This window comes from Streptomyces sp. NPDC028991, from assembly GCF_055564775.1.
In genome coordinates this window covers 1-56,606 of the sequence record NZ_JBVHVP010000016.1, presented here as the reverse complement: position 1 = coordinate 56,606, position 56,606 = coordinate 1, and the positions used below count along the sequence as shown (strand labels likewise).

Below are 56,606 nucleotides of genomic sequence, written 5' to 3'. Positions count from 1 at the left end.
CCTCGGAGGCGAGCCGGACGAAGTCGGCGGTGGTCGCCGTGCCGTCCCGGTGACGGGTGACCCAGGCACGTTCGAGGCGGTCGAAGGCGGGGCGGCCGATCTCCTGGCGCAGGGCGTAGAGCACGAGGGCGGCACCGTCGTACACGTTGGAGCGGAAGATCCCGGTCTTGCTGCCGTTCTTCGGCGGCTTCGGTGCGGCCGGCGGTCCGCCCGCCGCGCGCCAGCGGTCGGAGGCGCCGTAGGCGGCCTTCATGCGCGCCGCCATGGGCTTGTCCGCGGTCTCCTCCGCGTAAAGGGCCTCGTACCAGGTGGCGTGTCCCTCGTTGAGCCACAGGTCGGACCAGGTGCCCGGGCTGACGCTGTTGCCGAACCACTGGTGGGCCAGCTCGTGCACCATGATCGACTCGACGTACCACTGCGGGTAGGCGGGCTCGGTGAACAGCTCCCGCTCGAAGAGGGAGAGCGTCTGGGTCTCGAGTTCGAAGCCGGTGGTGGCGTCGGCCATGAGCAGGCCGTACGTCTCGAAGGGATAGCGCCCGACCTTGTCCTCCATCCAGTCGATCTGGTCGGGGGTCTTCTTCAGCCACGGTTCGAGCGCCGCGCGGTGCTTCGTCGGCACGACGTCACGCACGGGCAGTCCGCGCGGGCCGGTGCGGTGCAGGACCGTTGAGCGGCCGATGGACACCTGGGCCAGCTCGGTGGCCATGGGGTGCTCGGTGCGGTACGTCCAGGTGGTCGCTCCGCCGACCCGGTCCGCGCCCGTCGGCAGGCCGTTGGCTACGGCTGTGAGCCCGTCGGGGGCGGTCACGCTGATGGTGAAGCGCGCCTTGTCGGAGGGGTGGTCGTTGCAGGGGAACACCAGGTGGGCGACGTCGGCCTGGTTGGCCATGGCGAGGCCGTCGGCGGTGCGCACCCAGCCGCCCTGGCGGTCCTCGGGGTACACGGGGTCGCTGCTGTGCCGCACGGTGATCCGCGTCCGCTCGCCCTCGTCGAGCGCGTCCTCGGGCGTGACGACGAGGTCCTCGCCGGCCGTGGCGAAGCCGGCGGGCTCGCCGTCGACCTCGACGGATTCGACCTTCCCGTGGGCGAAGTCGAGGTTGACCCGGTCGAGGTCGGCCGTGGCCCGGGCGTCGATGGTGGTGACGGCCTTCAGCGGCTCGCTGTTGCTGCCGGAGTAGGTGAAGGACAGGTCGTAGGCCGTCACGTCGTAACCGGGGTTGCCCAGGTGCGGGAAGAGGCGGTCGCCGACGCCCAGGGGGGCGGGCGGGGCGCTGGCGGCGACCAGGCAGACGGAGACGGCCGAGGCGAGCAGCGCCGCGGCCCGGAACCGGCGGCGGGACCACGCGCGTGGTCGCGGAGTCGGGGTGTGAGGGGTGTGCAGCATCCCCCACGGCTATCAGCGCGTGCGTGCGCTGCGGCGACGGCGCGCGCCCGGAACACCCGAACGGGTACGTTCCGGCGGCCGACGACCTGCCCTCAGCACGACCGACCCGGGTGCGGCTCAGACGCCCGTGGTCTGCGGCTGCGCCCTGCTCACGTCGTACACCCCGGCGACGTCGCGCATCGCGCGCATGAGGGCGGGCAGCCGTGCGGCGTCCGGGAGCAGGACGGTGTAGGTGTGGCGGACCCGCTGCCGGTCGGGGGGCTCGACGGTCGCGGAGACGATCTCGGCGCCTTCGAGGGCCATGGCCTCGGTGAGGTCGGCCAGGAGGTGCGGGCGGCCGAACGATTCGGCGAGCAGGGTGACCCGGCACTGGGTGCTCTCCCCCCAGCGCACGCCGATCTCCGCGCGCCCGGCGCCCTTCATCCGCGCCACCACCGCGCACTGGGCGCGGTGGACGGTCACCACTCCTCCGCGCACGGCGAAGCCGGTGATCTCGTCGGGTGGTACGGGGGTGCAGCAGCCCGCCAGCCGTACGGTCGCGCCCGGCGGGTCGACGATCACGTCGGCGGAGGCGGGACGGGCGGCCGGTCCGTCGGACGTCGGGCGCGTGGCGGGCGCGTCGCCGGTGGCGGGACCGCGGGACGTCTCCTCAGCCTCGCCGGGCACCGGTTCCGGGTGGGCCGCGAGCCGGCGCTGGATGGCGATCCGCGCGGCGGGCGTGTGGGCGTGCTCCAGCCACTGTCTGGAGGGCTCGGAGGCGGGGTCCTGGCCCATCAGGAGCTGCACGGTGTCGCCGTCCCGCAGCACCGTGCTCATGGTCGCCAGGCGGCCGTTGACCCGGGCGCCGATGGTCGCGTGCGCGTCCTCGCCGTACTGGGCGTACGCGGCGTCCACGCAGGTCGCGCCCTCGGGCAGGCCGAGGGTACCGCCGTCGGGCCGGAAGACGGTGATCTCGCGGTCCTGGGCGAGGTCCTCGCGGAGGGTGGACCAGAAGGTGTCGGGGTCGGTGGCGCCGCGCTGCCAGTCGAGCAGCCGGGAGAGCCAGCCGGGCCGGGTCGGATCGGCGCGCTCGCCCTCGCCCGCGGTCTGCTCCTCCGACGGCGGGGCGTACGGGTTGCCGAGCGCGACGACGCCGGCCTCCGCGACCTTGTGCATCTGGTGGGTGCGGATGAGGACCTCGACGACCTGGCCGTCCTGCGCGCGGGCCACCGCGGTGTGCAGCGACTGGTACAGGTTGAACTTGGGTACGGCGATGAAGTCCTTGAACTCCGAGACGACGGGCGTCATGCAGGTGTGCAGTTCTCCCAGGACGGCGTAGCAGTCGGCGTCCTCCTGGACGAGCACCAGGAGGCGGCCGAAGTCGGCGCCGCCCAGGGGGCCGCGTTTGCGGGAGACACGGTGCACGGAGACGTAGTGACGGGGCCGGATGAGGACTTCGGCCGGGATGTCGGCCTCGCGCAGCACCTTGCGCACCTCGTCGGCGACGGCGGCCAGCGGGTCGTCCGCGCGGGCGGCGTTCTCGTCGACCAGCGCCCGCGTGTGCTGGTACTCCTCGGGGTGCATGACCGCGAAGACGAGATCCTCCAGCTCGGACTTGAGTGCCTGTACGCCGAGCCGTTCGGCCAGCGGGATGAGCACGTCCCGGGTGACCTTGGCGATGCGTTCCTGTTTCTCCCGGCGCATGACGCCGAGGGTGCGCATGTTGTGCAGCCGGTCGGCGAGCTTGATCGACATCACGCGGACGTCGTTGCCGGTGGCGAGGAGCATCTTGCGGAAGGTCTCGGGCTCGGCGGCGGCGCCGTAGTCGACCTTCTCCAGCTTGGTGACGCCGTCGACGAGGTAGCGGACCTCGGCGCCGAACTGCTCGCCGACCTGGTCGAGGGTCACCTCGGTGTCCTCGACGGTGTCGTGGAGGAGGGAGGCGGTCAGTGTGGTGGTCTCCGCGCCGAGTTCGGCGAGGATCAGGGTCACGGCGAGGGGGTGGGTGATGTACGGCTCGCCGCTCTTGCGCATCTGTCCGCGGTGCGAGGACTCGGCCAGCACGTAGGCGCGGCGCAGCGGGTCGAGGTCGGCGTCGGGATGATGGGCGCGGTGGGCCTCGACGACGTGGCCGATGGCGTCGGGCAGCCGGCCGCGAGCGGTGGAGCCGAGCAGTGCGGCGCGGCCCAGGCGGCGCAGGTCGATCCGGGGGCGGGACTTCCTGCGGGGCGCCGTCGGCGCGACGGGGCCGTTGGCCACGGGCGTCACAGGGCCTGGGCTCGCTGGATTCACGGCCTCCGCGTTCATGGGCACCTCCGGCTGCACGGACCGGCGGACGGGGTATCCCAGGGCGGACACGGCTCAGGGGATGGCGTCGGTCCCCCGTCCGGGCCGGTGCTTGATGCTATCGAGCCCATCACGTGCGGCCGACCGCCTCTCGCCGAGCGTGAAACGGATCACCCATTCGAGCGATGGTCCGAGGGTTTACGTTTTCGCACTGAGTGTCATGGTCTGAGTGCCATCGACCGGATCTTCGTTCAGGCGGTCACCCCTTCCAGCCATGCGGCGTCGATCTCGCCCTCGGCGACGATCACCGCGGGGCCGGTCATCTCGATCTCGCCGTCGGGGCGCTCGGTGATCACCAAGGTGCCACCGGGTACGTCGACGGTGTACGTCGCCGGGGTGCCGGTGACCGCCGGGTCGGCGCCGTCCCGGCGGGCGGTGGCGACGGCGACGGCGCACGCGCCGGTGCCGCAGGAACGGGTCTCACCGGAGCCGCGCTCGTGCACGCGCATCGCCACGTGGCGGGGGCCGCGGTCGACCACGAACTCGACGTTGACGCCGTCCGGGTAGGCGGTGGCGGGCCGGAAGGGCGGCGGAGAGTACAGATTGCCGGCGTGGGCGAGGTCGGCGACGAAGGCGACCGCGTGCGGGTTGCCCATGTTCACGTTCCGCGCGGGCCAGCTGCGCTCGCCGACGCTCACCTCGACGTCGCCCTCGGGGAGCAGCGCGCGGCCCATGCCTACGGTGATGTCGCCCGCGCCGGAGCCGCCGCCGGAACCGGTCTTGGCGATGTGCACGGTCTTCACGCCCCCGCGCGTGGCGACGGCGAGGTCGCCCTCGGTGACGTGCCCGGCGCGCTGGAGGTAGCGGGCGAAGACCCGTACGCCGTTGCCGCACATCTCCGCGACCGAGCCGTCGCCGTTGCGGTAGTCCATGAACCACTCCGCCTCGGCCGCCATGTCCTTGGCCTCGGGGTGCGCCGCGGACCGCACCACGTGCAGCAGTCCGTCACCGCCGATGCCCGCGCGACGGTCGCACAGAGCGGCGACGGCTGCGGGGGGCAGGTCGATGGCGTTCTCGGGGTCCGGGACGATCACGAAGTCGTTCTCGGTGCCGTGACCCTTGAGGAAGGCGATCCGCGTGCTCATTCCTCGATCGTACGGGGTCGGTACGACATGACGACGAGGGACGGACGCGTGGAGGAGGCGCGTCCGCGCGGATGAGCTGGAGGCGCGTCCGCGGGGAGGAGGCGCGAGGTGGAGGCGCGTCCGCGGGGAGGAGGCGCGAGGTGGAGGCGCGTCCGCGGGGAGGAGGCGCGAGGTGGAGGCGCGTCCGCGGGGAGGAGGGGCACGTGTGCCGCGGGGAGGAGGGGCACGTGTGCGCAGGGGGAGGGGCACGTGCGCGTAGAGGAGGCGGCGCGTGGCGGAAAAGAGGGAGGAGGCGCGGACGCGGAACGCGCACGTGGCCCCGGACCAGTGGGCTGGGCTCGCGTCAGCCGCGCAGGCGGGCCACCCGCCACACGGCGAGGACGACGACGGCCGCGACCGCGAGGGCGTACACGAGGATCATCCGCCAGTCCGCACGGCGGCCCGAGCCGCGCTGCGGCAGGCCCGGCCAGGTGTAGCCGACCCGGCGGGCGGCCATCATGCCCCAGCCTGCCGCGCAGGAGCAGATCAGCAGCCCCAGCATCGCGATGACGGCGCCGCTGTCGCCGAAGTCGAAGGCGAGCGGGAAGGCGAACATCAGGGAGCCGACCGCTGCCAGGCACACGATGGGCGCCAGCTGCCAGATCCGCAGCCGTCGCTGGGGACGCAGCTCGACCTCGACCTCGTCCCCGTACATCTCGTCGGGCTCGGGGCCGTCGGCGGCCACACCCTCCGGCGTCTCGTCGGGACCGTCGGGGCTCAGAGCGGCTCCGTCCGGCTCCGGGCCGCCGTGTTCGGCGGTGCCGTGCTCGGTGCTCGGTGCGGTGTCACGAGGGCCGGCCTCCATCGCCACGCGCCCTCCCAACTAGGACTCACTCGGTCGATCGAAGCTCGATGATGGCACGCCGCCGAAGGCCGGGATGACGGCCGGGGCGTCCCGATGCCATCACGTGATCAGGCTGTAACCGGTCGTTCGACCAACGACAGGGCCAGCCGCGGAAGTTCCGTGCGATCCACCACAGCCCCACTCAACCAGTGCACCCGCGGATCGCGCCTGAACCACGAATCCTGACGGCGCGCGAAGCGTTTGGTGGCACGGACGGTCTCGGCCCGCGCCTCGTCCAGCGTGCACTCGCCGGCGAGCGCCGCGAGCACCTGCTGGTAGCCGAGCGCGCGCGGCGCCGTGCGCCCCTCCCGCAAGCCCTGCGCCTCGAGTGCGCGCACCTCCTCGACCAGGCCCGCCTCCCACATCCGGTCGACTCGGTGGGCGATGCGCTCGTCCAGCTCGGGGCGCGCCACGTCGACGCCGATCTGCACGGTGTCGTAGACGGAGTCGTGACCGGGGAGGTTGGCGGTGAAGGGCCTGCCGGTGATCTCGATCACCTCGAGGGCGCGCACGATCCGGCGCCCGTTGCTGGGCAGGATGGCCCGCCCGGCCTCCGGGTCGGCCGCGGCCAGAACGGCGTGCAGCTCCCCGGAGCCCCGCAGTTCGAGCTCTTCCTCCAGCCGGGCCCTGACCTCGGGGTCGGTGCCGGGGAACTCCAGGTTGTCGACGGCGCCGCGGACGTAGAGGCCGGAGCCGCCGACCAGGACCGGCCAGCGCCCGTCGGCGAGCAGCGCGTCGATCCGCTCCCTCGCCAGCCTCTGGTACTCGGCGACGGACGCCGTGACCGTAACGTCCCAGATGTCGAGCAGATGGTGCGGGACGCCGCCGCGCTCCTCGGGCGTCAGCTTGGCGGTGCCGATGTCCATCCCGCGGTAGAGCTGCATGGAGTCGGCGTTGACGACCTCGCCGCCGAGCCGCTGGGCCAGAAAGACGCCCAGATCGGACTTTCCGGCCGCGGTGGGTCCGACTACGGCGATGACGCGGGGGGCGGGGGGTGCGCTGCTCACCGCACCAGTCTCGCAAACCTCTCGCCCGGCCCTCGAACGAGTTACGTGACGGCGCGTGGCCGCGATCGTTGCCCGTTGCGAGGTTCCCGCGCCCCGGAACACCGGGGCCACGGCCCCGGCCACGCAAACGGACGCACCGGATGCCGCGGGATTTCGCCCGCACGAGTAACGTATGGAGTTGATATGGGCGTTTTTGCACGGCTTTTTCGGAGGTCGAAGACCACGGAGGAGGCGCCGGCCGCCGAGACGTCGGCCGACACCCCGGAGCCCGAGCGTGCGGTGGAGGAGAACGCGGCCGAGACCGCGGAATCGGCCGAAGCCGGACCCCGGAACACGGCACGGCCCGCGGAGGCCGACGACACCACCGAGGCCGACGAGTCCGCCGGCTCGGAGAGCGTCGGCATCCCCAAGCAGCAGTCCGCCGGGGAGGCCGTCGACAGCGAGGCCGACAAGAGCGCCCGCACCTGACCGCCCCGTGAGGGAAGGCGAACCATGGGTCTGCTGGACAACTTGAAGGCCAAACTGGGACCGGCGAAGGGCAAGGTCTCGGACCTCGCGCAGCAGCACGGGGACAAGATCGATCGCGGTCTCGACAAGGTGGCGAGGACGGTCGACGAGAGGACCAAGGGCAAGTACAGCGACCGGATCCAGACCGGCACGGGCAAGGCGAAGGGCGCCGTGGACCGCCTCGCCCACAAGGACGCCGACGGCATGGACGGAGGCGGACACACACCCGGCACCACCCCGGGCGGCCCCACCCCGGGCGGGACCCCGCCCGCCGGACCGCCGCCGGCTTCCTGACCCACGCCCCGCGTCCGGGACACGGGCGGGTCACCGGCACATCGGCGGACGGCCATGAGCGGATCAGCTCCGGGCCGTCCGCCGGCTCGGGCGAGATGGCTGACCCGCGGTCCGCTTCCTACGACCAGGTGGCCGCGACGTAACCCACCCCGTAGGGCGCGTCCTCGTACCGCAGCGTGCCGACGAGGCCCGTGTCCCGGGCCGCGCCCGCGAGGACCTGCCAGGGCGCCCGGCCGGACGCCTTCAGCTCGCGGGCCAGTGCGGTGTCCAGCGCCGCGAGGGCGGAGACGTCCGCCGATCCCAGCGCACGCCCCACCTCGGCGTCGAAGGGCGCGGCCCGCTCGTCGAGGTACCCGGGGGCCTTGAGCGTGCGGCACGCGCTGGCGTCGCCCAGCACCAGGAGCGCGAGCCGCCCGGCCCGCGCGGCGATGTCCCGTCCGAGCGCCGCGCAGCGCTCGCCGGGGAGGGCCTCCCCCACGCCGATGCCCTCGACGGGGACGTCGGCCCACCCCGCCCGCTCGAGCAGCCAGGCCCCCACCGCAAGCCCGTACGGCAGCTCGCGTGCGGCCCGCTCCGTCTCCGTGCCGCGGTCGGGTCCGAGGCTCACTGCCAGATCCACTCCGAAGCCCCGGAACGAGCCCCGTGTGCCCTGCGGGTAGACCTCGGGCCCGGCGCCGTCCGCCGGCCCGACGACGACGAGCCGGTCGGGCCGGGCGGCGGCGAGCACGCCCAGGGCGTCCGTGCAGGCGACGCGCGCGGCGTCCAGCTCGGGCGCGGCGCCCGCGGCCACCTCCGGCACGAGGAGCGGCGGGCAGGGACAGACAGCGGCGGCGACAAGCATGATCGGCAGCGTAACCCCGGGCCGCCGTCCGCTGCCGCACGCCCTTTGGTCAGTCGCAGCCGCCCGCCACGGCCGGCTGGGGCTCGGGGACGCCGATCTTCGGCAGGCCCAGCATCACGCCCACGGGCTTGGCCTGCTCGGCCGCGTTGCGCTTCTCCCAGGCGTCGCCCGCCCGCGTGCGGCGCACGTCGAGTACCGCGCCCTCGGCGAGGAGGTGATGCGGGGCCGCGTAGGTGATCTCGACCGTCACCACGTCGCCCGGGCGGACTTCCCGGTCGGGCTTGGTGAAGTGCACCAGTCGGTTGTCGGGAGCACGGCCGGAGAGGCGATGGGTGGCGCCGTCCTTGCGGCCCTCCCCCTCGGCGACCATCAGGTCCAGAGTGCGGCCGACCTGCTTCTTGTTCTCCTCCCAGGAGATCTCCTCCTGGAGGGCGACAAGACGCTCGTAGCGCTCCTGGACGACCGCCTTGGGGATCTGGTCGTCCATCTCGGCGGCCGGCGTGCCGGGCCGCTTGGAGTACTGGAAGGTGAAGGCCTGGGCGAACCGGGCCTCGCGCACCACGTGCAGGGTCTGCTCGAAGTCCTCCTCGGTCTCGCCGGGGAAGCCCACGATGATGTCGGTGGTGATCGCCGCGTGCGGGATGGCGGCCCGCACCTTCTCGATGATCCCCAGGTAGCGCTCCTGACGGTAGGAGCGGCGCATCGCCTTCAGCACCGGGTCGGAGCCGGACTGGAGCGGCATGTGGAGCTGCGGCATGGCGTTCGGCGTCTCGGCCATGGCGGCGATGACGTCGTCGGTGAAGTCGCGGGGGTGGGGGGAGGTGAAACGGACACGCTCCAGGCCCTCGATGTTCCCGCAGGCGCGCAGCAGCTTGCTGAAGGCCTCACGGTCGCCGATGTCGGAGCCGTAGGCGTTGACGTTCTGCCCGAGGAGGGTGATCTCGGAGACTCCCTCGGCGACCAAGGCCTCGACCTCGGCCAGGATGTCGCCGGGACGGCGGTCCTTCTCCTTGCCGCGCAACGCCGGGACGATACAGAAGGTGCAGGTGTTGTTGCAGCCGACGGAGATGGAGACCCACGCCGCGTACGCGCTCTCGCGCCGGGTCGGCAGCGTGGACGGGAACGCCTCCAGGGACTCGGCGATCTCGACCTGCGCCTCCTCCTGGACGCGGGCGCGCTCCAGCAGCACGGGCAGCTTGCCGATGTTGTGCGTGCCGAAGACGACGTCCACCCAGGGCGCCCGCTTCACGATGGTGTCGCGGTCCTTCTGCGCCAGGCAGCCGCCGACCGCGATCTGCATGCCGGGCCGGCTCGCCTTCTTCGGGGCGAGGTGACCGAGGTTGCCGTACAGCTTGTTGTCGGCGTTCTCCCGCACGGCGCAGGTGTTGAAGACGACGACGTCCGCGTCGCCGTCGGCGCCCTCGGGGGCGCGGGCGTAGCCCGCGTCCTCCAGCAGACCGGACAATCGCTCGGAGTCGTGGACGTTCATCTGGCACCCGTAGGTGCGTACTTCATAGGTGCGCGTGCCGCCCGCTGACTGGCTCCGGTCGATGCTGCTCATGGCAATAAGGGTAGGCGGTCGGCGACGATGGCCCGGGCCGCCTGTGGACAACCGGGGCCGCGGTGTTGGTCAGACCCTCCTGGGCGACCCGGTAGATCACGAGTTCCGCCTCCGGCGCGAGCGAGGGCAGGTCCCCGGGAACGTGGTGCCGGACGGTCAGCCCGTGGTGTGTGAACTCGGCGGCGAGCGAGTGCAGGGCGCGGCCGGCGCCGGCGGCGCGTTCGGCCTGGAGCCGGTCCAGCATCGTGTTGTACGTCGCGATCAGCTGCGCCGCCTCGGCCGGTCCGGCGACCTTCGGACGGGCGCCGGGCACCAGCAGGTCCGCGGTGGCCATGGCCCGGCCCAGCCGGTGCAGCGGGACGAGGCCTACGCGCAGGACGACCGCGTTGCCGGCCAGCAGCACCGCGAGGCCCGCCAGCAGGATCAGCGCCTCCCCGGGCAGGACGGGAGTCGACACGGTGACCGGTCCCAGCAGCAGTGCTGTGGCGACGACCAGGCCCGCGGCGTTGAGCGAGAAGATCCGCCAGAACAGCGGCACAGTCCTCTTCCCGCTCCTCCCGGCCTTCGCGCACGACACCGCCGGGGTCAGCCTCGCCGCCCGCGACCGGCTGCGTATATCCGTCACGACACCCATATCGCCACCGTGCGTGCGGATGACAGCATGGCGAGGTCGCGAGCACGTCACACACGTGCGCAGAGTGCGGCAAGGGACGCAAGAGGAATGAGGGAAAGCTCGTGTCAGCTCCACGCCTGAGGGCAACGCCGCTGCCGGGTATCGGGGTCCAGTACGACCTGGTGACCCGCGAACGCCGCCATCTGTCGGTGGTGGCACACCGCGACGGCACCCGCACGGTGAACATGTACCGGGCCGACGACCCCGACTCCTGCGCCCACTCGCTTCGGCTGGCCGGCGCGGAGGCGGGCGCGCTGATCGACGCGCTCAAGCCCTCCCACCACAGCCCCAGCCTGCTCTACACCACCGACCTCGGGCTGGTCGCCGAGCGGGTCGAGGTGTCCGCGACGTCCCGGTGGAACGGCCGCCTGCTCGGCGAGACCTGCGTGCGGACCGAGACCGGTGCGTCGATCGTCGCCGTGCTGCGGCGGGCCGAGGCGATTCCGTCACCGGCGCCGGACTTCCGGCTGGTGGGTGGTGACACCTTGATCGTCATCGGCACCCGCGAGGGCGTCGACGCGGCCGCGACGATACTCGGGCAGGAGTGAGCCGGTGCACTCCGCGGTTCTGCTGATCGAGTTCGGTTCCATCATCCTGGGGCTGGGGCTGCTCGGCCGGTTCGCCGGCCGGTACCGCCTCTCCCCGATCCCGCTGTACCTGCTGGCCGGGCTGGCGTTCGGCAAGGGCGGGCTGCTGCCACTGGGCGCCAGCGAGGAGTTCATCGCCGCCGGCGCCGAGATCGGTGTCATCCTCCTGCTGCTGATGCTGGGCCTGGAATACACGGCCAGCGACCTGGTCACCAACCTGAAGTCCCACTATCCGGCCGGTCTCGTCGACTGCGCGCTCAACGCCGTGCCGGGCGCGGTGGCCGCCCTGCTGCTGGGCTGGGGCCCGGTGGCGGCGGTCGTACTGGCCGGGGTGACATGGATCTCGTCGTCCGGTGTGATCGCCAAGGTGCTCGGCGACCTCGGCCGCGTCGGCAACCGCGAGACCCCGGTGATCCTCAGCGTGCTGGTCCTGGAGGACCTGGCGATGGCGGTGTATCTGCCGATCGTCACGGCTCTGGTGGCCGGTGCCGGGCTGATGACCGGGAGCATCACCCTGGCGATCGCGCTGGCCGCGGCGGGCGCGGTGCTCTTCGTGGCCCTGCGTTACGGCCGGGTGATCTCGCGGTTCGTCTCCAGCGACGACCCGGAGAAGCTGCTGCTCGTGGTGCTGGGTCTGACGATCCTGGTCGCGGGCGTCGCGCAGCAGCTCCAGGTGTCGGCCGCCGTGGGGGCCTTCCTCGTGGGCATCGCACTCTCCGGAGAGGTCGCGGAGGGCGCGCACACGCTGCTGAGCCCGCTGCGGGACCTGTTCGCCGCGGTCTTCTTCGTCTTCTTCGGGCTGCACACCGATCCGGCCAGCATCCCGCCGGTCCTGCTGCCCGCTCTCGCACTGGCCCTGCTCACCACCGTGACGAAGATCGCCACCGGGTACTGGGCCGCCCGGAGGTCCGGGATCTCCGTCAAGGGCCGCTGGCGCGCGGGCGGCGCGCTGGTGGCACGCGGCGAGTTCTCGATCGTCATCGCGGGCCTCGCGGTCTCGGCCGGCATCGAACCGTCCCTGGGCCCGCTGGCCACGGCCTACGTCCTCATCCTGGTGGTCCTCGGCCCCCTCACCGCCCGCTTCACCGAGCCGCTGGCGACCCGTCTGTTCCGTCGGCGGGACAACCCCGGCCGCCCCGGGGGCGTCCCCGACGGGACGCCGCAGCCGGCGGGGGCGGAGGCGTCCGTGGCCGACTGACCGGGCCACGGCACCGGCATGCGTGCCGATCCCACTCGACCCCGGTACGCGGGTGCCGGGGTCGTCGTGCGCCGTGCGCCGTCACCGGTGTCGGCATGGTCGACGGTCGCGGCGTGGTCGACGGTGGCGGTACCGGCCGAGCCGGCGGCGGTTCGTCTGCGCCCCGTCAGCCCGCCTGCGTCTTCGAAGCCTCCGTCGTCCGCGGCGTCCATCCCTGTCGACGCAGTACACCCGGCACGTCCGGCGCCTCGTAGTGGTCGCCCTTGAGGACCTTGCCGTCCGCTCTGCGACTGACCCGGCCGTCGGGGCCCAGCTTGGTCATGTTGGAGCGGTGGATCTCGGCGATCACCTCGTCGAGGTCGATGCCGTGGACGAGTGCCGTGCCGTAGGCGACGTAGACCACGTCGGCCAGCTCGTGCGCGAGCCGGTCGAGCGGGCCCGTCACCGACACCTCGGCGACCTCGGCCGCCTCCTCGGCGAGCAGCTCGCCCCTGTGGGCGGCCAGCTCGGGCGAGACCTCGGTCGGAGTGCTGCGGGCGTCCAGCCCGAAGGCTAGGTGGAAGGCGCGGACCAGTTCGGCGGGCGAGGAACTCATGCCGACGACTGTAACGACCACCACTGACAGCCGGCTGGCCCGCCTTCGCGGTCACCGTGTGAGCTCTGCCCTGGTCAGCCGGGTCGCGGGCTGGCAGGATCGCGCCCATGTCCACGCTGTTCTCCCGTATCGGCAGGCGTCGGGCCGTCCAGGGCACGGTCGCCGGCGCGGTCGCCCTCGGGCTGCTGCTGTGGTGGCTGCTGCCGCTGGGCGAGGAGCCGCCGAGTGGGACGGTCACGTTCAGCACGGGCACACGTGCGGGCGTCTACCAGAAGTACGGCGAGCTGCTGCGCACCGAGCTGCGCAAGGACATGCCGGACCTGAAGGTGCGGCTGACGACCAGCGCCGGCTCGCAGGAGAACGTCGAGCGGGTGGCGTCCGGGGAGGCCGACTTCACGATCGCCGCGGCCGACGCGGTGGAGACGTACAAGATCGCGGGCAGTCCCGGCGCCGAGGCGCTGCGTGGTGTCACCCGACTCTACGACGACTACGTGCAGCTCGTGGTGCCGAGCGACTCGGACATCCGGTCGGTCGCCGACCTGCGCGGCAAGCGGGTCGCCATCGGGCTGCCGAACTCGGGCGTACGGCTGATCGCCACGCGCCTGCTGGAGGCCGTGGGCATCGACCCGGAGAAGGACATCACGCCCCGCGCGGACGGGATCGACACCGGCCCCGGGCGACTGGGCGAGGAGCTCGACGCGTTCTTCTGGTCGGGCGGTGTGCCGACGGACGGGCTCAAGCAGATCGCGGAGACCTCCGCCTTCCGGTTCGTGCCGATCGGCGAGGACCTCGTCACCAAGCTGCACGAATCCGGCGGCGCGACCCGCTACTACCGCACCACCAACATGCCGGAGTCGGCCTACCCCACCGTGCAGAACGGTGCCGTGGTGCCCACGATGGCGGTCTCCAACCTGCTGGTGACCCGCGCGGACATGGATCCGCGGCTCACCGAGTGGCTGACCCGGACCGTGCTCGACAGCCGCGACGGCATCGGGGCGACCGTCCACTCCGCGCAGTTGGTGGACCTGCGTACCGCGATCTACACCGACCCGCTGGAGCTGCACGAGGGCGCCCGGCGCTACTACCGGTCGGTGAAGCCGTAGGGCCGTTACGGCTCCTTCCGCGCGCCCGCCCCCGCCGGTCCGGACCTAGGCACCGTGACCGTCACCTCGAGGCCGTGCGGATCGTGGTGGCCGAAGGCGATCGAGCCGTCACCCGCCGCGAGCAGTGCCCGGCAGATGGACAGGCCGAGGCCGGAGCCCTTGATGTTCTGATGCCGGCCACTGCGCCAGAAGCGGTCGCCCACGCGCGCGAGTTCCTCGTCGGTCAGCCCGGGACCGTTGTCGGTGACGACGACGGTGGCGGCTTCCCCGGTGGAGGAGACGGTGATCCGGACCTCCTCGTCGACCGGCGTGAACTTCACCGCGTTGTCGATGACCGCGTCCAGGGCGCTCGACAGTGTCACCGGGTCGGCCCAGCCGGTGGTCGGCGGGCACTCCCCCACCAGCCGTACGCCCTTGGCCTCGGCCGTCGGTGACCAGGCCGCCATCCGCTCGGCGGCCAGCGCGCCGATGTCGGTGACCTTCAGGTCGGCCTGGCTGTGCTCGGCGAGCGCCAGGTCGAGCAGGTCGTCCAGGACCCGGGCCAGGCGCTTGCCCTCGGTCTGGACGGAGGCGATCTCCTCGTTGTCCTCGGGCAGTTCCAGGGCGAGCAGCTCGATGCGCAGCAGCAGTGCCGCGAGGGGATTGCGCAGCTGGTGCGAGGCGTCGGCGACGAAGGCACGCTGCTGCTCCAGCACGTCCTCCACATGGTCCGCCATCTCGTTGAACGACCCGGCCAGGCGTCTGAGCTCCGGCGGTCCCCCGGCCGGCGCGACCCGCGACTTGAGCCGTCCGGTGGCGATGTCGTGCGTGGTGGCGTCGAGCACCCGTACCGGCCTGAGCACCCAGCCGGTCAGCCGGAGCGCGGCGCCGACGGCGAGCAGCATCGCGGCCGTCTCACCGGCGCCGATGACCAGCCAGCCGCGCAGGGTGCGCGACCGCATCGAGTCGGTGGGCGAGTCGGTGACCACGACCGCGACCACGTCCCCGTCCCGGATGACCGGCGAGGCGACCACGAGCCGGCCGTCCTCCCAGGGCCACACCTGCCGCGGGTCGTGGCTGCGGCGGCTGAGCAGCGCCTCGTCGAAGGAGTCGCGCACCTCGCCGGTCTGGGGCAGGAACCAGGTCGTGGGCGCGTTGGCCATCGGGATGTGGTTGCGATAGAAGACGCCCGCCTTGATGCCGTAGACGTCGTGGTAGCTGATGAGCTCGGTCTGCAGCGTCTCCAGGCGCTCGTCCGTGGTCGTCCGGCGCGATCCGCCCGGCACGTCCTCGGTGACGAACTGGGCGAGCGCGGCGAAGCGTGCCGTGTCGTCCATGCGGTCGATGACGACCTTCTGCTGTTCCGCGCGGGCGACGCTGATGCCGAGCGGAACGCCGAGCGCGAGCAGTACGGCCGCCATCAGGACGATGAGCAGCGGGAGCAGGCGTGTGCTCACCCGGACCCGCTACCCGGTGGGGGCGACGAGGCGGTAGCCGACGCCGCGGACGGTCTCGATGAGCGCCGGCATGCGGAGCTTGGCGCGCAGCGAGGCGACGTGCACCTCCAGCGTGCGCCCGGTGCCCTCCCAGCTGGTGCGCCACACCTCGCTGATGATCTGCTCCCGGCGGAAGACCACTCCGGGGCGCTGTGCGAGCAGGGCGAGAAGGTCGAACTCCTTGCGGGTGAGTTGGACGACCGAACCGTCCACGCTGACCTGGCGCGTCGGCAGGTCGATGCGCACCGGGCCGAGGCGCACCACGGTCTCGGTGCTCCCCGTGGTGTCCTCGTGGGCGGTGCGTCGGCTGACGGCGTGGATCCGGGCGAGCAGTTCTCCGGTGTCGTACGGCTTGACCACGTAGTCGTCGGCACCGAGGTTAAGGCCGTGGATGCGGGAGCGGACGTCGGAGCGCGCGGTGACCATGATGACCGGGGTGCTGGTGCGCTTGCGGATCTTGCCGCAGACCTCGTAGCCGTCCTGGTCGGGCAGGCCGAGGTCGAGCAGGACGACGCCGAAGCAGTCGCCCTCGGGGACGAGCGCCTGGAGTGCCTCCTCGCCGCTGCGCGCGTGGGTGACGTCGAAGCCGTGCCGTGCCAGGATCGCGGACAGGGCGGCGGCCACGTGGTTGTCGTCCTCGACGAGCAGCAGTCTCATCCGGGCTCCCTTCGGTTCATCGGCCGTACGCTTGGCAGGGGTAGAAAGACGGATGCACGCGCGCGTGCGTCTTGTCGCCTGCACCTTGTGCAGTGACGCCGATGGAGGGTGACGGCGTCAAGAGGGTTCCGGTTGCGGCCGCTCGAAGTTATCCGGCCGATATGCGCCCTGCTCACAAGTGCTACGACTCGTGTCCGATTGCTATCGGATCGTGATGCTCAGATTCCCCTCAGATGTAGAGACGCAGGTCGTTCGGCGTTACTACTGTCCTCCGAAACCGAGGAGGACGGAGCCCGAGAGCGATGACCGAAGTATCGGTGGCCAAGGAAGATGTGGCCGCGACCGGCGAACTGGTCGTCCTGAAGAGTGTCAACAAGCACTTCGGCGCGTTGCACGTGCTCCAGGACATCGACCTGACGATCACCCGCGGCGAGGTTGTCGTGGTCATCGGACCCTCCGGGTCCGGTAAGTCCACCCTGTGCCGCACCATCAACCGCCTGGAGACCATCGACTCAGGATCGATCGCGATCGACGGCAAGCCCCTCCCCGCCGAGGGCAAGGAGCTCGCCAGGCTGCGGGCCGACGTCGGCATGGTTTTCCAGTCCTTCAATCTCTTCGCGCACAAGACCGTGCTCGAGAACGTCACCCTGGGCCAGATCAAGGTCCGCAAGGTCGACGCCAAGAAGGCCGAGGAGAAGGCCCGCGCCCTGCTCGACCGCGTCGGCGTGAGCGCCCAGGCGGACAAGTACCCCGCGCAGCTCTCCGGTGGTCAGCAGCAGCGCGTCGCCATCGCGCGGGCGCTGGCCATGGACCCGAAGGTCATGCTCTTCGACGAGCCGACGTCGGCTCTCGACCCCGAGATGATCAACGAGGTGCTGGAGGTCATGAAGCAGCTCGCCCGCGAGGGCATGACCATGGTCGTCGTCACGCACGAGATGGGCTTCGCCCGGTCGGCGGCCAACCGCGTGGTGTTCATGGCGGACGGCCGCATCGTCGAAGAGGCCACGCCGGAGCAGTTCTTCAGCAACCCGCGCAGCGACCGTGCCAAGGACTTCCTGTCGAAGATCCTGCACCACTGACACTTCCGGCGCGGCTCCGGCGTCCCACGTCGTCCGCCCTGGCGGCCCACCCCCGTCGGCCGCATCCGATCGCCTGATCCTCTGATCGTCCGATCGCAGTTCGATCACAGCCAAAGGATGTTCACCATGAAGCTCCGCAAGGTCACCGCCGCCTCGGCCACCGTGTTCGCTCTCGCCCTGACCGCCACCGCGTGCGGCTCGGACGACGGAAACGACAGCGGCTCCTCCGGTGGCGACAAGAAGATCACCATCGGCATCAAGTTCGACCAGCCGGGCCTCGGCCAGAAGACCCCGGACGGCTACGAGGGCTTCGACGTGGACGTCGCCACGTACGTCGCCAAGAAGCTCGGTTACACCGAGGACCAGATCGAGTGGAAGGAGTCGAAGAGCGCCGACCGCGAGACCATGCTGCAGCGCGGCGACGTCGACTTCATCGCCGCCACGTACTCGATCACCCCGAAGCGCCAGGAGAAGGTCGACTTCGCCGGCCCGTACCTGCTCGCCCACCAGGACGTGCTGCTGCGCGCCGACGACGATTCCATCAAGAAGCCGGAGGACCTCAACGGCAAGAAACTCTGCTCGGTCACCGGCTCGACCTCGGCGCAGAACGTCAACGACAAGCTCGGCCTCAAGGCCCAGCTGCAGAAGTACCCGACGTACTCCGCCTGCCTGAACGGCCTGCAGACCGGTGCCATCGACGCGCTGACCACGGACGACTCGATCCTCGCCGGTTACGCCGCCCAGTCGCAGTTCAAGGGCAAGTTCAAGCTCGGCGGCTTCAAGATGACCAACGAGAACTACGGCATCGGCGTCAAGAAGGGCAGCGACCTCAAGGCCAAGATCGACGACGCGCTCGAGGCCATGGTCTCCGACGGCGCCTGGGAGACGGCCGTCAAGGACAACTTCGGTCCGGCCAACTACGAGAACGAGCCCGCGCCGAAGATCGGCGACGTCAAGAGCTGAAGCCGGGCCTGACAGGGTGCGCCGCCCTCCGGAAGGGGCGGCGCACCGGGGCGGGCATCCCTACACGCGGAAGCGCGGGAGATCGTGTTCGACTTTCTTCAGGATTACGACCTGCTGGGAGCCTTCTGGACGACAGTGCAGCTCGCTGTGCTCTCGGCCGTCGGCTCCCTGATCTGGGGCACCGTACTGGCCGCCATGCGCGTCGGCCCGGTGCCGTTGATGCGCGGCCTCGGGACCGCGTACGTGAACACCGTGCGGAACATCCCGCTGACCGTGATCATCTTGTTCGCGTCCCTCGGTCTGAACCAGACCCTGGGAGTCAAGCTCGGCGGCGGTGATTTCGAGACGATCAACTTCCGGCTCGCCGTCCTGGGTCTGATCCTCTACACCTCGGCCTTCGTGTGTGAGGCGCTGCGCTCCGGCATCAACACGGTGCCCGTCGGCCAGGCGGAGGCGGCCCGGGCGATCGGGCTCAGCTTCGGCCAGGTGCTTCGTCTGGTGGTGCTGCCACAGGCGTTCCGGTCCACCGTCGGCCCCCTGGCGAACGTACTGATCGCGCTCATCAAGAACACCACGGTGGCCGCGGCCATCGGTGTCGCCGAAGCGGCGGCACTGATGAAGGACATGATCGAGAACGAGGCGCAGCTGCTGCTGATCTCCGCGGTCATCGCGTTCGGCTTCGTGGTTCTGACGCTGCCGACCGGCCTGATTCTCGGCTGGGTGGGCAAGAAGGTGGCGGTGAAGCGATGAGCTCCGTTCTCTACGACGCGCAGGGTCCGCGCGCCAAGCGGCGCAACATCCTGTTCACAGCCGTCTTCCTGGTCGCCGTCGTGGCCCTGCTGTGGTGGGTCTACCAGGCCCTCGACGAGAAGGGCCAGCTCGACTGGGCGAAGTGGCGGATGTTCTTCACCAGCGGCGAGCCCTGGTCGACGTACATCTGGCCGGGTCTGCAGAACACTCTGAAGGCAGCGGCTCTCGCGATGGTCATCGCCCTGCCGCTCGGTGCCGTGCTGGGCATCGCCCGGCTGTCGGACCACGCGTGGGTACGGGTCCCGGTCGGGATCGTGGTGGAGTTCTTCCGGTCCATCCCCGTGCTGGTTCTGATGATCTTCGGCCTCGCCCTGTTCGCCGAGTACACCAACGTCAGCTCGGACGACCGTCCGCTGTACGCGGTCGTCACGGGTCTGGTCCTGTACAACGCCGCCGTCCTCGCGGAGATCGTGCGGGCCGGCATCCTGGCACTGCCCAAGAGCCAGGCCGAAGGCGCGATGGCGATCGGACTGCGCAAGGGGCAGTCGATGCGGCTGATCCTGCTGCCACAGGCGGTCACCGCGATGCTCCCGGCCATCGTCAGCCAGCTCGTCGTGATCCTCAAGGACACGGCTCTCGGCGGCGCGGTCCTGACCTTCCCCGAACTGCTCGCCTCCGCCAACACGATGAGTGCCTACTACGGCGCCAACATCATCGCGAGCTTCACCGTCATCGCCGTTCTCTTCATCGCGCTCAACTTCTCCCTCACGAGCTTCGCGAGCTGGCTGGAGCGCCGACTGCGTCGGGCGAAGAAGTCGAGCGGTGCGGTGCTCAAGGCGGACGACGCCGAGGCAGCCGGGACCGGAGCCGGCGGCCCGGCCTGACACACCTGACACTCGGTCACCTCATATGACCATCAACGGAGGCAGTGGCATGATCGCCACTGCCTCCGTCACTTGACGCAAGCAGCGGCAATAGGTTGCATACGTTCTGTGACCGTGCACCCCGCCCCAACGTCCTGTTCACCCACGTCCCCCGGGACACCGCCACGGGCAGGGGGCGTCGCGCCGTGGACCCGGTGATCACCACCGGAGCGGGGCCCGTCGGGCTCACGCTCGCCCTGGCGCTGGCGCGGCAGGAGGTGCCGTGTGTCGTTCTCGACGAAGGACCGGGCAAGGACGAACCACGCCCCGCGCGCACCGTCGTCCTGGGCCAGGACGCCGTCGCCCTCGTCGAACGGCTGACCGGCACACCGTTGACGGGACTGGGTTTCCGTTGGGCCGGATGGCGGTCGATGCGGCGCAAGCAGGTGACGCGCGAGGTCGTTTTCGGCGACACCGACCCGGCGCCGCTGCACATCGCCCAGCACGAGCTGACCGGCGTCCTGCGCACCGCTCTGGCCCGCGAGCCGCTCGTCAGGATCGCGGTGGACAGCCGCCTGGACGGCATCGAACAGGAGTCCTCGGGCGTCACCGCCCACACCCGCGGCCCCGGCGGCACCTGGTGGCGCGGCAGCTACCTCGTCGGCTGCGACGGCCCCCGCTCGACCGTACGCAAGCTCCAGGACATCCGCTTCCCCGGCCGTACGGCGGTGGAACGATACGCCGTCGCCGCACTGCGTACGGAACTTCCGTGGAGCGACGAGGCGTTGCTCCACCGGATGCCCCCGTGGCGTACGTCCGGTCCGTCGGCCGGCGAGGTCGTCGGCCGGCCCCTGCCGGACGGCGTGTGGCGCCTGGACTGGCTGCTGCCTCCCGGCAAGGACCTGGTCACGCCCGAGCTGCTGGTGAACCGGGTCCGCGAGACCCTCACCGGCTGGGCCGACGGGCCGGCCCCGTCATACGAACTCCTCGACACCGGAGTCCACACGGTCCACCACCGGCTGGCCCGCCGCTGGCGGGTGGGCCGCGTGCTGCTGGCCGGGGACGCGGCGCACCTGCTGGGTGCCCTGGGCACGCAGGGCCTCGACGAGGGACTGCGGGACGCCGACAACCTCGCCTGGAAACTCGCCCTGGCCTGGCATCACGGGCCGCGCGAGGCACTGCTCGACAGCTACCAGCAGGAGCGGCGCGCCGCGATCGCCGCACGACTGCGCGCCGCCGACCAGGTACTGCCGCTGCTGCGCGGCGGCGGAGGCCTGCGTGCCTACGTCCCCGGCTCGGCCCGCGGCAACGACGCGCTGCTCGCGGACGGCCACCTGGGGCGCGGAGCGCTCGGCGCGCCGGGCGCCTACGCCGACTCGCCCATCGCGCCCGAGCCCCTGGCCGGAGAGGTGGCCGTCGGCACACCGCCCGGGGCGCCCGTCACCGATGTGCGGGTCACCGCGGAGGACGGCACGTTCGTGAGGCTGCGCGACCGGCTCGGGCGCGGGGCACTGCTGGTGGTGCTGATCGCGCCGGGCACCGGTGTGTGGGACCGCAAGCACTGGGTGACCGCCGGTGTCATGCCCCGGCTGGCGGCAGCGGTGACGGCGCTGCCCCATCACGCCGAGCTGCTGGTCGCCGAGAGCTACCCGGGTGCCGCCGCCCACACGGTGCTCCTGGTGCGCCCCGACGGTCACCTCGTCACAGCGCTGAGCGGGGTGCGCCCGGCCGACCTGTACGCGGCGGCGGAGGCGGCGGTGGGCGGGGCGACGACGGCGGCCACGGAGCCCGCGGAGGCGGAGGCGGGAGCCGCGGCCGGGTCCCGCTGACCGGCCGTCCCGGCGACGCCGGTGGCTCGTGGCCACCGGCGTCGCCGGCCGCTGTCCAGATGGTGACGGTGAGTTGACCGGCCGACACCGTCATGGTCTACTCCGGATCGTGACCGACACCCGTGTGCGCCTGTGGCGGAGGGTCCATATGGACTTCGTCCGCTATGCGGGCTGCGTGTGTCGCCCGTCCTGCTGACTTCGCATCACTTTCTTCGCGCGCGCCCATTCCTCTTGCCGCCGCGCGCTCCTTCGCGAAACTCCCAGGACGGTGCCCGTGTCTGTCTCCTCCCCCACCTCTCCCGCCTCCTCGGCCCCGGCCGCTCCGGCCCAGGCCGAACTCCTCGACTTCGTACGACGTACGGCCGCCGACGCCGAACTGGTCGCCTCCCTCCCGCTCGACCCGCAGGGCCGTACCTGGATCCGGCTGGCCGGGCCGGGCGGCAGCGAGGCCTGGTTGATCGGCTGGCCGCCCGGCACGGGCACCGGCTGGCACGACCACGCCGAGTCCGCGGGCGCCTTCGTGACCGCCGCGGGTGAGCTCACGGAGAACTCACTCGCCGCCCGGCTGCCCACCGACGGCTGGAAAACCCTGGAACTCTCCGACGGCGTGGACCGGGAACGCCGGTTGCCCACCGGCAAGGGACGCGCCTTCGGCCGACACCATGTGCACGAGGTGCTGAACGAGTCGCCCGACCGGCACGCGGTCTCCGTGCACGCCTACTACCCGCCCCTGCCACAGATCCGCCGCTACAGCCGCAGCGGGCAGACCCTGCGCCTGGAGCAGGTCGAGCGCCCGGAGGACTGGCAGTGAGCGAGCCGACCGGAATCGACGCTCTGCTGGAGCGGGTGCGCAGCGGTCACCGCCGCATCGAGCCGCGTGCGGCTCACGACGCCGCCGGTGCCGGTACGGCGCTGCTGGTGGACATCCGTTACGCCGCCCTGCGGGACCGGGACGGCGTGATCCCCGGCGCCCTGGTGATCGAGCGCAACGAGCTGGAGTGGCGCCTGGACCCGCAGGGCAGCCACCGTCTCCCCGAGGCCACGGGCCATGACCTGCGCGTCGTCGTGGTGTGCGACGAGGGCTACGCCTCCACCCTGGCGGCTGAGTCCCTGCAGCGCCTGGGGCTGCACCGGGCCACCGATCTGATCGGCGGATTCCAGGCGTGGCGGGCGGCGGGACTGCCGGTGGCCGTTTCGTAAGCCCGTGCCCCAGCCCGTACCCCGCAACCGGGAGGGAGGTGTGGAGAGGCCTGCGGGTCCGTCCGCCGGCCGGTCCTCCAGGGGGCGGCGACGCGCTCGGTGCTCACGGCTCGGACAGCCCGCGCGATGACGCAGACGGTGCATCCGTACGGAAGGTGTTCACCCTCCCAGGAGCACCAGGTGTTCACCCATGTGGGAACGCGAGGTGTCCGCCCTTCCGGGAGCGCGAGGAAATCGTGCGTGGTCCTCGCCGTTCGGGGCGGGCGCCGTTTCGCCGGTCCGTGTGCCTTCCCCGGCGCGCCGGTCAGGCCCGGTGCGACTCGGGTCAGAACTCCCCGTCGCCGAGGAACTCCGTGTCCTCGCCCTCCTGCTCCAGCGCCTGGCGGACCACCCGCAGGGCCATGCCCTCGGGGTAGCCCTTGCGGGCCAGCATGCCCGCGAGGCGGCGCAGCCTCTTGTCGCGGTCGAGGCCCCGGGTGGCGCGAAGCTTGCGGGCGACCAGTTCGCGCGCGGTCTCCTCCTCCTGCTCGGAGTCCAGCTGCGAGACCGCCTCGTCGATGAGCGCGGCGTCGACGCCCTTGGTCCGCAGTTCCCTGGCGAGGGCGCGCCGGGCCAGCCCGCGGCCGTGGTGGCGGGATTCCACCCAGGCCTCCGCGAAGGCGCTGTCGTTGATCAGGCCGACCTCCTCGAACCTGGACAGCACTTCATCGGCGGCCTCGTCGGGGATCTCCCGCTTGCGCAGGGCGTCGGCGAGTTGCTTGCGGGTGCGCGGGGTCCCGGTGAGCAGGCGCAGGCAGATCGCCCGTGCCTGCTCGACCGGGTCCCGCGGAGGCTCCCCCTTCTCGGCCCTCGACGAGGAAGTGGCACCTCCGTCCTCGGCGGACGACTCCGCACGCTCGCGCCGTCGCCCGCGCCCGCCGCCCGACCCCCGACCCCGCCGGGCTCCGCCACGCGTCCCGCCGCCACCGCGGCGCGCCCCACCGTCACCGGGTGGGCCGGCGTCGTACGGTTCCTCGGCGCCGTACGACGCGAAGGGGTCGGCGGCGCCGTCCGTGACGGCGGACAGGTCCGTCTCGTACGGGGCCGCAGCCCCGTACGCGCCGTCGTCCGTGCCGACGGAGCCGTCGTCACCCGGTCTTCCCCGCTCGCGCTCTCGCGAGGCGGCGTCCGGGTAGGTGTACTCGGCCCAGTCGGTTCGTCGTGTCACGGGTCAGCTCTTGGCTGCCGCGGCCTTGGACTTGGTGGCCTTGGCGGTCGCGGGGGCGGGCACTGCCGGGACGGCGTCGGCCGGGGCGGCGGAGGCGGCGGCGTCCGGCTCGCTGACCGGCTCCTCGGGACGTACGCCGACGCCCAGCTTCTCCTTGATCTTCTTCTCGATCTCGTTGGCCAGGTCGGGATTGTCCTTCAGGAAGTTGCGCGCGTTCTCCTTGCCCTGGCCGAGCTGGTCGCCCTCGTACGTGTACCAGGCGCCGGCCTTGCGGACGAAGCCGTGCTCCACGCCCATGTCGATCAGGCCGCCCTCGCGGCTGATGCCCTGGCCGTAGAGGATGTCGAACTCGGCCTGCTTGAAGGGCGGCGCGACCTTGTTCTTGACGACCTTGACGCGGGTGCGGTTGCCGACCGCGTCGGTGCCGTCCTTCAGCGTCTCGATGCGCCGGATGTCGAGTCGCACCGAGGCGTAGAACTTCAGCGCCCGGCCACCGGTCGTGGTTTCCGGGGAGCCGAACATCACGCCGATCTTCTCGCGAAGCTGGTTGATGAAGATCGCGGTGGTCTTGGACTGGTTGAGCGCGCTGGTGATCTTCCGCAGGGCCTGGCTCATCAGGCGGGCCTGCAGACCGACGTGGCTGTCACCCATCTCGCCCTCGATCTCCGCGCGCGGCACGAGGGCTGCGACGGAGTCGATGACGATGAGGTCGAGGGCGCCGGAGCGGACCAGCATGTCCACGATCTCCAGGGCCTGCTCACCGTTGTCCGGCTGGGACAGGATCAGGTTGTCGATGTCGACGCCGAGCTTCTGCGCGTACTCGGGGTCGAGGGCGTGCTCCGCGTCCACGAACGCGACCTGGCCGCCGGCCTTCTGCGCGTTCGCCACCGCATGCAGGGTCAGGGTCGTCTTTCCCGAGGACTCGGGGCCGTAGACCTCGATGACGCGGCCGCGCGGCAGGCCGCCGACACCGAGGGCCACGTCGAGCGCGGTCGACCCGGTCGGGATGACCTCGATGGGCTCCTTCGACCGGTCACCCATGCGCATGACCGCGCCCTTGCCGAACTGCCGTTCAATCTGTGCGAGCGCGGCGTCCAGGGCCTTCTCGCGGTCGGTTCCTGCCATGGGTTCCACCCGGTTTGCTTGATTCGATCGCTTCACGTCAAAGACGCTAATGCCTGCCACTGACAATCCACCCTGATGCGGGTCCGGCCTGTGGATAACTCGGGCATTTCTCCGCCCAAACCCACTCGAATCACCCGTCACGAGCCTCGCCAGAACCTCCATGAGAATGGATGTTCGATTTTCGTGTCAAGCGTACCCGCGGCACCTCCGAGCCTACGTCTGCCGGGCCGGAGGCCGGGTGGCTAGAGTGCGACGCGACGCGGAGGAGGGGACAACATGGCCAAGGTCAACATCAGTCTCGACGCCGAACTGGTGGTGGAAGCGATGGTCCTGGCGGGCATCGGCTCGCCCCAGGACGCCGTCGAGGCGGTGGTCCGGGACTACATCGCCCGCGGCCACCGCACGGAGACCCGCTCCGAGTTCAAGGACCGGAACCTGCGGGAGGTCGACGCCAAGCCGCAGGAGCCTCAAGGCTGACCCCCCGCGCCCTGCCACCGTCCCTGGCCCGACAGCCGGCCGCCCCCTCCAGCGCAGGGCCGGGCCTCCGGCCGGACGGCGAGGGCCTGGACGGGCCCCGCCCAGGCTTGCCCCATGCAGAACGTGCGGAACGTCCGCACCGCCCGCAGGGCCCTACCCGCCGGCCCCGTGGGCGACCTGTCGTACCGAGGCGGCCTCAGGGGGCGCCGCCGTCTGCGGTGCCCTGCGTACCCGGGTGTCCCGGATCCGGTCGCCGGGCCCACAGTTTCCGCAGGCGTGTCGGTGCCCCGGGCCCGGACCGGCGGTTGCGGCGTCCGTGGACACGCGGATCGTCCGTGACGTCGTAACGCCTGACGTACGCCCCGAGGAACGCCTGCAGCGTGGCGATCGCCGGGATCGCGATCAGCGCGCCGACGGCGCCCAGCAGGGCGGCGCCCGCGACGACCGAGCCGAAGGCGACCGCCGGATGGATGTCCACGGTCTTGGACGTCAGCTTGGGCTGCAGCACGTAGTTCTCGAACTGCTGGTAGATCACCACGAAGATCAGTACCCACAGCGCGTACCAGGGGTTGACCGTGAAGGCGATCAGCATGGGCAGGGCGCCCGCGAGATAGGTGCCGATGGTGGGGATGAACTGCGACACCAGGCCCACCCACACGGCGAGCGCGGGGGCGTAGGGCACCTCGAGGATCTCCAGCAGGATGTAGTGCGCTATGCCGGAGATCAGCGCCATCAGACCGCGCGAATACAGGTAACCGCCGGTCTTGTCCACGGCGATCTCCCACGCGCGCAGGACCTCGGCCTGCCGGGCGGGCGGCAGAACGGAACAGAGCGCGCGCCGCAGCCGCGGACCGTCGGCGGCGAAGTAGAACGAGAACAGCAGGACCGTCAGCATCTGGAAGAGGCCGCCGAGGACCTGGGCCGACACGTCCAGGACACCGGTGGCGCTGTTCTGCACGTAGTTGCGCAGCCAGTCAGAACGGAGCAGCCCCTCCTGGATGTCGACGCGTCGCAGCTCGGTGTGGAAGTGGCTGTTGACCCAGTTGATGACGGAGTCGAGGTACTCCGGGAAGTCCTCGACCATCTTGATGATCTGGCCCGCGAGCATCGAGCCGAGCAGCGTGACGAACCCCGCGGCGGCGACCAGCACGGCGAGGAAGACGAGAAAGGTCGCCAGCCCGCGACGCAGACCGCGCCCGGCCATCCAGCTCACCGCGGGTTCGATGGCGAGGGCCAGGAAGAACGCGATCAGGATGTTGATCAGCAGGCCGGTGAGCTCGTGGAAGGCCCAGCTGCCGAGCTGGAAGACCGCGATCAGCGCAAGGGCCAGCACCATGGCGCGCGGCAGCCAGCGCGGCATGCCGGCACTCGGCCCGGCTGTGTCGTCGGCCGGGGGACCGGTGGGCGGCGCCGTGCCGGTCGGGGATGCTTGCCGGGGCGCCTGCCCGGTCTCGTCAGTGGGTGCCACGGACCAAGTCTCGCCCACGCCACCGACAGCTGAGTCCCGCCCGGGGATCTTCGTGACCTGTCAACGCCGTTCCCTCGGCACGTTCATGACGGTGCAGACCACCCGCCACACGTCCTTCGCGTCCCATCCGGCGTCCAGCGCACCGTGCACCGTACGCCCGCCCAGCTCCGCCATCACGTGATCGCGTGCGAAGGTGTCGGCGTAGCCCGGACCGAAGTGGTCCGTCATCCGCTCCCAGAAGACCGTCAACCGCATGACTCCAGTATCCCGCCCCTGAGAGTGGGCCCTGTGCCGGGACCGGGTGCCGGGGCCGCTTCAGGTCCTACGGTCTGACCATGGCCGAAAACGGAGCTTCCCCACTCCCCCCGTCACCCCCGGCTCCCGCTGCGCGTTCCCCGCTCGCGCGCGCGGAGCGCTTCGTGTGGCTCACCGCGCGCGTACTGGAGCAGCGCCTCTTCGCGTACCACTTCCGCGGCGGCGACGCCGGGCCGGTGGAGACCGCACTGGACGCCTACCGCAACGAGGACGGCGGGTACGGCCACGCGCTGGAGCCCGATCTGCGCGGCCCGGTCAGCCAGCCGCTGCACACCGCGCACGCCCTGCGCGTCCTGGACGCCGTCGGGCGCTGCGGCGGACAGCGCGTGGAGCGGATGTGCCGCTACCTGACCTCCGTGTCCACGGCGGACGGTGCCCTGCCGGCGGTTCATCCCAGTCAGCTGGGGTTTCCGACCGCGCCCTTCGTGCCGGTCGTGGACGACCCGCCCGGCGAGCTCCTGGCCACCGGTCCCGTGGTCGGCCTGCTGCACCGCAACGAGGTCTGGCACGCCTGGCTGTTCCGGGCCACGGACTTCTGCTGGCAGGCGGTCGAGTCGCTGGGGAGCTCCCACCCGTACGAGGCCGAGGCCGCCGTGGCCTTCCTGGACGCCGCCCCCGACCGCCCGCGCGCGGAGGCGGCGGCCGACCGGCTGGGCCGTCTGGTGCGCGAGCAGCGCCTCGCGGTGCTGGACCCGGACGACCTCGGGGCGTACCCGGTCTCCCCCGGCTATGCCCCGGGCGAACACCACTTCCCCCACGACTACGCGAGGCACCCGCACTCCCTCGCGCGCGCGTGGTTCACGGACGACGAGATGGCCCGCTCGCTCGACCTCCTCTCGGCCGAACAGGAGGACGACGGCGGCTGGCCCGTCCGCTGGCGCCGGTGGGCGCCCGCCCCCGCCTTGGAGGCGCGCCCGCGGGTGACACTCGACGCGTTGCGTACGCTCCGCGCGTACGGCCGCCCGGTCGGCTGACCCGGTTCAGCCGCCCATGGCCCGTACACCGGCCGTCACCACCACGGCCGCCGCGACGACGAGCAGGAAGGGCGCGCGCAGCACCAGTGCGACGGCGGCCGCGGCGACCCCAGCGGCCCGCGCGTCCAGCACGAGTGCCTGCCCGTCGGCGAACGTCTGCTGGGCGGTGAGCGCGGCGAGGAGGGCGACGGGCAGCAGGGCGGCGAGCCGCCGGACCAGGGGCCGCTCCAGGGCGCCCGCGGGCACCAGCAGTCCGAGGAGCTTGACGGCGTAGCAGCCGACCGCGGTCACACCGATGGCGATCCAGACGCTCAACGTTCCCCCTCCCGCGCGGATCGCCCGGCAGCACCGCTGCCGCGACGTCCTCGCGCCCACAGGACGAGCGGTGCCGCCAGCGCGGCCACCAGGACGGGCACGTCGGCGGGCAGCACGGGCAGCAGGCCGAGCCCCAGGAGGACGGCCAGGGCGGCGACCGCACGCTCGGTGGTGGTCTTCAGCATCGGCGCGAGCAGCGCCAGGAAGACCGCGGGGCCGGCCGCGTCGAGCCCCCAGGCGTCGGTGTCCCCGATGGCCTCCGCGCCCAGCGCGCCGACCAGCGTGGTGAGGTTCCACAGCAGGTAGAGGGTGAGTCCGGTGACGGTGAACCCGATCCGGACGCCGCGCCGCGTGGGCTGTGCGAGGGCCACGGCCGTCGTCTCGTCGATGACCCACTGGGCGGCGAACGGCCGCACCGCGCGCGGGAGGGCCAGCAACTGCGACAGCCGCAGCCCGTAGAAGGCGTTGCGCACGCCCAGGAAGAAGGCCCCCGCCGCGGCGGTGAGCGGGTTGCCGCCCGCCGCGAGCGCCCCCACGAGTGCGAACTGGGAGGCGCCGGTGAACACCAGGAGGCTGAGGGCGCTCGTCTGCATGAGGGTCAGTCCGCTGCCGGCGGAGGTCACCCCGAAGGCGAATCCGGAGAGCCCGACGGCGACTCCGACTCCGAGGGCGTCCCGTACGACGGCGGCGTCCGGTTTGTCTTCCACGGTGTCCGTGCCGGGAACGGCTGTCTGTTCTGTCACGCCTCGGACGGTAGGAGAAGCCGCCGCCGCGCGTCTTGTACGTTCTTGCGCTCCCGCTGGTAGGCGCCGGGCGGCACGCCCACGATCCTCGCGAAGTGCCGGTTCAGGTGCGGCTGGTCGGTGAACCCCACGGCGACGGCGGCCTCGGAAGGCGTGGTGCCGACGTCCAGCAGTCGCCGGGCCCGGCGCACCCGGGCGTCCGTCAGCCAGGTGTGGGGCGGCATTCCGTAGGCGTCCCGAAAGGCGCGCAACAGCGCGAAGGGGCTGCTCCCGAGCTCCCCGGCGAGCCGCTCCAGACTCGGCGGGTCGGCCATCCGCTCCTCCAGCGCGGCACGCGCGCGTGCCGCGACCCGGGTTCCGGCCGTCCGCACCTCCCGCCGCGGCAGCGGGCCGCCGTTCAGCCGCAGGAGCCGGGTCACGGCCACCCTCAGCAGGGTGTCGGCGGCGAGCGCGTTTCCCTCGTCGGCTGCCCGCAGCACGCGGTGCACGAGATCGACCGCGTAGGGATCGTCGAGCACCGGCCGGACGAACCCCGGAGTCCCGCGCAGCGTGGTCGTCTCCGCCGCGATGCCGGCCACGAGCTCGGGCGCCGGGTAGACGGCCCCGTACCGCCACCCCTCCGGCACTCCGGCCCGGCCCGTGTGCGGTGTGTCCGGGTTGACCAGGGCGAGCGATCCCGCACCGGCGTACTGATCGCTCCCGCCGTGGTGGAAGATCTCCACTCCGTCGGCGATGGCGGCGATGACGAAGTGCTCGTGTGTGTGGCGTACGAAGGTCTTCCGTATGTACTGGGCTCGCAGGAGATCGACGTCGGGCAGCTCCGCGTACCGCCAGTGCCGTGCCCGTTCGCCCGATGCCGCCATACCCCGATTCTCCGTCACGGCTTCGCGGTGCCGGAGCGGCCCTCCGGCATATGTCCAGCTCAGGCCGATTGTCAGTGCTCGGGTGCACGATGGATCCATGGTCAGCTCCGCACACCGAGCCCTGGACGGCTTCTCCCCCGCGACCCGCGGTTGGTTCACGGGGGCCTTCTCCGCGCCCACCGCCGCCCAGGCGGGCGCGTGGCAGGCCATCTCCGAGGGCTCGGACGTGCTGGTGGTGGCCCCCACCGGCTCCGGCAAGACGCTGGCCGCCTTCCTCGCCGCCTTGGACCAGCTGGCCTCGACGCCCCCGCCCGCCGACCCCAAGAAGCGCTGCCGCGTCCTGTACGTCTCCCCGCTCAAGGCCCTCGCCGTCGATGTCGAGCGCAATCTCCGCAGCCCGCTGACCGGCATCCGCCAGGAATCCGTACGCCTCGGCCTGTCCGAGCCCGAGGTCAAGGTCGGCATCCGCTCCGGGGACACCCCCGCCGCGGAGCGCCGCGCCCTGTCCACCCGCCCGCCGGACATCCTGATCACCACCCCGGAGTCCCTGTTCCTGATGCTGACGTCGGCCACGCGCGAGGCGCTGACCGGCATCGAGACCGTGATCCTGGACGAGGTGCACGCGGTCGCGGGCACCAAGCGCGGCGCCCATCTCGCGCTCACCCTGGAGCGACTGGACGAGCTGCTGCCGAAGCCGGCCCGTCGCATCGGCCTGTCGGCGACGGTCCGTCCGGTGGACGAGGTCGCCCGGTTCCTCGCGCCCCGCGGCAAGGTCGAGATCGTCCAGCCGGACTCGGGCAAGGAGTTCGACCTGTCCGTCGTCGTACCGGTCGAGGACCTGGGCGAACTGGGCGGCTCCCCGGTCGCGGACGGCAACGAGGGCGCGGAGCGCCCGTCGATCTGGCCGCACGTCGAGGAGCGGATCACCGACCTCGTCCAGTCGCACCGCTCCACGATCGTCTTCGCCAACTCCCGGCGCCTGGCCGAGCGCCTGTGCAACAGGCTCAACGAGATCGCGTACGAACGGGCGACCGGCGAGCCCCTGGACGAGCACCACTCCCCCGCGGAACTCATGGGCGGTTCCGGAGCCGCCCATGGCGCCCCCGCGGTGATCGCCCGTGCCCACCACGGCTCGGTCTCCAAGGAGCAGCGCGCCCTCGTCGAGGAGGACCTCAAGGCGGGCCGCCTGCCCGCGGTGGTGGCCACGTCCAGTCTGGAGCTGGGCATCGACATGGGCGCCGTCGACCTGGTGGTCCAGGTCGAGTCACCGCCCTCCGTCGCCTCCGGCCTCCAGCGCGTCGGCCGCGCGGGACACCAGGTGGGCGCGGTCTCCACGGGCGTGGTCTTCCCCAAATACCGCGGCGACCTGGTCCAGGCGGCCGTGGTCACCGAGCGGATGCGCAGCGGCGCTATCGAAGCACTCCGGGTCCCCGCCAACCCGCTGGACGTCCTGGCCCAGCAGATCGTCGCGATGACCGCGCTGGACACCTGGCAAGTCGACGACCTCCTCGCCACCGTCCGCCGTGCCGCCCCCTTCGCCTCGCTGCCGGAGTCGGCGTTCACGGCCGTCCTGGACATGCTCGCGGGCCGCTATCCGTCCGACGCCTTCGCCGAGCTGCGCCCCCGCGTGGTGTGGGACCGGGTCGCCGGCACGGTCACCGGCCGGCCGGGGGCGCAGCGGCTGGCCGTCACCTCGGGCGGCACGATCCCCGACCGCGGGCTCTTCGGGGTCTTTCTGGCCGGGGCCGACCCGAAGAAGGGCGGCGGCCGGGTCGGCGAGCTCGACGAGGAGATGGTCTACGAGTCACGCGTCGGGGACGTCTTCACGCTCGGCACCAGCTCCTGGCGGATCGAGGACATCACCCGCGACCGGGTCCTGGTCTCTCCCGCACCGGGCGTGCCCGGCCGACTGCCGTTCTGGAAGGGCGACCAGCTGGGCCGCCCGCTGGAGCTGGGCCGCGCACTGGGCGCGTTCCTGCGCGAGGTGGGTTCCCTCACCAAGGAGGACGCCCGGCTGCGCCTGGTCACCGCGGGCCTGGACGCCTGGGCGGCGGACAACGTCCTGTCCTACCTCGACGAGCAGCGGGAGGCCTGCGGACACGTCCCCGACGACCGCACCATCGTCGTGGAGCGCTTCCGCGACGAGCTGGGCGACTGGCGGGTCGTCGTCCACTCGCCCTTCGGCGCCCAGGTCCACGCCCCCTGGGCACTCGCGCTCGGTGCCCGCCTGTCCGAGCGGTACGGCATGGACGCCCAGGTCATGCACGCCGACGACGGCATCGTGCTGCGCCTGCCGGACGCCGACCTGATGAGCCTGGGCCTGCTCGACCAGGAACCGTCGAAGCCAGGGCTGGAGTACGACGCCGAGCAGGCGCCCGTCGGCGCGGCCGACGTCGTCTTCGACAAGGGCGAGGTCGACCGGGTCGTCACCGACCAGGTGGGCGGTTCGGCCCTGTTCGCGTCCCGATTCCGCGAGTGCGCCGCCCGCGCGCTGCTGCTGCCGCGGCGCAGTCCCGGCAAGCGCACCCCCCTGTGGCAGCAGCGCCAGCGCGCCGCGCAGCTGCTCGAGGTGGCGAGCGAGTACGGCTCGTTCCCGATCGTCCTGGAGGCCGTCCGCGAGTGCCTCCAGGACGTCTTCGACGTGCCCGGCCTGGCCGAGCTGATGGGCGACCTGGAGTCGCGCAGGGTGCGCCTGGTCGAGGTCACCACCCCGGAACCGTCCCCGTTCGCCCGCTCACTGCTCTTCGGGTACGTCGCCCAGTTCCTGTACGAAGGCGACTCGCCGCTCGCCGAGCGCCGTGCCGCGGCCCTCTCCCTGGACTCGCGGCTGCTGGCCGAGCTGCTCGGGCAGGCGGAGCTGCGTGAGCTGCTCGACGCGGAGGTGCTCACCGAGCTGGAGCGCGAGCTGCAGTGGCTGACCGAGGACCGCCGCGTCAAGGACCCGGAGGGCGTCGCGGACCTGCTGCGGCTGCTCGGCCCGCTCACGGACGCCGAGCTGGCCGAGCGGGGCGCCGAGCCGCAGTGGGCCCAGGAGCTGGCCGCCGCCCGTCGCGCGATCAGGGTGCGCATCGCCGGCGCCGACCACTGGGCGGCGATCGAGGACGCGGGCCGGCTACGCGACGCGCTGGGCACGGCGTTGCCCGTGGGCGTGCCCGAGGCCTTCACCGAGCCGGTCAAGGACCCCCTCGGCGACCTCCTCGCCCGCCACGCCCGCACCCGCGGCCCCTTCACGTCGGTCACCGCGTCGGCCCGCTTCGGCCTGGGCGTCGCGGTCACCGAAGGCGCCCTGCAGCGGCTCGCGGCGGCGGGCCGGGTCGTGCAGGGCGAGTTCCATCCGGCGGGCATCGGCCAGGAGTGGTGCGACGCGACCGTCCTGCGCCGGCTGCGCCGCCGTTCCCTGGCCGCGCTGCGGCACGAGCTGGAGCCGGTGCCGCCGGCCGCGCTCGGCCAGTTTCTCCCCCAGTGGCAGCACATCGGCAAGGGGCACGCGCTGCGCGGCATCGACGGCCTGGTCCGCGCGGTCGAGCAGTTGCAGGGCGCCTCCGTGCCCGCCTCCGCCCTGGAGAAACTGGTCCTGCCCTCCCGGGTGGCGAACTACAGCCCGGCGATGCTGGACGAGCTCACGGCCGCCGGTGAGGTGGTGTGGGCGGGAGCGGGTTCGCTCCCGGGGAAGGACGGCTGGGTCTCCCTCTATCTGGCGGACGCGGCCCCGCTGCTCCTGCCCCCACCGCATCCCCTGGAGACGACCGCCCTCCACGAGTCCGTCCTGAGCACCCTCTCGGGCGGGTACGGCCTGTTCTTCCGGCAGATCGCCGACCAGGTCCGCGCCACCACCCACCCGGACGTCACCGATCCGCAGCTGGCCGACGCCCTGTGGGACCTGGCCTGGTCCGGACGCCTGACGAACGACACCCTCGCGCCCCTGCGCTCCCTGCTGGGCTCCGGCCGCCCCGCGGGCTCCACCGCCCACCGCGCCAAGCGCGCGGTGCCACGCGGACGCTACGGCTCGCTGACGGCCGCCGCCCGCCCCGCCTCCCGCACCGGCCCGCCGACCGTCGCGGGCCGCTGGTCCCTGCTCCCGCCCCGCGAGGCCGACGCCACGGTGCGCGCGCACGCCCTGGCCCGCACGCTCCTGGACCGGCACGGCGTGGTGACCCGCGGCGCCGTCGCCGCCGAGGGCGTGGAGGGCGGCTTCTCCGCGGTGTACCGCATCCTGGCCGCCTTCGAGGAGAGCGGACAGGCCCGGCGCGGCTATGTCGTGGAGGGGCTGGGCGCGGCGCAGTTCGCCATGGAGGGTGCCGTGGACCGGTTGCGCGCGGTCTCGAACGCCCGGGAGCGCGGCGAGGGTCCGCCGGCGCGGCCGGTCTCCAGCGGCGGCGGCCCCGAGATCCGCTCCTCGCCCGACGGCTCCGGCAGCCCAGGTGACCTGGCCTCCGGCGGCTTCCCCTTCGACGACTTCCCCTTCGACGACTTCCCGTCCGGCGATTACGGTGACGCCGGCGCCCCGGACCCACCCGGCGACGTCTTCGCACCCCCTCAGCACCTTCCGCACTCCCGGGGCGACTACATCTCCCCCCGGGACTTCGCCGAACCGGGTGCCGGCGGGCCGCGCGGCGGCGGCGCGCACGGCGGCTTCGGCGGGCCGCGCGGCTCGTACGACACCGGATTCCCCGGCCGTCGCGGCCGCCCCGCCACCGGCCCACGGGCCGTCGTCCTGCCCGCCGCCGATCCCGCCAACGCCTACGGCGCGGCCCTCGGCTGGCCCGAGCCCCCGGCCGGTGCCACGCACAAGCCGGGCCGCAAGGCGGGCTCCCTGGTGGTACTCGTCGAGGGCGAGCCCGCGCTCTACATGGAGCGCGGCGGCAAGACGCTCCTGCTCTGGCCCTCCGACTCGGACGGCCCGCCCACCGACGACCCCCGTCTGCGGGCGGCCGCGGAGGCACTCGCCTCGGCCGCCCTCGCCGGTTCCCTCGGCACGGTCACGGTGGAGCGGGTCAACGGCGCGGCGGCCCTGACATCTCCGTTCGGCCCTCTCCTGGAGGAAGCGGGATTCATCGCCACCCCGCGCGGCCTGCGCATCAGAGCCTGAGCCTGTCACCCTTGACCCATGCCCGAAGGAGACACGGTCTGGCAGGCGGCACGACGGCTGCACGACGCCCTCGCGGGCAAGGTGCTCACCCGCAGCGACTTCCGCGTGCCCCGGTACGCCACGGCCGACCTCACCGGCCGTACGGTCCTGGACGTGACCTCACGCGGCAAGCACCTGCTCACCCGGGTCGAGGGCGGCCTGACGGTGCACTCGCACCTGCGGATGGACGGGTCCTGGAAAGTGTTCGCGGCCGGTCAGCGCTGGAGCGGCGGCCCGGCGCACCAGATCCGAGTGATCCTCGGGACGGCCGACCGTACGGCGGTCGGCTACCGCCTGCCGGTGCTGGGACTGCTCCGCACCGCCGACGAGGCGCGCGCCGTCGGTCACCTCGGCCCGGACCTGCTGGGTCCGGACTGGGACCCGGAGCAGGCTATGGCCAATCTGCGCGCGGAACCCGCCCGCCCGCTCGGTGAAGCCCTGCTCGACCAGCGCAACCTCGCCGGTATCGGCAACGTCTACAAGTGCGAGCTCTGCTTCCTGCTCGGCGTCACTCCCTGGCTCCCCGTCGGGGATCTGCCGGCCGCGCAGTCCGTGAAGCTGCCCGCACTCGCGAAGAGGCTCCTGGAAGCCAACCGTGACCGCCCGGTCCGCCGTACGACGGCCCTGCGCGGCCAGGATCTGTTCGTGTACGGCCGCGCACCCCGCCCCTGTCTGCGCTGCGGCACGTCGGTCCGCGTGGCGAACCAGGGCGACGGTTCCCGCGAGCGCCCCACGTACTGGTGCCCGACCTGTCAGCCCGGTCCGGCGCCGCACCCGGGCGGCCTTGCCGGTGGCGGGCCGCGGCGCGGGCCGGGCTGATGCGGCCGAACGAGCCGAGTGGCTGAGCTCAGCCGACGAGCTCAGCCAAAGGCCCAAGCCAAGGTCTCAGCCAGTGACCTCAGCCGGCGAGCAGGCCGTCCATCTGGCCGACCGCCTCGCGCAGTCCCTCCTCCATGCCCATCTTCATGAGCTGGTCCATCTGTTCCCGGGTGTCGAAGGCAGAGTGCATCTCCATGCGGGTGCCGCCGTCCCGCTCGGTGAGCGTCACCCGGGTCGAGGTCGTCGGCATGTCGGCGCTCGGCCTGCCGGCCGCGTCGGCGAATCCGTCGGTGAACTCCAGGGTCGTCGGCGCGTCGACCGAGGTGATCCGCCACCACCCGCGGTGCTTGTCCCCCTCCGGGCCGGTCATGAAGTACCTGACGTCGCCTCCGGGCGTCAGGTCGTGCTCCTCCACCGTCGCCGGATAGGTCGGCGGGCCCCACCAGCGCTCCAGCTGCCGCGGGTCGGACCACAGCTGCCACACCCGCTCGACGGGCGCGGAGAAGTCGGCGACCAGGGTGAGGGTCAGGTTGTCGAGATCCTTGTCCAAGCTGGTGACACTCATCAGATCTGTCCTTCCGTCGGGTCGTGCGTTTCGGGTTCCGCCTCCTGGGCGAGCAGGTGGGACATCCGCTCCACCCGGCCGCGCCAGGCCGTCTCCAGTTCGTCCAGTGCCTGCCGCGCCCGGCCCACGGCGTCGGGGTCGGTGCGCACGAGCTGCTCCCGTCCGCGGCGCCGCTTGGCCACCAGACCGGCCCGCTCCAGAACCGTCACGTGTTTCTGCACGGCGGCGAAGCTCATCGGATAGGCCTCGGCGAGTCGCGACACCGACAGGTCGTCCCGTAGACAGCGACGCAGGATGTCGCGACGCGTCGTGTCGGCCAGGGCGTGGAACAAGCGGTCCACGCTCTCTTCGGCCACTTCGGAAAATCCATCTACAACCATTTGGTTGTAGGTTAGTCGGTGCACGTCCCGTTGTAAAGCACCGCTCGCTGTAGGGCACCGCCGGCCGACTGTCACGTCACGGCCCCACGCCGCCCACGCCCGACGCACCGGACGGGCCGGACGGGCCGGACGGGCCCGACGGGCCGGGTCCCACCGCCGACCGCGGCCGCGCCGAGGACGAGTCGCCCCCGGACCCGCGCAGGGCGCGCCGCCACCGCCCCATGCCCAGGCCCCCCGCGGCCCGGCGCCTGGGCGCACAGTGCACCGGCAGCACACTCAGCCCCCAGCCGCCGACCGCGACCGCTCCTTCGAGCGCCCCCGCGCCGGGCACCAGCGCCAGACGCAGCACGGCCCACCACCACAGCGCACCGAGTCCCAGCGCACCGAGCCTCAGCGCGGCCGCCCGGCGAGCAGTCCGCGCCGACGCCATGCGCGCCTCATCCGTTTTCGGCTTGGAACATCCAGTGCTGCTTCTCCAGATCAGCCGTGACCTGGATGAAAATGTCCTGGCTCACCGGATCCGGGTCCCCGGTCGCGATGATCCGCTCCCGCATCCGCCCGATCACCGCGCCCAGGGCGTCCACGATCGTCTGTACCGCGGTGGTGTCGTCGACCCACCCTTCCGGAGTCACGCCGATGCCGCTGCCGACGGCCACCGTCGCGGCGCGCCCGTCCGGTGACACGCCGAGCGCCGAGGCACGCTCCGCCACGGTGTCGGAGTGCGTGCGTGCGGTGCCGACGAGTTCGTCGAGCTGGAGGTGTACGGAACGGAAGCGCGGACCTACCACGTTCCAGTGAATCTGCTTCGCCACCAGGGACAGGTCCACCAGGTCGACGAGGGCGCCTTGCAACGCCTCGGAGACGGTCTTCAGGTTCGCGTCGGACAACGGGCTCTTCACGACGTACATCCACACCTCCGTCGGTCGGTCCCCCGGCCATGTCCCTCCACGATGACCGCACCACCGGGGACCGGCAAACCGGGCGAACCCACCGTCGGCACCCGCCACCACCGGCGCGAGAACCCACCCGCGTACGCAAAAACCCCGACCGCACCTCTCCGGAACTTCCCGGAGAAGCCCCGGCCGGGGCCTCACACACGCTCTCGACGCTCAGGCGGCGACGACGTCCACTGCCTCGGCGGGCGCCTTGATGGTCACCCGTTCCGGTGGCACACCGGTCACCGACACGGAACCCAGCATCGGGCGCACCGGTGCCGGCACGGTCTCGCTGGGCGTGGCCGCAGCGGACTGGGCCAGCTCGGCGAGGGCGAGTTCGTCGCTGACTTCCCGCATGAGCTCGGACATCCGTACGTCCAGCGCGTCGCAGATGGCGGAGAGCAGCTCGGAAGAAGCCTCCTTCTGCCCCCGCTCCACCTCGGAGAGATAGCCGAGTGAGACTCGGGCGGACGAGGAGACTTCGCGCAGAGTACGGCCCTGGCGTTGGCGCTGCCGACGCAGCACGTCACCCAGCAGGCGACGGAGCAGAATCATCGGTGGCTCCCTCCTCGGACCGTGTAACCGCATCCTTCACGCCCCACCGTACCGCCTCGCGCCGCGGCCGTGCGGGGAGCGATGTCGTGTTCACTCAGGGCTGCAAACATCAAAACCCCCCGTTCCGTTCCGTATCCTGTGCCCGCTCATTCCCGGTCTGTTCGCCCGCAAGCTCCCTCAAAAGGAGTGCGAGTACGCTCCGTACACTCTCCATACGAATTTCCGCGCGGTCGCCGTTCAACCGCAGCGCCTCCACTTTTCCGCCAGAGGCGGAAGGGTCGTCTGCTCCGAAGGGCCCGTCGACGGCCACGAAGACCGTGCCGACGGGCTTTCCGTCCTGTGGATCCGGGCCGGCGACGCCCGTCGTCGCGATGCCCCAGTCGGCACCCAACGCCTTGCGTACGCCTGCCGCCATCTGGGCGGCGACCTGCGGATCCACCGCTCCACGCGCCGCGAGCACCTCGGCGTCGACGCCGAGCAGCTCCCGCTTCAGCTCCGTGGCGTAGGCGGTCACGGATCCCCGGAAGGCTTTGGACGCCCCGGGGACCGCCGTGATCGCGGCGGCCACCATTCCACCGGTCAGTGACTCGGCGACCGCGAGGGTCTCGCCCTTGACCGTGAGTAGTCGCACCACGTCGGCGGCCGTGGAACTCAAGCTTCCGTCTCCTTCAACGCCGCTCTGCGCTCGGCGATTCCCCGGCGGCGCAGCACAATGGCCTGCTTCACATAGTCCAGGCCGGTCGCCACGGTCAGGACGACCGCCGCCGCCATCACCCAGAACCTCAGGGTGGCCAGGGGCCCCGTCAGCGCCAGGACGTACATGCCGACGGCGATGCCCTGGGTGAGGGTCTTGAGCTTTCCGCCGCGGCTCGCGGGGATGACGCCGTACCTGATGACCACGAAACGCAGCACGGTGATCCCGAGTTCCCGGCCGAGGATGACGGCCGTCACCCACCACGGCAGATCACCCAGCGCGGACAGACAGACGAGCGCCGCCCCCATGATCGCCTTGTCGGCGATGGGGTCGGCGATCTTCCCGAAGTCGGTGACGAGGTTGTAGGCGCGCGCCAGGTGGCCGTCGAAGAGGTCGGTGATCATGGCGACGGCGAAGGCCGCCCAGGCGAACGAGCGCCAGGCCGGGTCGTACCCGCCGTTGCCCAGCATCAGCGCGACGAAGGCCGGCACGAGGAGCAGCCGGAGCATCGTCAGCAGATTGGCGACGTTCCAGACGCTCGCCTGGTTGACGGCGGCGGCCGCGATCTTGCCGCCGCGCCCGGCGGCACCGCCCTCGGTCGCACCCCGCTCGGCCGTGCCCCGCTCCGTCGCACCCCGCCCGGCCGCGCCCCTGTCCGCCGCGCCCCGCTCCGCCGTGCCTCCCGAAGACGTACGCTTCGCCGGTTCCTGCGCCGCGCCGGTGGCGCCACGCGGGCCGGTCCTGCGCGCACCCGAGGAGCCGCCCGCCGCGGACGCCGGGACTCCGGTCATCTGCCGGCCTCCTCACTCCACTCGGGCGATCCCGGCAGCGGTTCGGCCACCAGGTCGACACCCTCCGTACCGACCACCTTCGCGTCGACCATACGACCGACACTCAGGCCTTCGCCGCTCGTGAGCAGCACCTGGCCGTCCGTCTCCGGCGCCTGGTGCTCCGCGCGGCCGCGCACGCCGTCCCCCTCGCCGGCGGGCTCCACGGACTCGACGAGCACGCGCACGGTCGCGCCGACGCGCTCTTCGGCCCGCTGCGAGACGAGTTCCTCGGCCAGGCGGGACACACGTGCCAGCCGCTCGGCGACGACGTCCTCGTCCAGCTTGTCGCCGTAGGTCGCCGCCTCGGTGCCCTCCTCGTCGGAGTACCCGAAGACGCCGATGGCGTCGAGCCGCGCGTTGTTCAGGAAGCGCTCCAGCTCGGCGAGGTCGGACTCGGACTCGCCGGGGAAGCCCACGATGAAGTTGGAGCGCACGCCGGCCTCGGGGGCCTTGCTCCGGATGGTGTCCAGCAGCTCCAGGAAGCGGTCGGTGTCGCCGAAGCGGCGCATCGCGCGCAGCACGTTCGGCGCGGAGTGCTGGAAGGACAGGTCGAAGTAGGGCATCACCTTCGGGGTGGAGGTCAGTACGTCGATGAGGCCGGGGCGCATCTCGGCCGGCTGGAGGTAGCTGACGCGTACCCGCTCGATGCCGTCGACGTCGGCGAGGTTCGGCAGCAGGGACTCCAGCAGACGGATGTCGCCGAGGTCCTTGCCGTAGGAGGTGTTGTTCTCGGAGACCAGCATGATCTCCTTGACGCCCTGCTCGGCCAGCCACCGCGTCTCGTTCAGCACGTCGCTCGGGCGGCGCGAGATGAAGGAGCCGCGGAACGAGGGGATGGCGCAGAAGGAGCAGCGCCGGTCGCAGCCGGAGGCCAGCTTCACGGAGGCGACCGGGGAGCCGTCGAGGCGGCGGCGCAGGGGCGCGCGGGGCCCGGAGGCCGGGGCGACGCCCTCGGGGAGGTCGGTCGGGCCGTGCCCCGGCAGGGCGACGGAGGCACCGGCCTCCTGGCGCTCGGCGGGGCTGATCGGCAGCAGCTTGCGCCGGTCGCGGGGGGTGTGGGCGGCGTGGATGCCGCCGTTCAGGATGGTCTGCAGACGGTCGGAGATGTCGGTGTAGTCGTCGAAGCCGAGGACTCCATCGGCCTCGGGAAGGGCCTCGGCGAGCTCCTTGCCGTACCGCTCGGCCATGCAGCCCACCGCCACCACGGCCTGCGTTCTGCCGTGCCCCTTGAGATCGTTGGCCTCCAGGAGGGCGTCGACGGAGTCCTTCTTGGCGGCCTCGACGAAGCCGCATGTGTTCACGACGGCGACGTCCGCTTCCTCGGCGTCGTCGACGAGCTTCCAGCCGTCCGCCTCCAGACGGCCTGCGAGCTCCTCCGAGTCCACCTCGTTACGGGCGCAGCCAAGGGTGACGAGTGCGACGGTACGGCTTTCAGGCATGGGCTCAAGACTACTTCGTCCCGCCGACACCCCACGTCGACGGGGTTGCCCGATCTTGGACAACCCGTCCGTGCCAGTGCCTTTCGCGCCCCTACCCGGCCTGCGGGTCGCCCTTCGTGTACGTGAGGCGCTGCACGCCCGGCTCGAAGTCGTCGATCTTCTTGCCGTTGACGTACAGCTGGACAACGCCCGCGTTGCCGAGGACGAGGTCGACCTTCTCGTCGTCCTGGAAGGTCTTGGAGTCGCCCTGCTTGAGCAGGCCGTCGAAGAGCAGCCGGCCGTTGTGGTCCTTCGCGGAGAGCCAGCTGGGGGCGTCGGTGGCGCTGATCTTCACCGTCACCTTGTCCCGCGGAGCGGCGGCGATGGCGCTGTCGGTCGGGTCCGGCTTCGGGTCGGCGGGCTTCTTCGGCTTGGCGCTCGGCGAGGCGGACTCACCGGCCGACGGCTGGGAGCCCTCGGCGACGCTCGCCTCGTTGCCGCCGTCGTCGTCCTTGACGAAGGTGAAGCCGACGAAGCCGATCACCGCGACGATCGCGGCGACCATGGCGGCGGTCCAGTTGGGTCCGCGCCGCTCCGGACGGATGCGTTCCGCCTCGAACAGGGGCGCGGCGGGCGTCGGCGCCGGACGCCCTCCGTGAGCGGCGTCGAACTGCTCGAGCAGTACGGCCGGATCGAGCCCGACGGCCTTGGCCAGGGTCCTGATGTGACCGCGGGCGTAGACGTCACCGCCGCAGGGCGTGAAGTCGTCCGCCTCGATGGCGTGCACGATGGCGATGCGGACGCGAGTGGCGGTGGTGATGTCGTCGACGGTCAACCCGGCGGCGATCCGCGCCTGCTGCAGGGCACGGCCGATGGAGGGGCGGGCTTCCTCGGAAACGTCTTCCGAACGGTCTTCGGGAACGTCTTGGGACACGTCTTCGATCGGACGCTCGTCTTCAGGGGAGTTGCCGTTGGACACGGGGGCGCCTTTCGAGCGTTTAGCCGCCTGTGCTGGACGTTCAGTTTAGGGGGGCTGCAAACGGGTGGGGCAACCGGGCGACGGGACTTTGTACGCCATCGGAATGGCCCCGCGTCCCGATGGTGGACTACCTGTTTGTCATTTCCCTCAACTTGACGTACGCCATGGGGGAACAGTTGCTCAATGATCCCTAACGGGTGAGTCACGATCGGCCACCCGGCCGCCGTGACCCTCCGTCGAAGGAGCCCCTCGCGTACCGTTCTTACCCTTCAGACTCCCCCCGGATCAGCGCGAGCACGCCGTCCAGTTCGTCAGGCTTCACAAGAACGTCACGAGCCTTTGAGCCTTCGCTCGGCCCGACGATGCTCCGCGACTCCATCAGGTCCATCAGCCGCCCGGCCTTGGCGAAGCCGACGCGCAGCTTGCGCTGCAGCATGGAGGTCGACCCGAACTGCGTGGAGACGACCAGCTCGGCGGCCTGGCACAGCAGGTCGAGGTCGTCGCCGATGTCCTCGTCGATCTCCTTCTTCTGCTTGGTGCCGACCGTGACATCCTCCCGGAAGACCGGCGCCATCTGGTCCTTGCAGTGCTGGACGACGACCGCGACCTCCTCCTCGGTCACGAACGCGCCCTGCATACGGGTCGGCTTGTTCGCGCCCATCGGAAGGAAGAGACCGTCGCCCTTGCCGATCAGCTTCTCGGCACCGGGCTGGTCGAGGATGACCCGCGAATCGGCCAGGGAGGACGTGGCGAAGGCCAGCCGGGAGGGCACGTTGGCCTTGATCAGGCCGGTGACGACGTCCACGGACGGCCGCTGGGTGGCGAGCACCAGGTGGATGCCGGCCGCGCGCGCGAGCTGCGTGATCCGCACGATGGCGTCCTCGACGTCCCGGGGCGCCACCATCATCAGGTCGGCCAGTTCGTCCACGATCACCAGCAGGTACGGGTACGGCTGGAGCTCGCGTTCACTGCCCTCGGGCGGCTTGACCTTGCCCTCGCGCACCGCGCGGTTGAAGTCGTCGATGTGCCGGTAGCCGTAGGCGGCGAGGTCGTCGTAGCGGAGGTCCATCTCCCGTACGACCCACTGGAGCGCCTCGGCGGCCCGCTTCGGGTTGGTGATGATCGGCGTGATCAGGTGCGGGATGCCCTCGTAGGCGGTCAGCTCGACGCGCTTGGGGTCGACCAGGATCATCCGCACGTCCTCGGGGGTCGCCCGCATCATGATCGAGGTGATCAGGCAGTTGATGCAGGACGACTTGCCGGAGCCGGTGGCGCCCGCGACCAGTATGTGCGGCATCTTCGCCAGCGAGTGCATGACGTAACCGCCCTCGACGTCCTTGCCGAAGGCGACCAGCATCGGGTCGTCGTCCTCCGCGGACTCCGCGAGGCGCAGCACGTCACCGAGGTTGACCATCTCCCGGTCGGTGTTGGGGATCTCGATGCCGACCGCCGACTTGCCGGGAATCGGGCTGATGATCCGCACGTCGGGGCTGGCGACGGCGTACGCGATGTTCTTGGCCAGTGCGGTGATCCGCTCGACCTTCACGGCGGGCCCGAGCTCGACCTCGTACCGCGTGACCGTCGGCCCGCGGGTGAAGCCGGTGACGGCGGCGTCGACCTTGAACTCGGTGAAGACGGTGGTCAGCGAGGCCACTATGGCGTCGTTGGCGGCGCTGCGCGCCTTGCCGGGGCCGCCGCGGGTGAGCATGTCGAGGGCCGGCAGCGAGTACGTGATGTCGCCGGAGAGCTGAAGCTGCTCGGCACGCGGCGGCAGGTCCCGTTCCTTGGGGAGCGGGGCCTTGGTGAGGTCAGCGACCACCGCCGTGCCCTGGCCGGCGTCGCCCTCGTGCGGCTGCGGCTTGTCCTGCCTGAGCTTTCCCGGCTGCGGACGCGCGGCCGGCACAGGCGTCGGCGTGGGCGTCGCCGACTCGTGGTCCCCCGTGCTCACCCCTTGGGTGAGGTCGGCGACCAGGGGCGAGGGCGGCATGCCGTGCAGCACGGCGCCGTCGAGCGCGGCGGCGGCCGCGGCGGCGACGTCCACGGCGTCCATCGGCCGGTTCATCTCGGGCTGCGGCACGGCGGACCGCCGGGGCCGGCCGCGCCGCCGGGTGAGCGCCTCCTCCTCGGCCGCGTCGGGGTCGTACGGCTCCGCCGCCGGTCCCCCGCGTCTGCGGGACTTCGCCGGCAGCGCCTCGCGCCACTGCTCCTCGTAACGCTCGTCGTCCTCGCCGAACGCGTCGGCCTCCGCCGCCGGATCGCGGACGAGGCCGAGCCGTACGCCCAGCAGCCGCAGCCGCTGCGGGATCGCGTTGACCGGGGTGGCCGTGACGACCAGCAGCCCGAACACCGTCAGCAGCACGAGCAGGGGCACGGCCAGGACGTCGGTCATCGTGTACGACAGCGGGGTCGCCGCGCTCCAGCCGATGAGGCCGCCGGCGTCCCTTATCGCCTGCATGCCGTCGCCGCGGGCCGGTGAGCCGCAGGCGACGTGCACCTGGCCGAGGACGCCGATGACGAGCGCGGACAGACCGATCACGATCCGGCCGTTGGCCTCGGGCTTCTCGGGGTGCCGGATCAGGCGCACGGCGATGGCGCCGAGCAGGATCGGCACCAGCAGGTCCAGCCGGCCGAAGGCGCCGGTCACGAGGATCTCGACGAGGTCGCCGACGGGGCCCTTGAGGTCGGCCCAGGTGCCCGCCGCGACGATCAGCGCCACACCGAGCAGCAACAGCGCGACGCCGTCCTTGCGGTGCGCCGGGTCGAGGTTCTTCGCGCCCTGCCCTATGCCGCGGAAGACGGCGCCGACAGCGTGCGCGATGCCCAGCCAGAGGGCACGTACGAGCCGGTAGACGCCTCCGGTGGGGCTGGGTGCCGGTTTGGGCGCGGGCTTCTTCGCCGCGGCCTTCTTGGCGGGCGCCTTCTTCGCGGGTGCCTTTTTCGCAGCGGCCTTCTTCGCCGGAGCCTTCGCGGGAGCGGCCGCCTTCTTCGCGGGCTGCTTCTTGGCTGCGGAGGGACGTGAGGCCATAGGTGTGAGGTTACCGGGGGAGAGGGCAGTCGACACGTGTGCCCACCGCTTCACCCGTTCGTGTCGCCTGCGCAAGAGCCCGGAACTGACGCCTCCGGTTCAGGTGCTGACATGTCCTCACGGGCCGGCCCCACCAGGTCCGGCCGCCGAAGGTGCTCAGTTGACCGCGGCCTGTCCTCCGGACGACGCTCCCGGCTCCAGGGCGTCCAGCGCTCGCCGCAGTCCGGTGAGCTTGCGCTCCAGATGGGCCGCCGTCGCCACCGCCGCCGCGTCCGTCGACTCGTCGCCGAGCTGCTTGGAGAGCGCCTCGGCCTGCTCCTCCACGGCCGCCAGCCGCGCCGACAGCTCGGCGAGCAGCCCGGCCGGCTCCTTGGTCTCGCCGGCCGGCTCCTTGCCGCCACCCTCCAACTGGAGCCGCAGCAGCGCCGCCTGCTCACGCAGCTGGCAGTTCTTCATGTACAGCTCGACGAAGACGGAGACCTTCGCCCGCAGCACCCACGGGTCGAACGGCTTGGAGATGTAGTCCACCGCACCCGCCGCGTACCCCCGGAAGGTGTGGTGCGGGCCGTGGTTGATCGCGGTGAGGAAGATGATCGGGATGTCCCGGGTCCGCTCCCGCCGCTTGATGTGCGCGGCGGTTTCGAAACCGTCCATGCCCGGCATCTGGACGTCCAGCAGAATGACCGCGAAGTCGTCCGTGAGCAGTGCTTTGAGCGCTTCCTCCCCGGACGATGCCCGCACCAGCGTCTGATCGAGCGCCGAGAGGATCGCCTCCAGCGCCAGCAGATTCTCCGGCCGGTCATCGACCAGGAGGATCTTGGCCTTCTGCACCATGGCCCGCCCTCCTCGCCCCGGCGTGGGGCCTCCCCTGTCCGCAGGACTTGGGGCAGCACCGGCGGGCGCCGCCCCAGGGGACGACTCCCTTGCGCCGCCCGTCCTTGTGCCGGTCATCGTAGCCGCACCCCGCCTGTCGCCACACCCTGTCACCGCGATGTCACTGTGCACGTAGCAGAAACGCAGCGGGAGACCAGAAGGTTCCCCGAATCCCGTAGTTCTACACGACTTCGGGCACACTGAGTCAGCAACTCCGCGTGCACGCCGAAGGTTCCCGCCACTTGCCTGCACTCCACGTTCGCACACTGCCCGAACGTGCCGCACGGAAGGTGCCCGTACGTACCCCGGGCACGCCGTCCGGACGTACCGCCCGGTGCCCGTCCGGACCTGCTCCTCACCCCTCCCGCATCCACTGCTGCATCACCGTGAGCAGGTGATCGGGGTCGACCGGCTTGGTCACGTAGTCGGACGCGCCCGACTCGATCGCCTTCTCCCGGTCGCCCTTCATCGCCTTCGCGGTCAGCGCGATGATCGGCAGGCCGGCGAACTGGGGCATCCGGCGAATCGCCGTGGTCGTCGCGTACCCGTCCATCTCGGGCATCATGATGTCCATCAGAACGACCGCCACGTCCTCGTGCTGCTCCAGGACCTCGATGCCCTCGCGTCCGTTCTCGGCGTACAGCACGGACAGGCCGTGCTGCTCGAGGACACTGGTGAGCGCGAAGACGTTGCGGATGTCGTCGTCGACGATCAGCACCTTCTGCCCGCCGAAGCGGATGCCCCGGCTCGACTGCGGCGCCGCCTCCAGCTCGGCGGCCGGCCGCTGCTCCCGCGCCGCGGGCAGGTCCTCGGGCTCCGGGAACGCCCTGCGGCGGCGCCGGAACAGCGTCGCGGCACCGTTCTGCGAGTCCTGGTACGACCTCACCTCGGCCGGCGGTTCGGCCTGCGGTTCGGCCTGCGCCCCCGGCAGCTCGGGCATGGCGCCGGGAGAGGCGAGCGTCCCGCCGGGTTCCAGGGCCGGAAGGGGCTGCTGGTAGCCGTGCGCGGGCAGTTCGCTCGGGTGCAACGGCAGGTAGAGCGTGAACGTCGACCCGCGGCCCGGTTCGCTCTGCGCGTGGATCTCGCCGCCCAGCAGCTGCGCGATCTCCCTCGAGATGGACAGGCCCAGCCCCGTACCGCCGTACTTGCGGCTGGTGGTGCCGTCGGCCTGCTTGAACGCCTCGAAGATCACCCGCATCTTGCTCGCCGCGATCCCGATGCCGGTGTCGCTGACGGAGAACGCGATCAGATCCGCGTTCGGGTCGGTCATCGAACCGGCCTCCAGCAGCTGCTCCCGGATGGCCTGCGGAACGTCGTCCCGGGCCGGCCGGATGACCAGCTCGACCGCTCCCGAGTCGGTGAACTTCACCGCGTTGGACAGCAGGTTCCGCAGCACCTGGAGGAGCCGCTGCTCGTCCGTGTGCAGCGTGGCGGGCAGTTCCGGCGACACCCGCACCGACAGATCCAGGCCCTTCTCCGCGGTCAGCGGCCGGAACGTGGCCTCCACGTAGTCGACGAGCTGGACGAGCGCGATGCGCGTCGGGGAGACGTCCATCTTGCCCGCCTCGACCTTCGACAGGTCGAGGATGTCGTTGATGAGCTGGAGCAGGTCGGAGCCGGCGCCGTGAATCGTCTCGGCGAACTCCACCTGCTTCGGGGACAGGTTCGCGTCGGCGTTGTCGGCGAGCAGCTTGGCCAGGATCAGCAGCGAGTTGAGCGGCGTACGCAGTTCGTGCGACATGTTGGCGAGGAACTCGCTCTTGTAGCGCATGGAGACCGCGAGCTGCTCGGCGCGCTCCTCCAGGACCTGCCGCGCCTCCTCGATCTCGGTGTTCTTCACCTCGATGTCGCGGTTCTGCTGCGCCAGCAGCTCGGCCTTCTCCTCCAGTTCGGCATTGGACGACTGGAGGGCCTTCTGCCGCTGCTCCAACTCCTCCGACCGCTCGCGCAGTTGCTCGGTCAGCTCCTGCGACTGGCTCAGCAGCACCTCCGTCTTGGTGTTGACGGAGATGGTGTTGACGCTGGTCGCGATCATCTCGGCGATCTGGTTGAGGAAGTCCTTCTGGATCTGCGTGAACGGAGTGAAGGACGCCAGCTCGATGACGCCGAGCACCTGCCCCTCGAACAGCACCGGCAGGACGATCACCTGGGCGGGCGGGGCCTCCCCGAGCCCGGAGGAGATCTTCAGATAGCCGCTCGGCGCGTTCTCCACGAGGATCGTGCGCTTCTCCTGGGCGGCCGTGCCGACCAGGGCCTCCCCCGGCCGGAAGGAGGTGGGCATGGACCCCATCGAGTAGCCGTACGAGCCGAGCATGCGCAGCTCGTACTGGTCCTCGTCGGCGCCGGCCTGCTCCTGGCCGTCGGCATGGGGCATGGCGAGGAAGAACGCCCCGTGCTGGGCGGAGACCACCGGGGTGAGTTCGCTCATGATCAGCGATGCCACGTCCTGGAGGTCCCGGCGGCCCTGCATCAGCGCGGAGATCCGGGCGAGGTTGCCCTTGAGCCAGTCCTGCTCCTTGTTGGCGATCGTGGTGTCGCGCAGGTTGGCGATCATCTTGTTGATGTAGTCCTGGAGCTCGGAGATCTCGCCCGAGGCGTCCACGTCGATCTTCAGGTTCAGGTCGCCGCGGGTCACCGCGGTCGCCACGCGCGCGATGGCACGCACCTGCCGGGTGAGGTTCCCGGCCATCTCGTTCACGGACTCCGTCAGGTCCCGCCAGGTGCCGTCGACGTCACGCACGCGTGCCTGACCGCCGAGCTGACCCTCCGTGCCCACCTCGCGGGCCACGCGGGTGACCTCCTCGGCGAAGGACGACAGCTGGTCGACCATCGTGTTGATGGTCGTCTTCAGCTCCAGGATCTCGCCGCGCGCGTCGATGTCGATCTTCTTGGTCAGGTCGCCCTTGGCGATGGCCGTCGTGACCATGGCGATGTTGCGCACCTGACCGGTCAGGTTGGACGCCATCTGGTTCACCGACTCGGTGAGGTCCTTCCAGGTGCCCGCCACGCCGGGCACGTGCGCCTGCCCGCCGAGGATGCCGTCCGTGCCCACCTCACGGGCCACCTTGGTGACCTGGTCGGCGAACGAGCTCAGCGTCTTCACCATGGTGTTGAAGGTGTCGGCGAGCTGCGCGACCTCGCCGCGCGCCTCGATCGTCACCGTCCGCGTCAGGTCGCCGTTGGCGACGGCCGCGGCCACCTGGGAGATGTTCCGCACCTGGACGGTGAGGTTCTTCGCCATCAGGTTGACGTTGTCGCTGAGGTCCTTCCAGATGCCCACGACACCGGGCACGTGCGCCTGCCCGCCGAGGATGCCCTCCGTACCCACCTCACGGGCCACCCGCGTGACCTGCTCGGCGAAGCTGGACAGCTGGTCCACCATCGTGTTGACGGTGGTGACCAGCTCGAGGATCTCGCCCTTGGCGTCGACCGTGATCTTCTTCGACAGGTCGCCCTTGGCCACGGCGGTCGTGACCTCGGCGATGTTGCGCACCTGCATGGTCAGGTTGTTGGCCATGCCGTTCACGGACTGCGTGAGGTCCTTCCAGGTGCCGGAGACGCCCTGCACCTCGGCCTGGCCGCCGAGGATGCCCTCGGTGCCCACCTCACGGGCCACCCGCGTGACCTCCTGGGCGAACGACGACAGCTGGTCCACCATCGTGTTCAGCGTGTTCTTCAGCTCCAGGATCTCCCCGCGCGCGTCCACGGTGATCTTCTGGGACAGGTCACCGCGGGCCACCGCCGTCGCGACCTGCGCGATGTTGCGCACCTGCGCGGTCAGGTTTCCGGCCATGCCGTTCACCGAGTCGGTCAGGTCGCGCCACACACCGGCGACGCCCGGGACCTGCGCCTGGCCGCCGAGGCGGCCCTCCGTACCCACCTCGCGGGCGACCCGCGTGACCTGCTCGGCGAAGGCGGAGAGCTGGTCGACCATCGTGTTGATGGTGTTCTTCAGCTCCAGGATCTCCCCGCGCGCGTCGACGTCGATCTTCTGCGACAGGTCACCCCGCGCCACGGCCGTCGTCACCTGGGCGATCTGCCGCACCTGGGAGGTCAGATTGCCCGCCATGAAGTTGACGGAGTCCGTCAGCTCCTTCCAGGTCCCCGATACCCCGTCGACGCGGGCCTGACCGCCGAGACGGCCCTCCGTGCCCACGTCCCGGGCCATCCGGGTGACCTGGTCGGCGAAGCTGGACAGCTGGTCGACCATCGTGTTCACGGTGTTCTTCAGCTGGAGCATCTCGCCGGAGACGTCCACGGTGACCTTCTGCGACAGGTCGCCGTTGGCCACCGCCGTCGTCACCTGGGCGATGTTGCGCACCTGTCCGGTGAGGTTCCGGAACGCGGTGTTGACGGAGTCCGTGAGGTCCTTCCACGTCCCCGCCGCACCCGGCACCTGCGCCTGACCGCCCAGCTCGCCCTCGACGCCGACCTCACGGGCCACGCGCGTGACCTCGGCACCGAAGCTCGACAGCTGGTCCACCATCGTGTTGACGGTGTTCTTCAGCTCCAGCATCTCGCCGGCCACGTCCACGGTGACCTTCTGCGACAGGTCACCGCTGGCCACCGCCGTCGTCACCGCGGCGATGTCGCGCACCTGAGTGGTCAGGTTCCGGAAGACGGTGTTGACGGAGTCCGTCAGGTCCTTCCAGATGCCGGCCGCGCCCGGCACGTTCGCCTGGCCGCCGAGTTGCCCCTCACCGCCGGTCTCGTTGGCCACGCGTGTGACCTCGTCCGCGAAGATCCGCAGAGTCTCGGTCATCTGGTTGATCGTCTCGGCGAGCTGCGCGACCTCACCGCGGGCCGGCACCGTCACCTTCTTCGACAGATCGCCGTTGGCGACCGCCGTCGTCACGTGAGAGATCTCCCGCACCTGGGCCGTCAGGTTCCCGGCCATGGTGTTGACGGAGTCGGTGAGCTCCTTCCACACCCCGGCCACGCCCGGCACCTGGGCCTGCCCGCCCAGAGCCCCCTCGGTGCCCACCTCCCGGGCGACGCGCGTCACCTCGGAGGAGAACGCGGAGAGCTGGTCCACCATCGTGTTGACGGTGTTCTTCAGCTCCAGCATCTCGCCGGCCACGTGAACCGTGACCTTCCGGGACAGATCGCCCTTGGCCACCGCCGTCGTCACCAGCGCGATGTCCCGCACCTGCGCGGTGAGCCGGTACGCCATCGTGTTGACGGAGTCCGTGAGGTCCTTCCACGAACCGGACATACCGCGCACCTGGGCCTGGCCGCCCAGCTTGCCCTCGGTACCGACCTCGCTGGCCACCCGCGTGACCTCGTCCGTGAACGTCGACAACTGGTCGACCAGGTTGTTCACGGTCCGACCGACCTTCAGGAACTCACCGCGCAGCGGATGCCCGGCCCCCTCCGGCGTCTGCGTCCGCAGCTCCATACGCGGCGACAGATCACCGTCCGCCACCGCCGACAGCACCCGGCTGACCTCGGAGACGGGCCGTACGAGGTCGTCCACGAGCGCGTTCGAGTTGTCGATCGCGCTCGCCCACGAGCCCTCGCAGGCACCCGTCTCCAGCCGCTCCGTGAGTTTTCCCTCACGCCCGACCATGCGCCGCACCCGGGCCAGCTCGCCCGTGAGGTGGAGATTGCGGTCGGCCACCTCGTTGAAGACCGCCGCGATCTCCGACATCACGCCGTCGCCGGACACCGTGAGCCGTTTGCGGAAGTTGCCCTCCCGCATGGAGACGAGGGCCGCCAGCAGCCGATTCAGCGCGGCCGTGTCCACGGTCGTACTGCCGCCCCGCGTTTTGCCCTGGTTACTCAGGGACTGTCCGCCTTTCGCGCGCGCCTTAGTGCCCCGCGTCGCTGCGCCAGACTCCACTGTGTCCCTCCCGCAGGGGTCGACCGTTACCGCTGTGCCCGGCTGCCACCACTCGGCGAACCGGTTACTACCGCGTACATTCTGTGCTGTCACACGATCCGGGCCGGCTCGTCCGACCGCTTCCAGGGCTGCTGCCCGCCGCACTCGGTGCGCATTCAGCCTGCCCGGACCTTCGTAGGAAGCTTGCCCAGTGTTTCACCCCGGCCGAACCAGGCCATAACAGTTCGGCAGCTTCGCACATCGTCCGCACACCTCTGGGCGGAAACACTGCAGACCGGCATCCGCAGGGGCGGTGAAGGTAAGTAACCTTGCATGCGGCTGTCCAGCCGTGCCGGTGCGTCCGGCCTGGGCGGTGGCACGGAGACGAGCGGGCATCGGAGGGGCGGCCGGAACATGACCACCGGACTGATCCCGGGGGAGCAGCCCCCGGATCCCGGGCCGACGGGTGGACTGCCGCAGCAGCGGCGCGAGCCGGTCGGCCATGAGGCCGTGCACGGGGAGAGAGGGTCGAGGAGTTCTGTGATCACCGCGCGCGCGGCCGCCAGCTTCGAGCCCGTCGGACGATCGGTGGCGAGCGCCCGGTCGTTCGTCCGGGACACGCTTCAGGGCTGGGGCCATGCCGACATCGTCGACGACGCCGTGGTGCTCACCAGCGAACTGGTGACCAACGCCGTGGTGCACGCCGGCACCACCGCCGACGTCGTGTGCCTGCGCAGCGACGACGGCGTACGGATCGAGGTGGCCGACCACTACCCCGAGCGCGAGGTCCCCCTCCAGGGCTCCCCCGCCGACATGGGCAGCCTCGACCGCGAGGGCGGCCGCGGCCTCCAGTTGTGCGCGGCCCTGGCCGACCGCTGGGGCGTCGAGTACACGCCCACGCTCAAGAACGTCTGGTTCCACCTCCACCTCCCGGAGCGCCCGGTCGGCACTCGCGCCGCCGGTCCCTCCCTCCCGGCCGACCTGCTTCCGCTCGCCGACGCCCGCGTCCGCGTCGCCGTCGTCCAGATCGACCGCACCGGCGCCGTCACGTCCTGGAACGAGGACGCCGAGGTGCTCTTCGGCTACCCCGCCGAGCAGGTCATCGGCAAGCCGCTGACCGACCTCGCCGCCTGGCCGCAAACTCCGGGCACCAACACCGGTATCGTCGAGGCCCTCCAGCTCTCCCGCTGGGAGGGCAGCTACGGCATGCGGGGAGCCAACGGCCGCGTCACACCGGTCTACGCCTCCCACCTCCGCGTCCGCGACTCCGGCGGCGAGCCCTCCACGGTCTGCCTTCTCGTACGGGACGACGAACGCGCCGTCCTGCAGACCCCGTTGCGCGCGCCGGCCTCCGACTCGTCTGCCTCCGAGAACCCGAGCGCCGATCCGTTCGAGGTCTTCATCGGCTCCCCCGCACCGGACGACCTCGACGGACTCCTCCAGCGCACGGTCGAACGGGCCCGCGACATGCTGGACGCCGACGCCGCCTTCCTGCTCCTGGCCACCGACGACGAAACGGAGTTGGAGGTCCGCGCCTCCACGGGCCTGCCCTCCGCCCGCCAGCGCTTCGCCCGTGTCCCCGTCGAAGCCGGCCCCGGCCGCTACGGCTCCGCGCGCATGCCCGCCGTCCACGACGACCTCGCCGCGGTCCCCGGCGCCGTCCCGCTGCTGAACGGCACCGGCATGCGCTCGGTCGTCACCGTCCCCCTCAAGGTCGAGGGACGTCTCACCGGCTCCCTCGGCGTCGCGGCCGAGTCCGCCGGCCGGTACAACAACGAGGAGGCCCTGCGCCTCCAGTTCGCCGCCGACCGCATCGCCCTGGCCGTCGAGTCGGCCCGCCTGGGCGAGCTGGAACGCCTGCGCCGCGGCTCCCTGAGTTTCCTCGTCGAGGCCTCCGACCTCCTCGCGGGCACCCTGGACCGTGACCAGACCCTGGCCTTGATGGCCCAGATGACGGTCCCCACCCTGGCCACCTGGTGCGCCGTCTACACGATCGCCGACCAGGCCTCTGAGCCGTACCTCTCCTATGTCCTGCACGAGGACGAGGAGCTCATCGACGGCATCAAGTCCCTGCTGTCGAAGATCGCCCCGCCCGACCCGGTCCCCTCCCCCGGCGCCCGGGTCTGGACGGCTCCGGGCGAGCTGGCCCACCAGACGGCGCTGCGCACCTCCATGCGCGACCTGGGCCTGAGCGGCGGTCCGACACGCAAACCGAGTTCCGGCATCGGCCCGACCCTGGCCACGGCCTCCGCGGTCGGCGGCGAGACCGTGGTCCTCCCGCTGGTCGCCCGCAACCGCGTCATCGGCATGCTCACGCTCGGCAAGCCGACCGACGAGCACTTCCGCCAGGAGATCCTGGAACTGGCCGAAGACCTGTCCCGCCGCGCCGCTCTGGCCCTGGACAACGCCCGTCTCTACTCGGAGCGCACGGCCATCAGCCAGTCCCTCCAGCGCAGCCTCCTGCCGCCCGAGCTCCCTCTGATCGACGGCGTCGAGGTCGAGGTCATCTACCGCGCGGCCGGCGAGGGCAACGAGGTCGGCGGCGACTTCTACGACCTCTTCCCCATCAGCGACGGCGCCTACGGCTTCGCCATCGGCGACGTCTGCGGTACGGGCCCCAACGCGGCGGCCGTCACGGGCCTGGCCCGGCACGCCCTGCGTCTGCTGGCCCGGGAGGGCCTCAGCGGCCCCGCGGTCCTGGAACGCCTCAACTCGGCCATCCTCGACGAGGGAGCCCGCAGCCGCTTCCTCACCCTCCTCTACGGTGAGATGCGCCCGCAGGAGGACGGCAGCGCCGAGTTGAAGGTGGTCTGCGCCGGCCACCCGCTCCCGCTCCGTCTGCGTCAGGACGGCACGGTCGAACCCGCAGCGGAGCCGCAGCCCCTCCTCGGCGTCATCGAGGACCTGGAGCTGTACGAGGAGACGGTGACCCTCGACCCGGGCGACGTCCTGCTCTGTGTGACGGACGGCGTGACCGAACGCCGCGAGGGCACCCGCATGCTGGGCGACGACGGCCTCGCCGACGTCCTCACCACGTGCACGGGCCTGACGGCCGGTGCGGTGGCGGCCCGCATCATGCGCGCGGTGGAGCGCTTCGCGTCGGACGCCCCGTCCGACGACATGGCGATCCTCGCGATGCGCGTCCCGGAGCCGCACGCGGACTGACGCGCCGGACCCGGGCATGCGAAAGGCCCCGCCCAATCGGGCGGGGCCTTCGCGGTGGAGCCCCCAAACGGAATCGAACCGTTGACCTTCTCCTTACCATGGAGACGCTCTGCCGACTGAGCTATGGGGGCCTGTTGCTTTCGAGGTTTCCCTCGCGGCAACGGAATAGATCATACCCCGAACAGGCCGGTGCTCCCAACCACGGCTTTCAGAAGGCCGGCTGCAGAAGTCCGCCCAGCGCATTGCAGGCGGACACGATCCGCTGCATGTCCCGCTTGGTCAACGAGGCGTCGACCGGCAGCGCGAGCGTCTCGTCGGCGGCCCGCTCCGTCTCCGGCAAGGACACACACCGCCGGAAGCCGGGCATCCTGTGCACGGGCGTCTTCACCGGCACCCAGCACTCGACTCCCCTCCCGCGCACGGCCCGGGCGAACGCGTCACGGTCCGGGCGCCCGTTCCCGGGCACCCGCACCACGTACTGCTGATACGTGTGCCCCTCGCCCCAGTCCGGGGTGCGCACGCCCCTCAGCTTCCCGTCGAGGTAGGCCGCCCGCTGCCTGCGCTGCGCCGTCTCGTCGTACGGCATCTCGGACTCGGCCTGCTCCAGCACGAGCAGCCCGTGCCGCTGCCCGACCCCGTGCAGCGGTCCCATGTCCGCCGGCCGCCCGAACCGGTGTACGGCGACCACGGCCGCGGCACGGCCCGTCAGCGCCGCCTCCACCGAGGAGGCGTCCAGGCAGTAGGTCTCCGGATCTATGTCGGCGAACACCGGCAACGCGCCGACCAGGGCCACGGCCTCGGCGACTTCCACGTTCCCGAAGGCAGGTACGACGACCTCGTCGCCGACTCCTACGCCGGCGGCCCTGAGCATTGCTGCAGTACCCATACGAGTGATGGTCGTAGCGCAACGTGAACTTCAAGTGACGGAAAACAAAAAAGGGCTGGACCCCGAACCGAAGTTCCGGGTCCAACCCTTCTCAATGATTGTTCGGCGGCGTCCTACTCTCCCACAGGGTCCCCCCTGCAGTACCATCGGCGCTGTAAGGCTTAGCTTCCGGGTTCGAAATGTAACC

General features: G+C 71.4%; 49 protein-coding genes, 1 tRNA gene and 1 rRNA gene (1 of these 51 running past the window's edge). 18 read left to right on the top strand and 33 right to left on the bottom strand.

Annotation, left to right across the window (positions count from 1 at the left end):
• The 5 genes from ACZ4V1_RS26695 to miaA all read right to left on the bottom strand — a co-directional run.
• On the bottom strand, nt 1-1,384 hold the 5' portion of the coding sequence (locus ACZ4V1_RS26695; protein ID WP_468340497.1) for a M1 family metallopeptidase. Its footprint begins 143 nt before the window's first position; only the first 1,384 of its 1,527 coding nucleotides appear in the window; the start codon lies at nt 1,382-1,384; its stop codon lies beyond the left edge, outside the window.
• A gap of 117 nt (nt 1,385-1,501) precedes the next feature.
• On the bottom strand, nt 1,502-3,670 hold the full coding sequence (locus tag ACZ4V1_RS26690) for a RelA/SpoT family protein (protein ID WP_468340494.1): 2,169 nt from the start codon (nt 3,668-3,670) through the stop codon (nt 1,502-1,504).
• 230 nt (nt 3,671-3,900) lie between these two features.
• Nucleotides 3,901-4,794, bottom strand: a complete 894-nt coding sequence (dapF, locus tag ACZ4V1_RS26685; protein ID WP_468340491.1) for a diaminopimelate epimerase — start codon at nt 4,792-4,794, stop codon at nt 3,901-3,903.
• 343 nt (nt 4,795-5,137) lie between these two features.
• Nucleotides 5,138-5,638 carry a hypothetical protein gene (locus ACZ4V1_RS26680; RefSeq protein ID WP_468340705.1) on the bottom strand — a complete coding sequence of 167 codons (501 nt, stop codon included), beginning with the start codon at nt 5,636-5,638 and terminating at the stop codon, nt 5,138-5,140.
• Between the two features lie 107 nt (nt 5,639-5,745).
• Nucleotides 5,746-6,684: a tRNA (adenosine(37)-N6)-dimethylallyltransferase MiaA gene (gene miaA, locus ACZ4V1_RS26675; protein ID WP_468340488.1), complete on the bottom strand. Its 939-nt coding sequence runs from the start codon at nt 6,682-6,684 to the stop codon at nt 5,746-5,748.
• Between the two features lie 183 nt (nt 6,685-6,867).
• Here miaA and ACZ4V1_RS26670 point away from each other — a divergent pair, with 183 nt between their 5' ends.
• Together ACZ4V1_RS26670 and ACZ4V1_RS26665 are read left to right on the top strand one after the other, a co-directional pair.
• On the top strand, nt 6,868-7,152 hold the full coding sequence (locus ACZ4V1_RS26670; RefSeq protein ID WP_468340486.1) for a hypothetical protein: 285 nt from the start codon (nt 6,868-6,870) through the stop codon (nt 7,150-7,152).
• A 24-nt stretch (nt 7,153-7,176) separates the two neighbouring features.
• Complete coding sequence (locus tag ACZ4V1_RS26665) at nt 7,177-7,485, top strand: antitoxin (RefSeq protein ID WP_468340483.1); 309 nt, start codon at nt 7,177-7,179, stop codon at nt 7,483-7,485.
• A 118-nt stretch (nt 7,486-7,603) separates the two neighbouring features.
• Here the strand turns inward: ACZ4V1_RS26665 and ACZ4V1_RS26660 are convergent, their stop codons facing one another.
• The 3 genes from ACZ4V1_RS26660 to ACZ4V1_RS26650 are packed head-to-tail and all read right to left on the bottom strand — an operon-like array spanning nt 7,604 to nt 10,425.
• Nucleotides 7,604-8,326, bottom strand: a complete 723-nt coding sequence (locus ACZ4V1_RS26660; protein WP_468340481.1) for a class III extradiol dioxygenase subunit B-like domain-containing protein — start codon at nt 8,324-8,326, stop codon at nt 7,604-7,606.
• Nucleotides 8,327-8,375: 49 nt separating this feature from the next.
• Entirely contained in the window at nt 8,376-9,887 is a 1,512-nt protein-coding gene (miaB, locus tag ACZ4V1_RS26655; RefSeq protein ID WP_468340478.1) for a tRNA (N6-isopentenyl adenosine(37)-C2)-methylthiotransferase MiaB, read from the bottom strand.
• Nucleotides 9,838-10,425, bottom strand: coding sequence for a HAMP domain-containing protein (locus tag ACZ4V1_RS26650; protein ID WP_468340475.1), 588 nt, complete (start codon nt 10,423-10,425; stop codon nt 9,838-9,840). The genes miaB and ACZ4V1_RS26650 overlap by 50 nt, the downstream gene beginning before the upstream one ends.
• 197 nt (nt 10,426-10,622) lie before the next feature.
• Between ACZ4V1_RS26650 and ACZ4V1_RS26645 the strand changes: the two genes are divergently transcribed.
• Nucleotides 10,623-11,108 carry a cation:proton antiporter regulatory subunit gene (locus tag ACZ4V1_RS26645; RefSeq protein ID WP_468340472.1) on the top strand — a complete coding sequence of 162 codons (486 nt, stop codon included), beginning with the start codon at nt 10,623-10,625 and terminating at the stop codon, nt 11,106-11,108.
• Nucleotides 11,109-11,112: 4 nt separating this feature from the next.
• Nucleotides 11,113-12,345 carry a cation:proton antiporter gene (locus ACZ4V1_RS26640; RefSeq protein ID WP_468340469.1) on the top strand — a complete coding sequence of 411 codons (1,233 nt, stop codon included), beginning with the start codon at nt 11,113-11,115 and terminating at the stop codon, nt 12,343-12,345.
• A gap of 166 nt (nt 12,346-12,511) precedes the next feature.
• On the opposite strand, the gene ACZ4V1_RS26635 is transcribed toward ACZ4V1_RS26640, so the two are convergent.
• The gene (locus tag ACZ4V1_RS26635) at nt 12,512-12,940 is read right to left on the bottom strand and encodes a pyrophosphohydrolase domain-containing protein (RefSeq protein WP_468340466.1); all 429 of its coding nucleotides are present in this window, start codon (nt 12,938-12,940) and stop codon (nt 12,512-12,514) included.
• Between the two features lie 107 nt (nt 12,941-13,047).
• Between ACZ4V1_RS26635 and ACZ4V1_RS26630 the strand changes: the two genes are divergently transcribed.
• The gene (locus ACZ4V1_RS26630) at nt 13,048-14,043 is read left to right on the top strand and encodes a TAXI family TRAP transporter solute-binding subunit (protein WP_468340463.1); all 996 of its coding nucleotides are present in this window, start codon (nt 13,048-13,050) and stop codon (nt 14,041-14,043) included.
• A 5-nt stretch (nt 14,044-14,048) separates the two neighbouring features.
• Here the strand turns inward: ACZ4V1_RS26630 and ACZ4V1_RS26625 are convergent, their stop codons facing one another.
• Both ACZ4V1_RS26625 and ACZ4V1_RS26620 read right to left on the bottom strand, forming a co-directional pair.
• Complete coding sequence (locus ACZ4V1_RS26625) at nt 14,049-15,479, bottom strand: sensor histidine kinase (protein WP_468340460.1); 1,431 nt, start codon at nt 15,477-15,479, stop codon at nt 14,049-14,051.
• A gap of 9 nt (nt 15,480-15,488) precedes the next feature.
• Complete coding sequence (locus tag ACZ4V1_RS26620) at nt 15,489-16,175, bottom strand: response regulator transcription factor (RefSeq protein ID WP_468340457.1); 687 nt, start codon at nt 16,173-16,175, stop codon at nt 15,489-15,491.
• A gap of 302 nt (nt 16,176-16,477) precedes the next feature.
• Here ACZ4V1_RS26620 and ACZ4V1_RS26615 point away from each other — a divergent pair, with 302 nt between their 5' ends.
• From ACZ4V1_RS26615 to ACZ4V1_RS26580, 8 genes are all read left to right on the top strand, one after another.
• On the top strand, nt 16,478-17,254 hold the full coding sequence (locus tag ACZ4V1_RS26615) for an amino acid ABC transporter ATP-binding protein (RefSeq protein WP_468340454.1): 777 nt from the start codon (nt 16,478-16,480) through the stop codon (nt 17,252-17,254).
• A 126-nt stretch (nt 17,255-17,380) separates the two neighbouring features.
• The gene (locus ACZ4V1_RS26610) at nt 17,381-18,217 is read left to right on the top strand and encodes a glutamate ABC transporter substrate-binding protein (RefSeq protein WP_468340452.1); all 837 of its coding nucleotides are present in this window, start codon (nt 17,381-17,383) and stop codon (nt 18,215-18,217) included.
• 84 nt (nt 18,218-18,301) lie between these two features.
• Complete coding sequence (locus ACZ4V1_RS26605) at nt 18,302-18,967, top strand: amino acid ABC transporter permease (protein WP_468340449.1); 666 nt, start codon at nt 18,302-18,304, stop codon at nt 18,965-18,967.
• The gene (locus ACZ4V1_RS26600; RefSeq protein ID WP_468340446.1) at nt 18,964-19,851 is read left to right on the top strand and encodes an amino acid ABC transporter permease; all 888 of its coding nucleotides are present in this window, start codon (nt 18,964-18,966) and stop codon (nt 19,849-19,851) included. The genes ACZ4V1_RS26605 and ACZ4V1_RS26600 overlap by 4 nt, the downstream gene beginning before the upstream one ends.
• 185 nt (nt 19,852-20,036) lie before the next feature.
• Nucleotides 20,037-21,659, top strand: a complete 1,623-nt coding sequence (locus ACZ4V1_RS26595) for an FAD-dependent monooxygenase (protein WP_468340443.1) — start codon at nt 20,037-20,039, stop codon at nt 21,657-21,659.
• 28 nt (nt 21,660-21,687) lie between these two features.
• Nucleotides 21,688-21,855, top strand: coding sequence for a putative leader peptide (locus tag ACZ4V1_RS26590; RefSeq protein WP_468340440.1), 168 nt, complete (start codon nt 21,688-21,690; stop codon nt 21,853-21,855).
• Between the two features lie 78 nt (nt 21,856-21,933).
• Nucleotides 21,934-22,470, top strand: a complete 537-nt coding sequence (locus tag ACZ4V1_RS26585; protein ID WP_468340437.1) for a cupin domain-containing protein — start codon at nt 21,934-21,936, stop codon at nt 22,468-22,470.
• Complete coding sequence (locus ACZ4V1_RS26580) at nt 22,467-22,859, top strand: rhodanese-like domain-containing protein (protein WP_468340435.1); 393 nt, start codon at nt 22,467-22,469, stop codon at nt 22,857-22,859. Before ACZ4V1_RS26585 ends, ACZ4V1_RS26580 begins: the two co-directional genes overlap by 4 nt.
• 325 nt (nt 22,860-23,184) lie before the next feature.
• Here the strand turns inward: ACZ4V1_RS26580 and recX are convergent, their stop codons facing one another.
• Both recX and recA read right to left on the bottom strand, forming a co-directional pair.
• Nucleotides 23,185-24,066, bottom strand: coding sequence for a recombination regulator RecX (gene recX / locus ACZ4V1_RS26575; RefSeq protein ID WP_468340432.1), 882 nt, complete (start codon nt 24,064-24,066; stop codon nt 23,185-23,187).
• A gap of 3 nt (nt 24,067-24,069) precedes the next feature.
• On the bottom strand, nt 24,070-25,191 hold the full coding sequence (gene recA / locus ACZ4V1_RS26570) for a recombinase RecA (RefSeq protein WP_468340429.1): 1,122 nt from the start codon (nt 25,189-25,191) through the stop codon (nt 24,070-24,072).
• Nucleotides 25,192-25,467: 276 nt separating this feature from the next.
• Here recA and ACZ4V1_RS26565 point away from each other — a divergent pair, with 276 nt between their 5' ends.
• A complete protein-coding gene (locus tag ACZ4V1_RS26565) occupies nt 25,468-25,668 on the top strand; it encodes a type II toxin-antitoxin system VapB family antitoxin (protein WP_468340427.1) in 201 nt (66 codons plus the stop codon).
• A gap of 196 nt (nt 25,669-25,864) precedes the next feature.
• Here ACZ4V1_RS26565 and ACZ4V1_RS26560 read toward each other — a convergent pair whose 3' ends face one another.
• Nucleotides 25,865-27,136: an AI-2E family transporter gene (locus ACZ4V1_RS26560; protein ID WP_468340424.1), complete on the bottom strand. Its 1,272-nt coding sequence runs from the start codon at nt 27,134-27,136 to the stop codon at nt 25,865-25,867.
• 60 nt (nt 27,137-27,196) lie between these two features.
• Entirely contained in the window at nt 27,197-27,391 is a 195-nt protein-coding gene (locus tag ACZ4V1_RS26555; RefSeq protein ID WP_468340422.1) for a DUF3046 domain-containing protein, read from the bottom strand.
• Between the two features lie 80 nt (nt 27,392-27,471).
• Between ACZ4V1_RS26555 and ACZ4V1_RS26550 the strand changes: the two genes are divergently transcribed.
• Nucleotides 27,472-28,425 carry a hypothetical protein gene (locus ACZ4V1_RS26550; protein WP_468340419.1) on the top strand — a complete coding sequence of 318 codons (954 nt, stop codon included), beginning with the start codon at nt 27,472-27,474 and terminating at the stop codon, nt 28,423-28,425.
• A gap of 6 nt (nt 28,426-28,431) precedes the next feature.
• Here the strand turns inward: ACZ4V1_RS26550 and ACZ4V1_RS26545 are convergent, their stop codons facing one another.
• The 3 genes from ACZ4V1_RS26545 to ACZ4V1_RS26535 are packed head-to-tail and all read right to left on the bottom strand — an operon-like array spanning nt 28,432 to nt 30,346.
• Nucleotides 28,432-28,740, bottom strand: a complete 309-nt coding sequence (locus ACZ4V1_RS26545) for an AzlD domain-containing protein (RefSeq protein ID WP_210962765.1) — start codon at nt 28,738-28,740, stop codon at nt 28,432-28,434.
• Nucleotides 28,737-29,483, bottom strand: coding sequence for an AzlC family ABC transporter permease (locus ACZ4V1_RS26540; protein ID WP_468340416.1), 747 nt, complete (start codon nt 29,481-29,483; stop codon nt 28,737-28,739). Before ACZ4V1_RS26540 ends, ACZ4V1_RS26545 begins: the two co-directional genes overlap by 4 nt.
• Nucleotides 29,480-30,346: an AraC family transcriptional regulator gene (locus ACZ4V1_RS26535; protein WP_468340413.1), complete on the bottom strand. Its 867-nt coding sequence runs from the start codon at nt 30,344-30,346 to the stop codon at nt 29,480-29,482. The genes ACZ4V1_RS26540 and ACZ4V1_RS26535 overlap by 4 nt, the downstream gene beginning before the upstream one ends.
• Before the next feature lie 97 nt (nt 30,347-30,443).
• Here ACZ4V1_RS26535 and ACZ4V1_RS26530 point away from each other — a divergent pair, with 97 nt between their 5' ends.
• Both ACZ4V1_RS26530 and ACZ4V1_RS26525 read left to right on the top strand, forming a co-directional pair.
• A complete protein-coding gene (locus ACZ4V1_RS26530) occupies nt 30,444-35,435 on the top strand; it encodes an ATP-dependent helicase (protein ID WP_468340410.1) in 4,992 nt (1,663 codons plus the stop codon).
• Nucleotides 35,436-35,453: 18 nt separating this feature from the next.
• Nucleotides 35,454-36,293, top strand: coding sequence for an Fpg/Nei family DNA glycosylase (locus tag ACZ4V1_RS26525; RefSeq protein WP_468340408.1), 840 nt, complete (start codon nt 35,454-35,456; stop codon nt 36,291-36,293).
• 79 nt (nt 36,294-36,372) lie between these two features.
• Here ACZ4V1_RS26525 and ACZ4V1_RS26520 read toward each other — a convergent pair whose 3' ends face one another.
• From ACZ4V1_RS26520 to ACZ4V1_RS26465, 12 genes are all read right to left on the bottom strand, one after another.
• Nucleotides 36,373-36,858, bottom strand: a complete 486-nt coding sequence (locus ACZ4V1_RS26520; protein WP_468340405.1) for an SRPBCC family protein — start codon at nt 36,856-36,858, stop codon at nt 36,373-36,375.
• Nucleotides 36,858-37,238 carry an ArsR/SmtB family transcription factor gene (locus ACZ4V1_RS26515; RefSeq protein ID WP_468340402.1) on the bottom strand — a complete coding sequence of 127 codons (381 nt, stop codon included), beginning with the start codon at nt 37,236-37,238 and terminating at the stop codon, nt 36,858-36,860. Before ACZ4V1_RS26515 ends, ACZ4V1_RS26520 begins: the two co-directional genes overlap by 1 nt.
• 76 nt (nt 37,239-37,314) lie before the next feature.
• Nucleotides 37,315-37,668: a hypothetical protein gene (locus tag ACZ4V1_RS26510; RefSeq protein WP_468340400.1), complete on the bottom strand. Its 354-nt coding sequence runs from the start codon at nt 37,666-37,668 to the stop codon at nt 37,315-37,317.
• Between the two features lie 7 nt (nt 37,669-37,675).
• Entirely contained in the window at nt 37,676-38,146 is a 471-nt protein-coding gene (locus ACZ4V1_RS26505) for a Dps family protein (protein ID WP_468340397.1), read from the bottom strand.
• 201 nt (nt 38,147-38,347) lie between these two features.
• Nucleotides 38,348-38,728, bottom strand: coding sequence for a helix-turn-helix domain-containing protein (locus ACZ4V1_RS26500; protein ID WP_007387871.1), 381 nt, complete (start codon nt 38,726-38,728; stop codon nt 38,348-38,350).
• A gap of 109 nt (nt 38,729-38,837) precedes the next feature.
• Nucleotides 38,838-39,383 (bottom strand): CinA family protein, encoded by a 546-nt coding sequence (locus tag ACZ4V1_RS26495; protein WP_468340394.1) that lies wholly within the window; start codon nt 39,381-39,383, stop codon nt 38,838-38,840.
• Nucleotides 39,380-40,213, bottom strand: a complete 834-nt coding sequence (gene pgsA / locus ACZ4V1_RS26490) for a CDP-diacylglycerol--glycerol-3-phosphate 3-phosphatidyltransferase (protein WP_468340391.1) — start codon at nt 40,211-40,213, stop codon at nt 39,380-39,382. The genes ACZ4V1_RS26495 and pgsA overlap by 4 nt, the downstream gene beginning before the upstream one ends.
• Nucleotides 40,210-41,691, bottom strand: coding sequence for a 30S ribosomal protein S12 methylthiotransferase RimO (gene rimO / locus ACZ4V1_RS26485; RefSeq protein WP_468340388.1), 1,482 nt, complete (start codon nt 41,689-41,691; stop codon nt 40,210-40,212). The genes pgsA and rimO overlap by 4 nt, the downstream gene beginning before the upstream one ends.
• Before the next feature lie 91 nt (nt 41,692-41,782).
• Entirely contained in the window at nt 41,783-42,649 is an 867-nt protein-coding gene (locus ACZ4V1_RS26480; protein WP_468340385.1) for a helix-turn-helix domain-containing protein, read from the bottom strand.
• Nucleotides 42,650-42,911: 262 nt separating this feature from the next.
• A complete protein-coding gene (locus ACZ4V1_RS26475) occupies nt 42,912-45,674 on the bottom strand; it encodes a DNA translocase FtsK (protein ID WP_468340383.1) in 2,763 nt (920 codons plus the stop codon).
• A gap of 156 nt (nt 45,675-45,830) precedes the next feature.
• The gene (locus tag ACZ4V1_RS26470) at nt 45,831-46,508 is read right to left on the bottom strand and encodes a response regulator (protein ID WP_468340380.1); all 678 of its coding nucleotides are present in this window, start codon (nt 46,506-46,508) and stop codon (nt 45,831-45,833) included.
• Between the two features lie 394 nt (nt 46,509-46,902).
• The gene (locus ACZ4V1_RS26465; protein WP_468340377.1) at nt 46,903-52,389 is read right to left on the bottom strand and encodes a HAMP domain-containing protein; all 5,487 of its coding nucleotides are present in this window, start codon (nt 52,387-52,389) and stop codon (nt 46,903-46,905) included.
• Nucleotides 52,390-52,782: 393 nt separating this feature from the next.
• Between ACZ4V1_RS26465 and ACZ4V1_RS26460 the strand changes: the two genes are divergently transcribed.
• Nucleotides 52,783-55,533 (top strand): SpoIIE family protein phosphatase, encoded by a 2,751-nt coding sequence (locus tag ACZ4V1_RS26460; RefSeq protein WP_468340375.1) that lies wholly within the window; start codon nt 52,783-52,785, stop codon nt 55,531-55,533.
• A 55-nt stretch (nt 55,534-55,588) separates the two neighbouring features.
• Here the strand turns inward: ACZ4V1_RS26460 and ACZ4V1_RS26455 are convergent.
• The 3 genes from ACZ4V1_RS26455 to rrf all read right to left on the bottom strand — a co-directional run.
• Nucleotides 55,589-55,664: transfer RNA gene (locus ACZ4V1_RS26455), tRNA-Thr, on the bottom strand.
• Nucleotides 55,665-55,741: 77 nt separating this feature from the next.
• Nucleotides 55,742-56,404 carry a DegT/DnrJ/EryC1/StrS family aminotransferase gene (locus ACZ4V1_RS26450; RefSeq protein WP_468340703.1) on the bottom strand — a complete coding sequence of 221 codons (663 nt, stop codon included), beginning with the start codon at nt 56,402-56,404 and terminating at the stop codon, nt 55,742-55,744.
• Nucleotides 56,405-56,519: 115 nt separating this feature from the next.
• Nucleotides 56,520-56,606, bottom strand: a 5S ribosomal RNA gene (gene rrf / locus ACZ4V1_RS26445); the annotation flags it as partial.

What these genes read in the sequence shown, in the direction of transcription:
- ACZ4V1_RS26690 (WP_468340494.1), bottom strand. Translation starts at nt 3,670, where the DNA reads ATGAACGCGGAGGCCGTGAATCCAGCGAGCCCAGGCCCTGTGACGCCC.
- dapF (WP_468340491.1), bottom strand. Translation starts at nt 4,794, where the DNA reads ATGAGCACGCGGATCGCCTTCCTCAAGGGTCACGGCACCGAGAACGAC.
- ACZ4V1_RS26680 (WP_468340705.1), bottom strand. Translation starts at nt 5,638, where the DNA reads ATGGAGGCCGGCCCTCGTGACACCGCACCGAGCACCGAGCACGGCACC.
- ACZ4V1_RS26670 (WP_468340486.1), top strand. Translation starts at nt 6,868, where the DNA reads ATGGGCGTTTTTGCACGGCTTTTTCGGAGGTCGAAGACCACGGAGGAG.
- ACZ4V1_RS26665 (WP_468340483.1), top strand. Translation starts at nt 7,177, where the DNA reads ATGGGTCTGCTGGACAACTTGAAGGCCAAACTGGGACCGGCGAAGGGC.
- ACZ4V1_RS26660 (WP_468340481.1), bottom strand. Translation starts at nt 8,326, where the DNA reads ATGCTTGTCGCCGCCGCTGTCTGTCCCTGCCCGCCGCTCCTCGTGCCG.
- miaB (WP_468340478.1), bottom strand. Translation starts at nt 9,887, where the DNA reads ATGAGCAGCATCGACCGGAGCCAGTCAGCGGGCGGCACGCGCACCTAT.
- ACZ4V1_RS26635 (WP_468340466.1), bottom strand. Translation starts at nt 12,940, where the DNA reads ATGAGTTCCTCGCCCGCCGAACTGGTCCGCGCCTTCCACCTAGCCTTC.
- ACZ4V1_RS26630 (WP_468340463.1), top strand. Translation starts at nt 13,048, where the DNA reads ATGTCCACGCTGTTCTCCCGTATCGGCAGGCGTCGGGCCGTCCAGGGC.
- ACZ4V1_RS26620 (WP_468340457.1), bottom strand. Translation starts at nt 16,175, where the DNA reads ATGAGACTGCTGCTCGTCGAGGACGACAACCACGTGGCCGCCGCCCTG.
- ACZ4V1_RS26615 (WP_468340454.1), top strand. Translation starts at nt 16,478, where the DNA reads ATGACCGAAGTATCGGTGGCCAAGGAAGATGTGGCCGCGACCGGCGAA.
- ACZ4V1_RS26610 (WP_468340452.1), top strand. Translation starts at nt 17,381, where the DNA reads ATGAAGCTCCGCAAGGTCACCGCCGCCTCGGCCACCGTGTTCGCTCTC.
- ACZ4V1_RS26600 (WP_468340446.1), top strand. Translation starts at nt 18,964, where the DNA reads ATGAGCTCCGTTCTCTACGACGCGCAGGGTCCGCGCGCCAAGCGGCGC.
- recA (WP_468340429.1), bottom strand. Translation starts at nt 25,191, where the DNA reads ATGGCAGGAACCGACCGCGAGAAGGCCCTGGACGCCGCGCTCGCACAG.
- ACZ4V1_RS26565 (WP_468340427.1), top strand. Translation starts at nt 25,468, where the DNA reads ATGGCCAAGGTCAACATCAGTCTCGACGCCGAACTGGTGGTGGAAGCG.
- ACZ4V1_RS26555 (WP_468340422.1), bottom strand. Translation starts at nt 27,391, where the DNA reads ATGCGGTTGACGGTCTTCTGGGAGCGGATGACGGACCACTTCGGTCCG.
- ACZ4V1_RS26550 (WP_468340419.1), top strand. Translation starts at nt 27,472, where the DNA reads ATGGCCGAAAACGGAGCTTCCCCACTCCCCCCGTCACCCCCGGCTCCC.
- ACZ4V1_RS26535 (WP_468340413.1), bottom strand. Translation starts at nt 30,346, where the DNA reads ATGGCGGCATCGGGCGAACGGGCACGGCACTGGCGGTACGCGGAGCTG.
- ACZ4V1_RS26530 (WP_468340410.1), top strand. Translation starts at nt 30,444, where the DNA reads ATGGTCAGCTCCGCACACCGAGCCCTGGACGGCTTCTCCCCCGCGACC.
- ACZ4V1_RS26525 (WP_468340408.1), top strand. Translation starts at nt 35,454, where the DNA reads ATGCCCGAAGGAGACACGGTCTGGCAGGCGGCACGACGGCTGCACGAC.
- ACZ4V1_RS26520 (WP_468340405.1), bottom strand. Translation starts at nt 36,858, where the DNA reads ATGAGTGTCACCAGCTTGGACAAGGATCTCGACAACCTGACCCTCACC.
- ACZ4V1_RS26515 (WP_468340402.1), bottom strand. Translation starts at nt 37,238, where the DNA reads ATGGTTGTAGATGGATTTTCCGAAGTGGCCGAAGAGAGCGTGGACCGC.
- ACZ4V1_RS26510 (WP_468340400.1), bottom strand. Translation starts at nt 37,668, where the DNA reads ATGGCGTCGGCGCGGACTGCTCGCCGGGCGGCCGCGCTGAGGCTCGGT.
- ACZ4V1_RS26505 (WP_468340397.1), bottom strand. Translation starts at nt 38,146, where the DNA reads ATGTACGTCGTGAAGAGCCCGTTGTCCGACGCGAACCTGAAGACCGTC.
- ACZ4V1_RS26500 (WP_007387871.1), bottom strand. Translation starts at nt 38,728, where the DNA reads ATGATTCTGCTCCGTCGCCTGCTGGGTGACGTGCTGCGTCGGCAGCGC.
- pgsA (WP_468340391.1), bottom strand. Translation starts at nt 40,213, where the DNA reads ATGACCGGAGTCCCGGCGTCCGCGGCGGGCGGCTCCTCGGGTGCGCGC.
- rimO (WP_468340388.1), bottom strand. Translation starts at nt 41,691, where the DNA reads ATGCCTGAAAGCCGTACCGTCGCACTCGTCACCCTTGGCTGCGCCCGT.
- ACZ4V1_RS26475 (WP_468340383.1), bottom strand. Translation starts at nt 45,674, where the DNA reads ATGGCCTCACGTCCCTCCGCAGCCAAGAAGCAGCCCGCGAAGAAGGCG.
- ACZ4V1_RS26470 (WP_468340380.1), bottom strand. Translation starts at nt 46,508, where the DNA reads ATGGTGCAGAAGGCCAAGATCCTCCTGGTCGATGACCGGCCGGAGAAT.
- ACZ4V1_RS26460 (WP_468340375.1), top strand. Translation starts at nt 52,783, where the DNA reads ATGACCACCGGACTGATCCCGGGGGAGCAGCCCCCGGATCCCGGGCCG.
- ACZ4V1_RS26450 (WP_468340703.1), bottom strand. Translation starts at nt 56,404, where the DNA reads ATGCTCAGGGCCGCCGGCGTAGGAGTCGGCGACGAGGTCGTCGTACCT.